Consider the following 57,671-nt stretch of genomic DNA (forward strand, 5'->3'; position numbering starts at 1 on the left):
ACGCAACGCGCCCCACGGCGTTCACTCACATTTGACGATATTCAAGTAACCCGACCATGACTTCACCGCAAGAACTCAAAGCGATCGTATCCGAAGGCCTGCTGTCTTTTCCCGTGACCGACTTCGACGCGCAAGGCAACTTCCGCGCCGACACCTACGCGCAACGTCTCGAATGGCTCGCGCCGTATGGTGCGACGGCGCTGTTCGCGGCAGGCGGCACAGGCGAATTCTTTTCGCTGACCAGAAGCGACTACACGAACGTGATTCGCACGGCGACGGAAACGTGCAAAGGCAAGGTGCCGATTCTCGCGGGCGCGGGCGGCCCGACGCGCGTCGCGATCGAGTATGCGCAGGAAGCCGAGCGCCTTGGCGCAAGCGGTGTGCTGCTGATGCCGCACTATCTGACCGAAGCGTCGCAGGAAGGCATTGCGGCGCACGTCGAACAGGTGTGCAACGCGGTGAAGAACATGGGCGTCATCGTGTATAACCGCGCGAATTCGAAGCTGAACGCGGACATGCTCGAAATGCTCGCGGACCGCTGCCCGAATCTGATCGGCTTCAAGGACGGCGTGGGCGAGATCGAAGCGATGGTGACGATTCGCCGCCGCCTCGGCGAGCGCTTCTCGTATCTCGGCGGCCTGCCGACCGCGGAAGTGTATGCAGCGGCGTATAAGGCGCTGGGCGTCCCGGTGTATTCGTCGGCGGTGTTCAACTTCATTCCGAAGACCGCCATGGAGTTCTATCGCGCGATCGCCGCCGACGATCACGCGACGGTCGGCAAGCTGATCGACGAGTTCTTCCTGCCGTATCTGGCGATTCGCAATCGTCGCGCGGGCTACGCGGTGAGTATCGTGAAGGCGGGCGCGAAACTGGTGGGCCGCGACGCCGGTCCGGTGCGCGCGCCGCTCACCGATCTGAATGACGAAGAACTCGCGCAGCTCGACGCGCTGATCCGCAAGCTCGGCCCGCAGTAAATTCCGAGTGCACGAGTTTCGCCGACGGCCAGGCGTTGAGCGTCTAACGTCTAGCGTCTAGCCGCGGCGGAACACCACGTGCGAAATGCGTTGCACGAGCAACGCGGCGGCCAGCGCCGCCACGGCGGTGAGCCACACGCCGATGTGAATCGACTGCACCAGCGCATCGCGCGCGGTGTTGATCAACGCGAGCGTGTCGAGCCCCGACGGCTTCATGTCCGCGAGCAGTGTCAGGCGCGACGCCTCGTCGATCAGAATGCGAAGATCGACGAAGCGCGGGCGCCATTGCGACGCGGCCGGCTCGCCGAGCACGCTCATGGTCCGCGTGACGACATCGCGATAGTGGTGCTGCACCACGGTCGCCACGATGCTCGTGCCCAACATCCCGCCCACCATTCGCGTGGACTGCAACAGCGCCGTCGTGATGCCGAAGCGCTCGGGGCCGGCGATCTCCTGACCGAACACATTCAGATTGTTGAGGATGAAGCCGAGGCCGATGCCGACCGCGGCCATCGGCAATTCGAGCCCCAGGTGCGGCGTGTCCGGGTTCGCGAACGCCAGTCCGACCGACGCGAACAACAGCAGCGCAAAGCCGATGGACAGAATGCGCGTCGGCTTCTTCATGTGAATGACGATGCGCGTGTTGAGCAGGCTGCCGAGCGCGATACACGCGGCGATCGGCGTGGCGAGCAGGCCGGCCTGTTGCGGAGAAAGCCCGAAGCCGCCTTGCAGCAAGAGCGGCGCGAAGAAGATCAGCGAGAACATCACGAAGCCGGACAGCATGCCGAGCGTGAAGAGCGTGACGAGCTGCGGATCTTTGAAAAGATCGAGCGGAATGATCGGATGCGTGGCGCGCTTTTCGCACACGAACAACGCAATCGCGCCGACGATCACACACGTGGCGAGCGTCAGATTGCCGGCGGTCAAGCCGTGTTTCGGCACCGCTTCGATGAAAGCCTGGAGTCCGCCCAGCACGGCGGCCACGAGCCCGGCGCCGAGCCAGTCGATCTTGACCTCGCCTTCATGCGCACGCTGCATGCCCGGCAGATGCGCCCAGATGAAATAGAGCGCTGCGCCGCCCACCGGCAGATTGATCAGGAACGTCGAGCGCCAGCCCAGATGCTCGCTCATCCAGCCGCCGAGCGACGGCCCCGCCGCCGTGCCGATGCCATAGGCCGCCGCCATCACCACCTGCCAGCGCACGCGGGCGCGCGGATCGGGGAACAGGTCCGGTATCGACGCGAACGCCGTGCCGACCATCATGCCGCCGCCCACGCCTTGCAGGCCGCGCGCGATCACGAGAAACAGCATGTCGTTCGCGAGGCCGCAAAGCACCGACGCCACCGTGAACGTGATCACCGCCGCGATCACGAAGCGTTTGCGGCCGAAGTAGTCGCCGAGCCGGCCGAACACCGGCACCGTCACCACCGAAGCGAGCAGGTAAGCGCTCGCGATCCACGCGTAATACTCGAAGCCGTGCAGTTCCGCGACGATCGAAGGCAGCGCGGTGCTGACGACCGTCTGGTCGAGCGCGACCAGCATGTTGACGAGACCGATGCCGAGCATCGCGAGGAGGGCGTTCCGGAAAGGCAGCGCGGGTGCAGCGGCAGTGGAAGTCACGGATCTGGGCAGAAGAGCGTTCTAAGGTAAGCACCGGACGGAGCGGCCGGGCGCAGAGGTCGTCACACGCTATGCGCCGTAGTTGTCTGACCTCTTGGACACGATTATACGGGTTTGCCCTTATTCGAAACTATTTCTCTTGCGAAAGTGTGGCTTTGAAGCGGAGCGGAACGCTGCGGGCGGCCGAGGTTTGCCGGCGCGTGCGCAGCGTTTCGCGCGAGCCATGCGCGAGCGGTCGGAAACATGGCTCAGTGCGGGGAAATCCTTTTTGAATTCCGAACGTGAAGGGCTGCCCGCGTGGGATATGCAGAAAGCGACCGAATGGTGGGCCACCCACGGACTCACTGACTCAACGGTTAATCGTCTTCGTTGGGACGATTTCAAATAAAGGGTTTGTCTCTACACATGCCGCGCGCGGCGTTGCCGATAAATCAGTCGAGTGCTCATGCAATGGGACCGTGCCGGCTGAGATGACCGGCGGTCTGCGCAGCCATTGAATGACCTTCTTCGACCGTACGAAACAGGGAGGCGCATGCACCGTCTGAATTTCAAGCAGAAGCTCTGGTTGCCGCTCGTCGTCAGCCTGCTGGCACTTCTCGCCGTGTCCGTGTCGGCGACGTGGTTGTCGCGTCAGACGCGCGTCGAAGAACGCAAGAACGATCTCGTGAACGTGGCGCATGTGGGGCTCAGCATCGTGCAGCAATACGCGGCGCTGGCGCAAAACGGCGCGCTCAGCGAGGCCGACGCGCAGAAGCAGGCGCTGGAGCGTCTGCGCGGCGTCCGCTATGGCGAGGACGGCTACTTTCTCGTGATCGACTCGAAGCCGCGCATGGTCATGCACGCGATGAAGCCCGCGTTGAACGGCAAGGATCTCGCGAGCACCGCCGATGCCGATGGCCGCCATCACTACGTCACGTTCGCGACCGTCGCGCAGGCGCCGGAAGGCGGTTTCGTCGACTACGTGTTCCCGCATCCGAACAGTCCGCCGTCGGCGGCGGTCGGCAAGATCGGCTATGTGGTGCGTTACGCGCCGTGGGACTGGATCATTGCAACGGGCGCCTACGTCGACGATATCGATGCCGCCTTCAAGGTGTCGCTGTATATCCTCGGCAGCGTGTTCGGCGCGGTCGCGCTGATGCTGTCCGCGCTCGTCGCGTTCACCAACCGCAGCATCGAGCGCGCGATCGGCGGCGACCCGGCTTATGTCGCGCAGGTCGCGGGCGAAATCTCGCGAGGCAACCTCGTCATTCCGATTCACATTCGCGAACGCGACGACTCAAGCCTTCTGCACACCATGCGGCACATGCGCGACGCGCTCGCGAACACCATCGCGCAGATTAGCGGCGCCGCCGACAAGGTCGCGACCGGCGCGCGCGAGATCGCGGCGGGCAACACGGATCTGTCCGCGCGCACGGAAAGCCAGGCGGCGGCACTGGAGGAAACGGCGGCCAGCATGGAGCAGATGACCGCGATGGTCCGGCAAACCTCGGAAAATGCGCAGACGGCGAGCCGGCTGACGGCGAACGCCGAGCGGATCGTCGTTCAGGGCGGCGAGATGGCGGCCGACGCCGTGTCGACGATGAAAGAGATTTCGGCGGAATCGCACCAGATGGTCGAGATCATTTCGGTGATCGAAGGCATCGCGTTCCAGACCAACATTCTCGCGCTGAACGCGGCCGTGGAAGCGGCGCGTGCAGGCGACGAAGGGCGCGGCTTCGCCGTGGTCGCAGGCGAAGTGCGCACGCTCGCGCAGCGCAGCGCGTCGGCAGCGAAGGAAATTCGCGCGCTGATTGGCCGCGCGGTGGGCCGCGTCGAGAGCGGCGTCGAGCTTGTCGATAAGACCGGTGCCACGATTCAGGCGGCAAGCGAGGCGATTGCAAAACTGTCGGCCGTGATGCGCGATATCGCGGCGGCCGCCGCCGAGCAGAGCGCAGGCATCGACCAGGTCGGCGATGCCGTGACGCAGATGGACAGCGTCACGCAACAAAACGCCGCGCTCGTCGAGCAGGCCGCGGCGGTGGCGCAGACATTGACCGAACAGGCGCGGCTGCTGGAAGCGTCGATCCATACGTTCCATGTGCACGACGATTCGAGCGACGGCATGGCGGGCGCGTTGGCGGCGCGCGCGGCGACGAGACCATCGCAGCGCTTTGCCGCCGTGATTTGAATCCGGTCGAAAAGCCTTGGCGGGGCGCGCCGTAGTGGCGCTATGCTAGCGATTTCGCCGGGAGACCCGCATGTCGAAAGCGATGCGCACTGCCGCTCTCGCATTGTTGTCATGCATGGCGTTGGGCGTCGGCGGCTCGGCGTATGCCGGTTCGTCATGCGATCACGCGTGTCGCGCGCGCGGCCGGCTTCTCGATCATCGCGTCACGGTGCGGCTTGGCGCAGCGGATTTGGCGAAGCTGCTCACGGCGAGCCCTTCCGGCCAGCAACTCGCACAGATGGCGGGCGCGCCGGCCTGCGGCGTGGAGATCGTGTATTTCCGCTATCGCACCATGGGCGGCGCGGGCGAGGCGGCCATCGCGAGCGGCGCGTTGATGATTCCACAGGGCGATTCCACGGAATGCAGCGGGCCGCGCCCGCTCATGCTGTATGCGCACGGCACCAGCGAGTACCGCAACGACAATCTCGCCGACATCACACAGACCGACCCGCAAAACGGCGGCGCGGGCGAGGGCCTCAGCGTGGCCGCGATGTACGCGGCGCACGGCTATATCGTGGCCGCCAGCAACTATGCGGGTTATGCCGGCTCCGATCTGCCCTATCACCCTTATCTGAACGCCGACCAGCAATCCGCCGATATGATCGACTCGCTGCGCGCGGCGCGCGCCGTGTTGTCAGGCGACGGCTCGCAAGCGGCTGCGCGCGAGAACGGCAAGCTGTTCATCACCGGTTATTCGCAAGGCGGCTTCGTCGCCTTGGCGACGCACCGCGCGCTGCAAGCGGCGGGTGTCGAAGTGACGGCGTCCGCGCCGGGATCGGGGCCTTATGCGCTGGCCGCCACCGCCGACGCGATCTCGGCGGGCGAGGTCAATCTCGGCGCAACACTGCTGACGACGATGGCCGTCACCGGCTATCAACACGCTTATAAGAACCTCTATCGCAAGCCGTCCGACTTCTTTGAATCAGCGTACGCGCCAGGCATCGACACGCTTTTGCCGAGCACACAAACGCTCGACACGCTGTTCAAACAAGGACGATTGCCGTCGACGCATCTCTTCAGCCGCACGCCGCCCGCGCCGCAGTTCGCTTCCATGACGCCGCCCGCGTCGCCCGCCTTGACGCCGCCTGCGCTAACGCCGATGTTCGCAGCAGGTTTCGGCGACGCGAATCTCGTGCGCAACACCTACCGCCTCGCCCTTCTCGAAGACGCGGCGGCGAATCCTGATGGCGCCTTTCCCATTGCGACTGAGAACCTCGCGCCCGCCGCGAATCCCGCGCAGCCGTTGCGGCAGGCGTTCAGGCGCAACGATCTGCGCAACTGGGTGCCGAAAGCGCCCGTGCTGTTATGTGGCGGCAACGCGGACCCGATGGTGTTCTTCTTCAACACGCAGATCGAGCAGGCGTACTGGCTGAACGCGAAGGTGAAAGCGGGGCTGACTTCGGTGCTCGATGTGGATGCGCCCGTCGCGCTCCCGGACGATCCGTTCGCGGCCATCAAGCAAGGCTTTGCAAAGGCGAAGGCCACAGTGGCGAGCGACGCCGTGGCCGCCGGCGCGCCGGACGGCGGCGCGTCCGCGGTGTTGCGGTCGTATCACGCAGAGTTGGTGGCCAGCTCGTGCATGATGGCCGCGCGAGCATTCTTCGCGGGCTTTTAACGCGTGGGTGTCCGCTTGCCGGTCAGCTTCACGCTTTTCAATTGCCAAACAACGAACGCTGCTCGCCGCGAGCTGGCGCAAAGCGTGTGCGTTTCGCAACGACAACGGGCGCGTTCGCCGTTCCTTGCACTTGCGTGGCCGTGGATGCTTCCAGCGAAGTCTGCCCGGCTTCGAGCGACAGCAACAACATCTTGTTCGCCAATCCGCCCGCGAAGCCGGTCAGCTCGCCCGAAGCGCCGATCACCCGATGGCACGGCGCCACGATCGAAATCGGATTTCTGCCGTTCGCCGCGCCGACGGCTCGCACCGCGTTGACGTTGCCGATCTGCACCGCGATTTGCGCGTAAGTGCGAGTCTGGCCGAATGGAATGGTCAACAGGGCAGCCCACACTTTCTTCTGAAACCCGGTTCCCTGAAAGTCGAGTGAGAGATCGAACGTCTCCCTCTTGCCCGCGAAATACTCGGTCAACTGACGCCTCGCTTCAATGAGAACAGGGCGGTCGTCGGCTTCCACCATCTCGCCGAGACGCACGCGGTTGGGCTTGTCGTTCTCCCATAGAATGGCGGCCAGGCACTCGCCCTTCGCAACGAGTTTCAGCTTGCCGACCGGAGAATCCATCAACGTGTACGCGTAAGTCACTTGTCTGCTCCTGCAATATGAAGTGCGACTGCGGAAGTGCGGCTCTGCAAAACGGGGCTCTGCAAAACTCGGCGATGGTTGCAGTGTGGGCCTGGCGCTTGCCGAAGACACTTCGAATCTTGCTGTCTATTCGATCGTCAAGTATGAAGGATTTGTGCGGACGCCGCTGAGTTGTTCGGCGCCGAAGCAGCACTTCGCAACGCGACTCAGTAGAATTGACACCTTCGTATGACAGCCGGCCGCCGCCGACACTTTCCACACCGTGACATCGACACTTGAACAACTGCGAGCCGGACAGCTTTCCGGCGCGCGCCGGCTGAAACTCGCGTGCGGGCTGACCGAATTTCCGCGCGAGATTTTCGATCTCGCCGACACACTTGAAATTCTCGATCTATCGGGCAATGCGCTTTCTGCGTTACCGGACGATTTCGCGCGGCTACGCAAGTTGCGCATTCTCTTTGCGTCCGGCAACCCTTTCACCGAGTTGCCGGAAGTGCTCGGGCAGTGTCCGCAATTGAGCATGATCGGCTTCAAGGCCAATCGGATTCGCAGCGTTCCGGGCAGTGCACTGCCACCTCGGTTGCGGTGGCTGATTCTCACGGACAATGAAATCGACGCGTTGCCGCGTGAAATCGGCCAATGTACACAATTGCAGAAGTTGATGCTGGCGGGAAATCGTCTGCGTTGTCTGCCCGAAGAACTGGCCGCGTGTTCGCGGCTCGAATTGCTGCGGCTTGCCGCGAATCAGTTCGACGCGTTGCCGGCATGGTTGCTTCGCATGCCGCGTCTGACGTGGCTCGCTTATGCGGGCAATCCGTTTAGCGAAGTGCTGGAAGCCGCTGCATGGGTCGATACGCCCATCGCCGACATTCCCTGGAACGACCTGCACTTGCAGGCGCAATTGGGCGAAGGCGCTTCGGGTGTCATCTATCGCGCGGAGCACGGCGGCGCGTCTCGGCCCGTCGCGGTCAAGCTGTTTAAAGGCGCGGTCACGAGCGACGGTTTGCCCGACTGCGAAATGGCGGCCTGCATTCGAGCCGGCGATCACGCGAACCTGATTGCCGTGACAGGAAAAGTGAAAGACCATCCGGCGGATCTGCACGGCCTCGTGATGGAACTGGTCGATCCGCAATTTCGCAACCTCGCGGGACCGCCGAGTTTCGAGTCGTGCACGCGCGATGTTTACGATGCTGACGCGTCTTTCGATGTGGCCGACGTCGTGACGATGGCGCACGGCATTGCATCGGCTGCGTGTCATTTGCACCGGCGAGGTGTCATGCATGGCGATCTGTATGCGCACAACATTCTGCACGACGGGCGGGCACGCGTATTGTTAGGGGACTTCGGCGCCGCTTCTTTCTATTCGACCGGCAACCCTGATTTGAGCACCGCGCTTGAGCGCCTGGAAGTGAGGGCGTATGGTTGTCTGCTCGAAGAATGGATCGACCGCTGCAATGCGTCGGTGTCCGGCGAGCAAGCGGGTGTCGTCGAACAGCTTACGAAGCTGAAGGACCGTTGTCTGAACGACGACGTGCAAAGCCGGCCGTTATTCGAGCAAATCGTATCGGCCCTGCCCGTGTTGAAGATCCGCTGATATCGGCATGCCAGGAAGGAGAGAAACCATGACGCAGAACATGCGTCGCCGCGTGCTGATCGCCGGAGCCCTGGCTGCGGCCGGTCTCACGCGCGCGGCCAGCGCGGCCAGCACGGCCAGCGTGCCGCCCGGCGCGCCGAAGATCGCGCTCGTGCTGAAGTCGCTCAGCGATCCTTTCACAATCGCGATGGCGAACGCCGCGAAAAACTATCAGCAGCATTACGCGTCGCAATTCGCGTTGACGATTCGCGGAACCACGACCGAGACCGACACGGCCGGGCAGATCCGCATCGTCGAGGAAATGATCAAGGCGAAGATGAACGCGATCGTGATTGCGCCGTCGGGCTCGAAAGCGCTGACGTCGGTGGTCGCGCGCGCGATCAAGGCGGGCATCATCGTGGTCACCATCGACAATCCGCTCGACGACGCCTTGCAGGACGCTGCGAACATTTCCGTGCCGTTCGTGGGCCCGGACAATCGCAAAGGCGCCATGCTGGTCGCGGACTATCTCGCACAGCGGCTCAAGGCGGGCGACCAGGTGGGGATCATCGGCGGCGTTGCTGCGGATCGCAATGCACAGCAACGCACGGCGGGTTATCAGGAGTCGATGAAGGCGGCGGGCATGGACGTGGTCGCCACCGAAGCCGCCGATTGGGAATACGGTAAGGGTCGCGACGCCGCGTCGAGAATACTGGGCCAGCATCCACAGATTCGCGGGCTGCTCTGCGCGAACGACAACATGGCAATGGGCGCAGCGGATGCCGTTCGCGACACGGGCAGAACCGGCGGCGTCTATATCACGGGCTATAACGCGATCGAGGCGATCAAGCCGTTGATCGCGGACGGTCACGTGCTCGCCACGGTCAATCAGTTCGCCGACCGGCAAGCCGTGTTCGGCATGGACGTCGCGTTGAAAGCCGTGACCGAGCAGCGGAAGCAGAGCGAGTTGTCGAGAACGATCGAGACGCCGCTGCAACTTGTGACCGCCGCGAAATAAGACGCTTATCGCGCTACTGCGTCTTCACCTTGTGAGGCTTCGTGGCTTTTTCGAGCTTGTTGTACTCGAATTCGGGCACGGACTTCAATGCGTCTTTCGTTGCGCCCGCAAGGAACAGATTGCCGTCGCGAATCTCGAAGTGATCCACCGGAATGGCGACGTAGTGCTTGCCCATGCCGAGGAAGCCGCCCACCGACACCACCGCATAAGTCGCCTTGCGATCCGGCGAAATGATGACGTCATAAATGCTGCCGATCTTGTCATTCAGATCGTTGTAGACGGGCTCGTCCACCAGCGCACGGCGCACGCTCCATCCTTTTAGCAGCGCATTGGTTTGCTCGACTGTCCCGCCAAGCGGCTGAATGCCGGCGATTTGCGCATAGGCGCCTTGCGATGCACAGATAGCGGCGAGTGCGGTTGCGCAGATCAATGTCTTTGCTTTCATTATGGGCTCCTGGTTATCTGTCGTACTGCTTTCACGCGGTACGTGATGGCGACAGCAGATTGTGTGCCTGGCTCAGGCGTTAGCTATCCGGTCAGCGCATGGCGGAAACGGCGTTGCGTCGGCGGCGGCCATTGGTCTGTTCGATCACGACAAAGCCCGCTGTTGATGCTGCGGCGTTGTATTCGGCGTGCTATGCCGGTGGTGTCGCGGCAAATCGTCCCCGCCGACGGACGTCTGCCCGATTCGAAAGCGTTCATGTCATCAAATGGCTTCTTGCCGCGACGACGCCGGACATCGAACCGTGTCGCGCCATGTTTGACCGATCAACACATCAGGATGCCGAACTTTATTTGAAGCGCGGATCATATGAACGGCGAAACGGAGATCATCCTCTCGGTGGCGGATTTTTTCGCGCTCAGCGTACCGCCTGCGCTCATGGTCGCGCTCGTGTTCGCCGCGGTATATCTGCTGGTCGGCGTCCCGCTTTACTTCTGGCGCGGCGCCGGCGCCCGCGACGCGTGGGGCACGCTCGCCGGTCTGTTCGCGGGGCTTCTCTACATGACGTTTATCGTCGGCATTTATCCCAATCTGCGTACCGACCTGCACATTGTCGATGTGAAGCCCGCTGCCGTGCATCAGCGTCAATGAGTATTCAGGTATCGTTTTCAGCTTGAGAGAAAACGTTTGCGATGCGCGTCGATCTGCTGTTAAACCACAATGGCGCAGGCCATTCATGATGATGACGATTACGTGACTTCGTCATGTCGGCCATTGCGGCTTCATCTTCGGCTGGTAAATTGCGAGGTGTGACAAATCGGAAGCGCAAGCGAGCACTAACTGATGAAATCTGAACTTCTGCTGCAAACGTATGACGCGGATTCATTCGCAAGGCCGCCGCGCTGGCTCCAGCATGAAGACGTGCAGGATTTGGGACATGGTGGCGCTGGTTCCTGCTTCACAGGCCTGACCGCGTGGTGGGCGTTTCCTCGAAGGAGGGAGCGATAACGTGGCGATGTGGCGCGATGCGCGCATACTGTCGCTAATGCTGCGGGTGCTGACAGCGCAAAAGCATTAAAACGAAGTCGGTCCGTATGAGGGTTTTAACAACGGACGCTGTAACTCTATTAGAGGCGCATGTTTGCGCCAACAAGAACGCCAAACAACCATGTCCAGCTCTCTTGCGCTGCTTGCCACCGTATTTGTGTCGTGCCTTTCAAGCGCCGCCGTACTGGGCTATCTCGCGCGCTATCAGGTCGCCGGGCTGCGCCGCTGGCTCGCCGCGCATTGCCTGTTCGCGGCCGCATCGGGCGTGCTTTTCATCACGCACGCGCGTCCTCCGGCGGCCGCGATGCTGGCGTCCTGCCTCATCGTGCTGGCTGGCGCGTTGCTCATGTTGCAAGGATGCCGTGCATTCGTCAGCAAGGCGCCGTCGCGAACAGGTGAACATGTCGCCCTGGGCGTGTCCGCGTGCGCCGTTTTCTACTGGACGTGGATCTCGCCCAATGTCGTCGCAAGAGCCGCGCTCATGTCGTTCCTGCTCGCGTATGCTCGCATGGCGGTGGGCTGGACCATCTGGAGCGCGCGCGTGCGCGGCCGGCCGCAATACGGACATTGGCTCGTGTTGGGCGCGGCGCTTGTCGGCGGCGTCGTGTATCTCGCACGCGGAATTCTGAACGCGTTTTTTACCGATTCCGCGTTGACGTCGGCAGCGCACACCGTGCCGGATTTCGCGTTTCTCGGCGTGAGCATCCTGTCGTTGCCCATCCTTTCGATCGGCCTGGTGATGCTCGCCAATGACCGCTTGATGCAGCAGGTCGAGAACCTCGCCACTTTCGATGACCTGACCGGCGCATTGATCCGCCGCGCCTTCATGACGCGCGGCGAGTCGCTTCGGCGGACGGCGCGTGCCGCGCACGCCGACTTGTGCGTGGCGATCATCGACATCGACGATTTCAAAGCGATCAACGATCGGCACGGACATGCCGCGGGCGACCGCGTGCTCGCCGATTTCGGCGACGAAGTGCGGCGGCGTATCCGTCTTGGCGATGTATTCGGCCGCCTCGGCGGGGAAGAGTTTGCAATACTGTTTCCGCATACGTCGATGGCGGAAGCAGCGCGCATTGTGGGCGACATGTTGCGCGCGGTCAGATGTCCTTCGCCGGCTGCGGACGGCAAGCTGGCGTATGCGTTCAGCGCCGGCATCGACGAATGCGCGCAAGCCGACAGTGTGAGCGACGCGCTCGCCGGCGCGGACGCGATGCTTTATCGCGCGAAAAGAGCCGGCAAATGCCGTATCGAGCTCGCGCAGAAAGAAAGCGTTCGTCAAACCGCAAGCGACATGGCCGGGTCGGCGCTTTGACGCGTTGTTGGAGGCTTCGGCTTCCGACGATTCATTAGCACGGAGAAGATGTCACCTTCGCGATGAAAAAAGCTTCCGCAACCATTCGCGATGTCGCCGCCGCCGCGGGCGTTTCGGTCGCGACGGTGTCGAAGTACATGAACGGCGCGCAGCGCTTCTCCGCGCCGGTCGAGGCGCGCCTGAAGGCGGCGATCGAGCAGCTCGGCTACCGCTCGAATCCTCTTGCGCGCTCGATGATTACCGGCCGCACGCGCGCCATCGGCGTGACGATTCTCGACATCAGCAATCCGCATTTCACCAACGTCGTGAAAGGCGCCAATCGCATCGCGCTGCGGCACGAATACACGCTGCTGCTTGTCGATACAGAAGAAAACCAGGCGCGCGAACGGCCATTGATCGAAGCGCTCGCGCAGCGCGTCGACGGCCTCATCATCAGCTCGCGGATGTCCGACAGCGAAGCGCAATGGCTGCTCGATCTCGACAAGCCGATCGTGCTCATGCGTAGCAGCGATACGTTGCCGATCGCGAGCGTCGGGATCGACAACCGGCTCGCCACGTACATGCTCGCGCGGCATCTGCTCAACCTGGGGCATCGTCAGATTGCTTACCTCGGCTTCGGGCAGGCGAGTGTGAACGATGAGCGCATTCGCGGCGCGCGCGAGTGTCTCGACGAAGCGGGCCTCACGCTCGACGTGCATGATGCGCACGCGCCGACCGCGCATGCCGGCGAGCATGCCTGCTCGCGTGTGATGCTCGGTCCGCACAGGCCACAAGCGGTGATCTGCTACAACGATCTGATTGCGCTCGGCTTTATGAAGGAGGCGGCGTCGCTTGGGATCAAGGTGCCGCAGGAGTTGTCGGTGACCGGCATCGACAATGTTCCATATGGCGAATACGCGGCACCCGCGCTGACTACGATTGATATTCAAAGCGAGAAGATGGGCGAACTCGCGATGCAGAAACTTATCGACGCGCTCGCGGGCCATGTGGAAACCGGGCATTCGATGTTCGAACCACGGCTCGTCGTGCGTGAATCGACGGCGGCCTGCGGATGATTTTTTGCGCCTTCGCACATTTAACCTTTTGCGATTTCGGGTGCGCGAAAGCCGCTGCCACGATACGTGGCCAATCTAACGTTTCGTGAAGTATTTCTCGATTGTGCGGAGGTCGCTTTGGCTCTTCGCTTACTCTCTCTTTGTACCGCGCATTGAGTACCACTATTTAGCAAGCGCGCGCCTCCGCTCGTTTGGCAGCGAAATTTTCTTCTCACGTCCGCGAAGTTGGGATGTGTCTGTTGACGCTTCAATCGGCAAGCCGATTCGTTGATGTCTGTCTGATCGATCGCATCTGCGCTGTAAAGATCGCGCTCCAACGTGCGGATTCACTCATAGCCGGGCAGGTTTGCTTGCGTCGACTATCCCATGGCGTCGCACGTTTTTCGATTCATATAGGTCGGATAACTAATTAAGTGATCGTCGATTTATGGCATTTGCGTTGACGGCAATTTGCGATGATCGGTAGTTATTTTTCGTAATTAAAAGACGCTATTTCCGCCGCGATATTGCGTGGGATAGCGAACGGTCTCTCGAACACCGTGCGCATAACTTCAATGTGCATGAAGCCTTGCTGCGCTGACTTTGAAAAACGTTCGCGTACTGCCAGGCGTCTTCTCATGTCGCATTGATCGAACCGGTGCCTGCGTGGAGCGACGCCGTGCGTCGCATGCCTTTTATCGGCGTGCGGCTATGTCGACCAGGGATTTGAAGTTTCATCTTCACTAAGGAACAGAAATTCACTAAGTATTCACGCCGGATTTTAGATCGATGTAGTTAGGAGAACGAGATGAATAAGCAAAGTGGGGTCGCTTTTGCGTTTGGGACGCGCAAAGCGGTATTGGCGGTTGCTGTGAGTTTGTATGCTGCTGCGGCAGGTGCGCAAACTGGTCCTGCGACGCGCGACGCGTCGCTATTGAACTCGACGAAGGTCGTTGTGGCCCAGGCGTCACCGGGTGACTGCGCGTTGTCCGGCTCGCCCGGTTGCGGGCGCGATGACGGCGATTCGCTCGCGCCGGGCAAAGTCGCGGTCGTGGCCGCGCTGGTAGACGACCCGGCGACGTACTGGCCGAACGGCGGGCGTGGGACGTCGGTGGCATCGGCAGACGGTGGCGGAAAGAGCAGTGGCGGAGTGGGTAGTGGCAGTGGCGCGAGTGGCAACAGTGGCAACAGTGGCAACAGTGGCTCGGGCAGCACGGGTGGCGCGACCGGCAACAGTGGCTCAGGTAGCACGGGCGGCACGGGAAAGGGTGGATCGAGCGGGGCGGGATCTGGTGGAACTGGCGGTGGCGGGACGGGTAGCGGGGGAGCAGGTAGCGGCGGCGGTGGTGATGGTGGTGGCGATAGTGGTGGCAGTGGCAGTGGTGGCGATGGTGGGCATGGTCATGGCGTACACGGTCATCACGGTGATGGCGACGGTGGTCACGGCCATGGAGACGGCGGTCATGGAGACGGCGGCCATGGAGGCGGAGGCCACGGCGACGGTGGCCATGGAGACGGAGGCCATGGAGATGGCGGCCATGGAGACGGAGGCCATGGAGATGGCGGCCATGGAGACGGAGGCCATGGAGATGGCGGCCATGGAGACGGAGGCCATGGAGATGGCGGCCATGGAGACGGAGGCCATGGAGACGGCGGCCATGGAGGCGGCGGTCATGGAGACGGCGGCCATGGAGACGGCGGCCATGGAGATGGAGGCCATGGAGACGGCGGCCATGGAGGCGGCGGCCATGGAGACGGCGGCCATGGAGGCGGCGGCCATGGAGACGGCGGTCATGGAGACAGTGGCCATGGAGACAGCGGCCACGGCGACGGTGGTCACGGCGACGGTGGTCACGGCGATGGTGGGCACGCCGCGAGCGGTCACGGAGATAGCAGCCACGGCGACGGAGGTCATGGAGACGGCGGTCACGGCGACGGAGGCCATGGCGAAGGCGGTCACGGCGACGGAGGCCATGGAGACGGAGGCCACGGCGACGGTGGTCACGGCGATGGTGGGCGTGGAGATGGTGGGCACGCCGCGAGCGGTCACGGAGATAGCAGCCACGGCGACGGCGGACACGGCGACGGTGGTCACGGAGACGGTGGCAAGGGCGCGAGCGGCCGTGGAGACGGCGGCCATGGCGATGGTGACCATGGAGATAGCGGCCACGCCGCGAGCGGTCACGGAGATAGCAGCCACGGCGACGGTAGCCACGGCGACGGCGGCCACGGCGCCAGCGCCAAAGGCGGCTTCGGCCCAGGCGGCTACGGCGGTGGATTTGGGCGCGGGGGCAGTTCCGGCAGTGGCTCTAACGGTGGCTATGGCGGCCGAGGCCACTGATCAACGTGGCGCGCAGCGGCCAGTCTATCGGCGGCTGCTGCGCGTGACCCGAAGCAACGAAAAAGCCGCAAACCATCCACCTCGAACTGCGGCAACAAAAAGCGGGCCGCGCGGTCCGCTCGATTCAAACAAAACGGGGCCCCTTGTGCCCCATTGCTTCACTGCCTTGAGTTCATCGATCAATCAGCACGCGAACGATTAAACCGATAAACCCGCGTTCAAAAGCATCGCCACCTCTTTCACCCACCTCTTTCACCCACCTCTCACCCACCAAAAAAGCCAGCAGGCATTCCCATTGCTGAGCAACAACGAACAGCTAACAACCAACGCCACCAACAACCCATAGCAAACAACAAAACAGCGCAGGCACCCCCGCACGAAAACCCTCGCGACAAACCAACCGTCTCCCGTCCCCTTCGCATGCCCCAACCATGCGCCACACCCGCCTACTCGCGCTTCTCCTCACCGCATCACTTATCGCTGTCCTCGCATGGCTCGTCGCCGGCCAGCGAATATCGATATCCCCACGCTGGGACCCGTTCGCGCCACTCGACGTTCAGGCCCCACTCGGCCCGCTCACACCCTGGCGTTTATGGCGCGCCACGCATGACCCAATCGCCTGCCGCAGCGCTCTGAACACCGCGCACATGACCTACATCCCCGTGCCCGACCAGACGACGCCATCGACTTGCCAACTTCAAAACGTGCTCCGCGTAGAACGATTCGAGGACGCGCGTCCGAGCAGCAGCTTCCTCGCGACATGCCCGCTCGCCCTCGCGCTCGCCATGTACGAACGCCACTATCTACAGCCCGCCGCGCAGGCCATTTACGGCGAAAGCGTGCGGCAGATCGTTCACGTGGGCAGCTACGCATGCAGAAACGTCAACCATGAAGCGCAAGGACCGCTGAGCGAACATGCGTTTGCGAATGCAATCGACATCGAAGGTTTCGTGCTCGCCGACGGCTCGACAATCAGCGTCGCGCACGACTGGTCGCGCGATACCCGCGCGGGCGCATTCGTGCGGCGCGCTCGCAATGGCGCGTGTGCCGTGTTCCATACCGTGCTCGGACCGGATTACAACGCGCTGCATCGCGCGCACTTTCACGTCGATATGGGACCGTATCGCGTATGCAGTTAGCCGCGTCGCGCGTGCGCCGCTTCACCCGGCATGCGGCGACGCGGCTGCTGGCGACAGCTCCGCCAGCAGCGTCATCAGATACTCGATATTGACCGGCTTCACGAGATGATGGTCGAACCCCGCGGCCTGCACGCGCAGATGATCGTCGGCCTGACCATAACCCGTCACCGCGATCAGCACGGGTCGTGTCTCGCCCTTCGGGCGAATCAGCCGGGCCAGCTCATAGCCGTCGGTATCCGGCAGGCCGATGTCGAGCAACGCGGCATCGACAGGCTCGGCCTCCGCTATCGCGAGCGCGTCGCCGGCGCAGTACGTCACGTTCACGCGATAGCCCTCGCTTTCGCACAGCAGCGCGAGCGAGTCGGCGGCGTCCTTGTTGTCGTCGACGATCAGCACGTGCAGCGAAGCCCGCTCGGCATGCGATGCGCTCGCCGCCGACGGCTCGTCGTGCAACGCCGCAGGCGCTTCCGGCGGATGAGAGAGCGGCAGCCTGACCGAAACCGTCGCGCCGCGCCCCGGCCCCGGACTCGCGATATCGATGCCGCCGCCGTGCAGTTCCACCAGCTTCTTCACGAGCGACAAACCAATGCCGAGACCGCCATGCGCGCGGTCGAGCGTGCGTTCGCCTTGCGCGAACAGATCGAAGATGTGCGGCAGCAGATCGGCGGAAATGCCGCTGCCGTTGTCTTCAATGGTCACGGTCGCGGACCGTTCGTCGGCGAGCGCCGTCACGCACACGTTGCCGCCGGGGTCCGTGTATTTGCACGCGTTGTTCAACACGTTGACGAGAATCTGCGAGAGGCGTAGCGGGTCCGCGTGCAACCACACGGGCGTGGGCGGCAACTGCACGGTGAGATGCTGGCCGCGCGAAGTCGCCATGGAAGACACCGTTTCCAGCGCGCCATAAACCGCGGTGCCGAGCAGCAGCGGCTCGCGTCGAAGCACGATGCGGCCATGCGTGATGCGCGACACTTCGAGCAGATCGTCGACGAGTTGCGCCATGTGATCGACCTGCCGGCTCAGCATGCCGACCAGTTCGCCCGTCTTCATGCCGGGTTCTTTTTCGCGGCGCAATAATGCAATCGCATTGCGCATCGGCGCGAGCGGATTGCGCAGTTCGTGCGCGAGCATCGCGAGAAATTCGTCCTTGCGGCGGTCCGTTTCGCGCAAGGCGAGTTCCAGCGTTTTACGCTGCGTGATGTCCACCGCGCTCGCGATCACGCGCCACGGTTTGCCGTCGGCGTCGCGCTGCAACACGGCCTGGCTTTGCAGCCAGCGTTGTGCGTCACCAGTGACGATGCGAAATTCCAGCGGCGTGTCGAACCGGCCGGTGAGCGCGACGCAGCGTACCGCGGCGTCCACCGCTGCGCGGTCCTCGGGATGCACGCGATGCAGCGCCGCATCGTACGGCAGCGCGGCGGGCGCGGCCTCGACGGCGTCCCAGCAGACTTTCCACGAATCCAGCGAGAGATAGCCGATCGTCATTCTGGCGGCGCGCATGGCCACCTGAAGACGCAGATTGCGCTCTTCGAGCGCGGCGGCGGCGGCGCGTTCGTCGGTGACGTCGGTCGCCATGCAGAACCATTCGCGCAACGTGCCGTCGTCGTCGCGTAACGGCGCGGCGCGCGCAACCATGGTTCGCCAACTGCAATCCCGCCGGCGAAGCCGGAACGTCATCGAGCCCGGCACTTCCGCCTTCACAATTCTCGACCACTTCTCGCGCGCGCCGGCCTGATCGTCGGGATGAACGAGGTCGAGCCATTCGCCGCCCGCGTGCAAGCCGTCCGGCGCCGCGAACGACTGCCAGTTGCCGAGCTGATTCGTGTGGCCCGCCGCGTCCGCAATCCACGTCAGTTCGGAACACACTTCGACGAGCGCGCGATAACGCTGCTCGCTGCGTTCGCGTTCGGTCTGCGCAACGTGCTGCTCGGTGATGTCATACGTGACGCCGAATACGCGTTCGATTGCCGAGCCGCTTCCGCAGTCGGTTTCGCCGCGCGTTCGCAGCCACGAGCGCCGGCCGTCTTCGAGTTCGATGGGAAAGTCCAGTTCGAAAGGCACGCACTCGAGCAGGCGGCTCGTCAATTCGCGCGCGAACCAGGCGCGATGGCTTTCGGGAATGCGGTCGGAGAGCCACTGCAACGGCACTTCCGCCTGCTGCGGATTGAGCCCGTAAATCTGCGCCAGCTGCGCGCTGATTCGCGCGGTGCGGCTGCCCATGTCCCATTCCCATGCACCGACGCGCGCCGCGTCGAGCGCGACGCGCAGCCGCCGTTCGCCAGCCTCGTAGGTTTCGCCGGCCTTCACGAAGTCGTCGATGTCCATCGCGATGCCGCATGCGCCGCACACCACCCGTGCGTCGTCGAAAATGGGCTGGATGCGCAGCTTGTGCCAGCGGTAATCGCCGTCGAACCGTTTGAGACGCGCGTTGACTTTCGCGCTTTCGCCGTCCGTGAGCGCATGGCGCCACGCGTCGATCACATTCTTGACGTCGGCTTCGAGAACGAACTGATCCCAATGCAGCGTGGTATTGGGCGCGAAGGGATTGCCGAGGTAGATGCGGCTCGCGAAGTTCGCGTAGGTGACAATCCCGCCCGCTTGCGCGGTCCACACGAGAGCCGGGACTTTGTCGGCAATATCGTTGTTGCTCATTGCGTTATCAATCGCACTGTTCATACCGCTTGCAAGAGGATTGCTGCTTACATCGTAAGTGAGATTGAAGCGCCGCGCTGCTGTGTCTGCGGCCAATCAATCGTCATGTTCGGGCTGCATTGTCGCTATTGGGGAAATCATGGATTTGCGCTGCCTTTTTACCGGCCGACGACGTGACGGCGTGCCGCCGCGCGGTTCGCACCGTGGCTAATTCTGCAGACGTTTCGGCGCGATATGCTGATATTCCCCGGCGCTTCGCGACATTGTGCGCTCGAAACCGGCTGCAATAATACGGGCGTGCGCACAGACAGCCAGCACATCCACAGTCGCATGACATCGTGGCATGCGGCGGCCATTGAGTGGGACAGGAGACGTGATGATCAAGATTGCGCCCGCATCAGGTGAACACAACAACGCACGCCCGCGCGACCCGCGCATTGCAGTAACGGCGCTTTTGCCGCTAGCCGCCGCCGCGCTGTGTTGCGCGGCTTCCTTCCAGGCGCGAGCCGCGGGCACGTTGCCCGGCGGCGGACACTTCGTCGCCGGCAACGGCTCGATCAGCAGCGACGGCACGACCTTGACGATCAACCAGGACTCGGGACGGGGTGTCGTCAACTGGGACAGCTTTTCGATTGGCGGCAATAACCATGTGGTGTTCGCCAACAACAACGGCGCGACGCTGAACCGCGTCACCGGCGGTTCGCCCTCCGCGATTTTCGGCACGCTGAGCGCAAGCGGCAGCGTCTATCTGATCAATCCCCAAGGCATTCTGATCGGGCGGAACGGCGTCGTGTCGACGAACGGGCGTTTCGTCGCCTCGACGCTCGACACCGCCGACAACGACGCCTTCATGAACGGCCAGCCGCTGACGCTCGCGGGCGATTCGACGGCAAGCGTCGTGAATCTCGGCACGATCATATCCGGCGCGGGAGACGTGTTTCTCATCGCCCGCCAGGAAGTGCGCAACGCCGGCACGATCAGCGCGCCGAACGGCACGGCGGAACTCGCGGTGGCGCCGCAAGTGCTGTTGCAGGATTCGTCCACGGACAAACAGGTGTTCGTGCAGCCGGGGGACACGGGCGGCGGAACGCTCGTCAATCGCGGCGTGATCGAGGCGGCGCAAGTGAATCTGCAAGCCGCCGACGGCAACATCTACGCGCTCGCGGGCAACCACGAAGCGATCCGCGCGACAGGCACCGCGACGCGCGACGGTCATGTATGGCTGGTCGCCGGACATGGCACGTTGCAACCGGGCGGCTCGATCGAGGCAGTGGGCGGCACCGTCGATATGAGTGCGGACACGCTGTCGTTTCCGGTGGGCGACACGACGGTGCACGCGAATCAATGGAACATCGAGACCCCGGCTTTCACCGTCGACGATAACGCGGCGCGCGCGCTTTCAGCGAGCCTCGGCACCGGCACTTCGGTCAACGTGCTGACCACGGGCATGAACGGCAGCACCGGCGACATCGACGTGAACTCGGGAATCGGCTGGCAAGGCGATGCCTCGTTGACGCTCTCGGCGTATCGCAACCTCACCGTTGCGCAAGGCGCAACCATCGCGAACCAGGGCGGTGGCAACCTGAGCTTGCGCGCGGATGCCGCGAGTCTCGACAACGGCGGCTCCATCGCGAATGGCGGCACGATCGACTGGTCGGGCAGCACGGGTATCGTCAATGCGCTCTACGACATGAACGGCACGTACAGCGCGGGCACGCTGCTCGGCAATCCGGCGTGGACCGCCGCGCCGGGCAGCGGCCAGGTCACGCAGCTCACGGCCTACCAGCTGATCAACAGCGTGACGGATTTGCAGAACATCACGCAGGACCTCGCCGGCAACTATGCGCTCGGCAAGGACATCGACGCGACAGGCTATACCTTGTCGCCAATCGGCGATCACACGACGGCCTTCACCGGTCAGTTCGACGGCATGTGGCACAACGTGCTCAATGCGACGATCCAGATCAGCGACTTCAGCAAGGATTACTCGTCGGGACTCTTCGGCGTGATCGGACAGACTGGCGTATTGCGCGACGTCGGCGTGGAAAACGGCTCGGTGAGCACGAGCTACATGGGCAGCGGCATTCTCGCGGGCGTGAACCAGGGCGAGATTGCCAACGCGCATTCGACGGGCGTGGCCGGCGAACGAGGCCAGAACGGCACGACCTTCGGCGGACTCGTGGGACGCAACGAGGGCACGGTGGAGCGTTCGTGGAGCAGCGCCTCGGTCTCGGGCTCGGACGCGAACGGCGGGCTCGTCGGCTACAACCTGGGTTCGATCGCACAGTCGTATGCGACCGGCAGCGTCAGCCCGATTTACTCGACGGGATACGGCGGCGGACTGGTCGGCATCAACGACGGCTCCATCACGCAATCGTTTGCGACAGGCGCGGTTCAAAGCCGGCTGATGCCGACGCATGGCGTGATCGCGTTCGGCTCAGGCACGCTGGGCTCCGACGTCTACTGGGACACGCAAACGACAGGACAGGCCGCGAGCGGCGGCAGTCTGCCCGCATCGAACGGACTGACCACCGCGCAGATGAGCGACGCGGCCAGCTTCGCGGGTTACGACTTCGGACCGGGCGGCGCGTGGGCGATGCCGTCCGGCGCGACGCATCCTGTCTTGCGCTGGCAGGTTGAGCATTAACCCGCGCCGGGCGTTCGCGGGCGAACCGGCGCATGCCTCGCGCGTGCGCCGGTATTTGTGCGCGTCGTTGTGCGGGGCGTTGCGTGTATCGTTGCTCGCGTCGTGCGTGGCTGCGGCGTTGCAGTCTTCGTCCGTGTTCGCTCAGGCTTACCGCGACGTGGCTCCGCAGCCCGCGCCGCCGACGCCGCGAAGCGCGCCTTCGCAGCCTTCCGTTCAGCCCGAAGCGAATGCCGCGCGCATAGCGGTGCAGAAACTCGAAGGCCTGGTGTTCGAGCCGGCGGGCGCGAGCGCGTCGGCGGCCGCGCCGCAACAGCGCATTGCCGCTGAAGGCTTGCCTGTGCTCGACGCGGCGTTTCTTCACGGGTTCGACGCCGATCTCGGCAAGCCGCTCAGCTTCGGACGTCTTGCGGAAATGCGTCGCGCGGTGGTGGAGCGTTATCGCGCGGCGGGCAAGCCTCTCGTGGATGTCTACGTGCCCGAGCAGGACGTGAGTTCCGGCGTCGTGCATATCGCGGTCGCCGAATTCCGCCTCGGACAAGTTCGCACGAGCGGCAATCGCTATTTTTCCGATGCATTGCTCAAGCGCGAGATGCCGCTGGAAGCAGGCGGCCCCATTCTGCAATCGAAAGTGTCGCTGGGATTGGCGGTGCTCAACGCGAATCCGTATCGACGCGTGGACGCGATTTTCGCGCCCGGCGAAACGGCGAATTCCACCGACGTCATCTTGCAGACGGACGACCGTCTGCCGTTACGCGTGAACGCCGGATACGACAACGCGGGCGTGCGCGACCTTGGCCGCGATCGCTTTTTCGCGGGCGTGGACTACGGCAATCTGTTCGGACTCGACCAGCACGTCGCCTATCAATTCACGGCGAGCAACGATTTTTTCAGCGGCAATCCGGATATCGAAGGCCGCCCCAACCGCGCGCGTTTCATGGCGCACGCGCTCAGCTACATCGCGCCGCTGCCGTGGCGCGACAGCATCGAACTGTTCGGCGTCTATGCGCAAAGCAGGCCGCGTTTGCCGGACAGTTACGGGCAAACGGGCATCTCGTCGCAGATCAGCGTGCGCTACGACTGGCGTCTGCCGACTACGACCGCCACTGCCCAGCTCGTGCAGTTCGGCTATGACTTCAAGCGCAGCAACAACGATCTGGAATTCGGCGGCTTTCAGGTGTTCAACGCGAACACGCACGTGCATCAGTTCCTGCTGACTTACGACATCAGCAAGCCGGGCGACGCGGGCGCCGCGCATGCATCGGCGACACTCGCCGGCAGTCCCGGCGGGTTAGATAACGCCAACAGCGACACCGCGTTCGCCGCCGCGCGACAAGGCGCGACCGCGCGCTACGTCTATCTGCTACTCGCCGCGCAACGCGCGTTCGCATTGGGCGCGGGCTTCACGTTGAGCGCGCGAGGCGCGTTCCAGTGGACGCCGAACACCTTGTTGCCGAGCGAGGAAATGGGGCTTGGCGGCGAGTCCACCGTGCGCGGCTACGAACCGTATGTCGTGCTCGGCGATCGCGGCTGGAATGTGCAGACCGAATTGCGCGCGCCGGCGATTCCGTTCGGCACGAGCAGCGCGGCGCTTCAGCCTTTTGTGTTTGTCGACGCGGGACATGTGTGGAACCGCATCGATCAGCCCGCGGAAATCAGCAACGGTTCGCTGATGAGCGTCGGCGCGGGCGTGCGCTTTCAGTGGTCGCGCTTCGTCGATTTTCGCTGCACGTATGGCGTGCCGCTGCGTGCGCCGACGCCGGGTGGATCGAAAGCGCCGATGGTGCTGCTCTATGTTTCGATCGGCAGTTAAAACGCTCGACAGCGGTTCACAGGTGTTTGAAGACGCCGCTCGCGAGCTTGCGCAACTCGTCGAACTGCGTGACGAGTTCGAGGCATAAAACAAAGGCCACCATCGCGGAAGGTCCGGGGTGGCGTTCGATCCATCGCACCAATGGCGTCGCATAGCGCGCGCGGATCGCTTGTCGCGTCATCACGAAGGTGATCGCGATGCCCACGGCGGCGCCCGCCAGCAAATCGGTCGGATAGTGAAAGCCGAGATAGGCGCGCGGCACGCAAATGAAGAGCGCGGTGTAGAGAATTGCCAGCACGCCAATGCCTCGCCACACGAGGAAGATGCCGGTCGCGATCGCCATCCAGAGCATGGCGTGATCGCTCGGGAAGGAACTCCATCCGCTCAGCAAGGCGTCCTTGGTCGCGCCGCTTGCGAAGTTCAGATGCAATTCAGGGCTAAAGACAGGACGCACTCTGAACGGCAACCAGTGAGTCAGCAATCTTCCGACGAATAGCGCGACGAGGCCGCTGAGAACCGTGGCGAGCACCATTTCGCGCCGCCATTCGCGCCGCGCATCGTGTTGACACCACATCCACCACAGCACGGGAATGAGTATGAGACCCTTGAACGTGTAAAGATCGGCGATGGCCTGGATGGCGTGCGTCGCGAAAGAACCGAAGTGCAGGTGAGAGAGATATGTTTCGATAACCGAATCGAATTTATTCATTCTGTTGTAAGCAAAAGAGGCTAGTCGCGAACGAAAGTCCAGCATAAACCATTCATTGCCAGGCATTTTTTTTAACGTACGTTCGCTCACAATTTTTACTATGCACTTTCATGGACTACTTTCCACTCACAACTTTCGACGGTAATTGGGTGCGAAATCCGCGGCCATTTATCGTCTGATACGAGGAATGCCAATGCGGCCGTCCAATCATCAGGCAATTCGGTGAGCGGAATAAATTGCCGGGCGACGCGTTGCGTCAAATAATTTTTCGGGAAAATCGGCCGAACTGCTCGCATAACGCGTGAGTCCGGGCGAATCCGCCGGCGCCGGCGATAATGGTCACCCGGTCATTTATTTAGTTGGATATGCTAATCAATATGTCGCTTGCGCTGGTTAAAGCGCAGCGTAATCAAAGCGGCTGACGCAGCGTACGTGATGCGCACGTGAATACGAGTACGTGGGGTAATCCTGTCTATGCGGGCGCGCGGAAAAGCGGCTATGGTGCGGGCATTCTCGCGAGTGTGTTCTTCAACACAGATGCTGGGGCCTACCCCCCTCGATCCGCCGCCGCGATGCGCGCATCGTGCATCGCGTGTCATTGCGTTTGCCGTTCGTCGGTCATGGATCTTGCTGCACCCGAATATCCAAGGATAGCTGCGCGTGTTTCCCGCGCGATGCAAGGAAGGAGAAGTCAATGCTGACACAGAGAACGAAGGACGTTGTAAAAGCTACGGCACCCGTGCTCGCCGAACACGGTTTGCCGATCATCAAGCGCTTCTACACGAGGTTGTTCGACGCGCATCCGGAACTGAAGAACGTGTTCAACATGGCTCACCAGGATCAGGGCCAACAACAGCAGGCTCTCGCGCGCGCCGTGTATGCCTATGCGGAAAACATCGAGAACCCTGCGAGCCTTGCAGCCGTGCTGAAAAATATCGCCAACAAACATGCGAGCCTCGATGTGCGGCCCGAGCATTACCCGATTGTCGGCGAGCATTTGCTCGGCGCGATCAAGGACGTACTCGGCGACGCCGCCAACGAAGAGATCATCTCGGCCTGGGCACAGGCTTACGGAAATCTTGCAGATCTGCTAATGGGAATGGAAAGCGAGTTGCGCGAGACCTCGACGCAACAGCTTGGCGGCTGGACCGGCTGGCGCAAATTCGTGGTCAAGGAAAAGCGGCCGGAGAGCAGCGTGATTACATCGTTCGTGCTGGAGCCGACAGATGGACAGCCCGTGGTGAACTTCGAGCCGGGCCAGTACATCAGCATCGCCGTGGAGGTACCGTCGTTGCAACTGCAGCAGATTCGCCAATACAGTCTGTCCGACATGCCGAATGGGCGCAGCTATCGCATCTCCGTGAAACGCGAGGAGGGCGACGCCGCGCGGCCGCCGGGCTATGTGTCGTCGCTGCTTCACGATCATCTGAATGTGGGCGATGAAGTGAAACTGGCCGCGCCGTATGGCACGTTTTATATCGACGTCCATGCGAAAACGCCTATCGTGCTGATCAGCGGCGGCGTCGGCCTCACGCCGATGGTAAGCATGCTCAAGCGCGCGATTCAGGACCCGCATCGCCAGGTGGTGTTCGTCCACGGCGCGCGACATGGCGCGGTGCATGCGATGCGCGACCGGCTTCGGCAAACGGCGGCGACCTACACGAACTTCAAGGCTGTCGTGTACTACGAGAGCCCGCAGCCGGCCGATGTGCAGGGACAGGACTATGACCGCACCGGGTATGTGAATCTGGCCGACCTGCGCGAACAGATTCTTCTACCGGAGGCCGACTACTACATTTGCGGCCCGGTTCCCTTCATGCGCTTGCAACACGACGCATTGCGCGCGATGGATATTCCCGAAGCGCGCATCCACTACGAGGTTTTCGGCCCAGATCTTTTTGCGGAGTAAAAACTGCATTGGGCGGCGCCTTTTATGTTGCCGCCCGATGCAGGCCACCGCGCATTGCGCGGTGGCGCGGATTCCCCTCCGTTCGATTCAACTTCCTCCGAAAAAGATGTTGCATTGCGGGCCACCCGTGCAGGGTTTCGCGCTTTTCACGCCGCTTTGCATCTTCGTGTCAGGCATTCCGCCATAAGCACCTGACGTCGTGTCCGGCGTGGCGTTCTGTGTTGCAGTGCTTTCCTGCGGGGCGGGTTGCGAGGTTTCCGGCATCCCCTGCGAATAGGCAAAGCCGGTCATCGCAAACAACCCTGCCGCATAAGCGACCATGAGTCGTGCTTTCATGTTGGGCTCCTTCATGACATTAAACGTGCATTGATGCAACTCGTCATTCGCCGGCGACGGAGTGCGTTCGATCAGCAAGCTCCGGGCGAGCGAAGACCCCGAGTACAGATCATTAGAGATTTTTGAGGAGAGCAGTGCGCCGGGATGATCCCGAACGCGAGGTGGCGTGCGAACTGGCAGTGTCAGCGGATTTCATGAATCTTCGACACGCAATAATCGCCCTGCTACTGAGTTATAGTGCGCGCGGAGCGCGTGCGATAGCGCTTTTCAAGCATGCTCGCGCGAGACATTGGCTTTATTTGTGCGAGTCGCGATCGTGACTGTCGTAGACGGCAAGCTTCTTGCCTTCCAGACTCACCTGAACGCCGACTGCACAACCGCTGGGGCACGACGTGCCGTCCAGGGCCGAGCGCGAACCCGGCACCGTCTCCGAGGTGATCATCGCCTTGACCAGATTGCCGTTGTCGCCGATCACGATCTCCAGGCCGAGCACAACGCCGTTCTGTTGAATGGTGATGGTGCCGGTGCAGTCCGGGTTGACCGTGTACGTGCCCGTCTGGTCCGAAGCGAAAGCGGTCTGGCCACCTTTAGGAACGCCGTCGATGTTCCCAAAATCGGTGCGCGTAATCTGACCCGAGCCGTCGAAACCAATCATGGCGACGTCATCGAGAACCGATGGCGTATCGAACCGATGCAACTGGCTCGCGGCATCGAGTATGCCAAGCACCTCGCCGTGCGCGCTAAACGCATAAGCGCCAGTGAGCATGCGGGGCGAGCACCGGCCATCGGCGTGCGCCGCGCCACTCACAGACAGAACTGCAACGGCTATTGCGGACAAAGCGCTTAAATGCTTGATGTTCATGTTCGTCTCCTTGTCATCGGGCCTTGATATTCACTGCATGCCGTTCGGTTTGCGGCAAGTGGATGTTGGCAGGGAGTGAAGAGGGAAACCATAGAGGCAACCTGAAGAAATTGTTGACCAGAAGACGGCGCTCACACGCGTGCCATTCCGACGAAGTTCTTTCATGCAAAGGGCCATCTGAAACGCTACCTGAAGGCGACCTTAAGCCCACCTGACAGATCGGTGCGCCCTGTCCGATATCGCCAGATAACGTGGCCCGTGTGGCGCGTGAGTGCTTCCGCGCGCGACTGGTGAGCGAGTCGTCAGCGACTAGAATTGAGAAGAATGTCGGAGGTGCCATGTTCGAAGATTCGTCCGTGGTCCGAAAGGAAGTCATGACTCGTCGACAGCGCTGGACGATCTTCATCGCCAGTGCCGGCGGAGCGCTCGAAACGTTCGACTTCGTGATTTACGGGTTCTTCGCGCAGGAAATCGGACGCGAGTTCTTTCCGCTCGGAGGCGGTGCTTCCGCGGTGACGCTCTCGTTTGCGGTGTTCGCCATTGGTTATCTGTCGAGACCTCTCGGCGGCCTTTTTCTCGGACGGCTCGGCGACAAATACGGCAGACGCCTCGTGTTTGCAGCAGCGGCGATTGTGGCGGCGCTTTCGACATTGTTCATCGCGCTGCTGCCGTCATATCGCGCATGGGGCGTCGCGGCGCCGGCGCTCATGCTGTTGCTGCGGCTCACGCAAGGTGTCTGCGTGGGCGGCGAATTGTCCGGGGCCGTGGTCTATGCGGTCGAAACCACGCGCACCAGGCCGGGCTTTCTGTGCGGGATCGTTTTCTTCGCGGTGAACATTTCGCTGCTGCTTGCCGCGGGCATCAATCTATTCGTGCAGGCCACGCTGACGTCCGCTGAAGTTCTTCGGTACGGCTGGCGCATCGGTTTTTTCGTGGGCGGTCTGATCGGCTTGCTCAGCTTCTTCGTGCGACGCACGCTGCCCGAAACCGACGCCTTCGCGCGAGCAGAAGGCGTGCGGCATCGCGAGCCGCTCGCCGTGTTGTTCCGGCGACATCTCGCGCCACTCGCAACGGGCATTGCGGCCACGACGGTAGTGGGCGTGTCCAACGGACTCTTCGTGGCGCATGCGCCCACTTATCTTCGTCAACTCAACTACGCGCCGCAACAGATCGCGACGGCGCAGACGCTGTACGTGATCGTCATCGCGTTGTGCATGCTCGTTACGGCGAAAGCAGGCGATCTGCTGCCGCGCCGCTACGTGTTCCGCGCGGGTGCCGTCGTGACCGCCGTGTTCGCGCCGTGCTTCTACGCGGCGGTCAGCCGTGGACAGGCCGATCTGTTCACCTGGTTCGTGCTCGCGGCAATCGTCGCCGCGTTTGCAAATGGGACCTTTGCGTGCGCGATCGCCGAGATGTTTCCCATCGGCGTGCGATACAGCGGACTCGGCGCCGCGATGAATCTCGGCCTCGCGGCGACGATGGGCACCGCGCCGCTCGCCGCCACGATCCTGATCGCGAGAACTCAATGGAATGCAGCGCCCGCGCTCGTCATGATGTCGTGCGCGGGCCTCGCATTCGTGGCGTCGTTCGCGATGAAACCGTCGCGCGCGGAAGAGAGCCGGTTGACCACGGACACGCGAGAGTGCACATGACCCTGCCTGCCTCCGTGATGATCGCGGATGTCGAACTCGACGTCGAGCGCTATGAATTGCGCCGCGGCGGCCGGCAGATTCGGCTCGAACGGCTGCCGATGGAATTGCTCATCCTGATGGCGTCGCGTAGCGGGCAACTCGTGACGCGCGCAGATATCGTCAGGGCGCTTTGGGGAGGCAATGCGTTTCGCGACACCGATAACGGCATCAATACGGCGATCCGCAAGATTCGCGTGGCGCTCGGCGAAGACCCTGAAAATCCGCGCTATCTGCTGACGGTCAAGGGTAAAGGGTATCGCCTCGACGCCGTGCAAGCCTCGTGTGCGATGGAGCCTCCGATTGCGCCGCCGAGTCCCGTGCGCGTACTCGTGCTGCCATTCGAGAACAGAACCGGCGATGCACGGCAGGACAACTTCTGCGATGCGCTCTCGGACGAAATCTCCGGCAATCTCGGCATGCTCAATCCTGAGCAGATTCTCGTCATCGCGAGAACGACGTCGATGTGCTACCGGCGTACCACGAGAAGCATTGCGGAGATTGCGCATGAACTGGGACTCGACTACGTGCTGGAAGGCTCCATCACACGCGATACAGGCCGCGTGCGCGTTCGCGCGCAACTGGTTCGCTGTCTCGATCAGGCGCAGGTGTGGGGCGGCGCGCATGAAATGACGGCAACGGATGCTCTCGACATTCAGAAGACCGCCGGCACGGTGCTCGCCGACGAAGTACTGCCGGCGCTCGCGGAGCAGCAGCGGCGCATGCTCGCAAGACGGCTGCCGATCGATCCTTCCGCGCACGACGCGTATCTGCGCGGACGCTATTACTGGACCCGTCGCGTTCATTTCGATGCGGGTTTCGCGGCGCATCATGCGCTCAATGCGGAGGACTTCATTCGCGCGCGCGGTTACTTCGAAACGGCAATAGATAGAGATCCTACGTATGCGTTAGGTTATGTCGGACTTTCGAATGTTTATGGAGCGACGGCGGCGCATGGCTTTTACGCGTCGTCGCAGGGTTATCCGAAGGCACGCGAGACCGCATTGCGCGCGCTCGAACTGGATGCCGGTCTTCCCGAGGCGCATCAGGCACTCGCCGGCGTGCACTATTTCTACGACTGGGACTGGCGCAAGGCGGAAGCGGAATTTATCGAAGCACTACGCCTCAATCCGAATCACGGCGAAACGAGCCGCCTGTATGCGAGATTATTGCTGGTGCTCGGACGGGAGGCCGAGGGCAGAGCGCAATTCGAACGCGCCGAAAAAGCCGATCCGCTGGGATTTGGAGGCTCGCGCCTGTTCGGTCTCGTGCAGGCCGGACGTTACGGCGAAGTCATCAACGAATTTCTCGCGGCGGGGCACGGCAATCGCTCGCCGCTCGTCTATCAGTTGCTGGCCATCGCGTTCGAGGTTCAAGGGCGCTATGAAGAAGCCGTCGATGCAACGGTCGATGCGCTCACACGCTGCAATGAGTTCGCGCGAGCGGAGTCGATTCGCACGGTGTGGGAGGCCGGCGGATACAGCGCGGTGCTTCAATGGTACTTGCAAGATCTGCTGACGCGGCGTCAGAAAGGATACACCTCGCCTTTGCTGTTCGCGGAGATCTATGCGAGGCTCGGCAAACCGGACGAGATGTTTCATTGGCTCGATATCGCACTGGCCGAACGATCGCCGCGGCTGTGCGAATTGCGCACGAACGCGTGGTTTCATCCGTATCGGGCGACCAAGCGGTTCAGAGGTGTGGAAAGGCGGGTTGGATATTGAGGCGTTGTGGCACCCGCTCCGGCCCGCGGCGTCTTTAATGACACCGCGCGGTAAATCGTTTGGATAAGCCGGAGCGGATTTTGGGTGTGCAAGTCAACTCAGCTGTCGGGATTCGCCGCGACGAAGGTCTTGAACGTGCCGTAGGTCGGCTGGATCGGTACGAGGCTGTTCGTGACGATGCCATACGTGTTGTCACCGCTCGTCAACTCGTAGTACATCACCGACTGAAGCGCATCTGTCTTGCGCGCCGCATAAAATTCGCCGAGCTGTTGTTTGACGTAAGTCGAGCGCGCCGTTTCTGTGACTTCGGGATTGGCGTTCCATTCGCTGATCATGAACGGCACGCCATAACGGGCCTTGCAATAGACCGGCAGGTTAAAGCCGGGACCGGCGCCATCGGTGCCGACGTCGAAGATATCGCCGTAAGCCTGATAGTTGTGCCACGTCGTGATGTCCCAGCGCACCTGAGGATAACCGCCTGATCCATCGGGTTGCAGGCCATCCCACAGCATGTCGGCAGCCGCGACATCGGCCACGCAGAAGTTGATGCCGCACTGGGCGTTCGGCTGCACCGACTTGATGCCGTCGATCATGCCGCGCATGGCGCCGCGCATGATCGGCCAGTTCGCGTTGTTGAAGTCACCGCTTCCCGTACCGGCCGTTGCCGAGTTCAGGATGATCGCCGCGTCACGCGTCAGTTCGTTGCCGCATTCGTACATCGTCACGCCAAACGGCGCGAGCGCGGTGGCAACGCCCGCAGCTCCTGCAAACGACGCGTCGTAGGCCGCCGCTTCACTCGTGTACAGGATGCCGTTCGCGTCCTGAAGCCCGTAATTGACGAGCGTGAACAGCGTCAGTCCCGCAGCCTGGAAAGCGCTTGCCATGTTGACCACCGGGTTCAGCTCAGCCGGCGTGTTGACGCAACCGAGACGATACGTCGTGCACCCGAGCGAGCGCAGCGCGCCGACGACCTGAGCGGGCGTGAACGGATAGTCGAAGTGTCCGTTGATGCCGTAGAACGCACCCGGCGCCGCCGCGGCGGCGATACGCGGATCGGCACACGGCAACCAGTTGCCATTGAAGGTCAAGACATAGAACTGCCCACCCGTTCCCGATTGATAGATCATGCCGCCGTACCACAGCAGCAGGCTCACGTTATAGGAATAAGGGTCCTTGACGTTGTTCTTGTAGATATAGCCGTTCGAAAGCGTCCAGATGTTGTTGGACTTGTCGATGATGCGGGCGGCGGGTGGAATCGCCGTGCCGTCGGCTGAAATACCTCCGAGGCGCGGATCGAGAGACGGCACCCACCTCGTGCCTGTCCACTGATAGAAATCGCCGCCCGTGTTTTCCTGGTAGACGCTGCCGCTGTACCACAGCAGCGTCGCGACGTTGTACGAGCCGGCGTCCTTGGTCCCGTTCTTGTAGATGAACCCGTTGGAGAGTTTCCACACATTGCCGGAGTTGTCGACAATGGACGCCGCGGGCGGGACCGTTGTGCCGTTGGCCGAGGGAGTGCGGGTGACCTTCGCCACCGCCGCACTGCTGTCGCCACCGAGGGCAGCGGCGTCGCTGCCGCTCCCGCCGCCGCATGCCGTGAGTACGTAGCTGCCTGCCGCCGCCGTCAGGCAGCTGAGAAATTGTCGTCGATTAATCACAGAAATCATCCATCGCCGGAGGGCCGGCAAAATTCAGTAAGTAAGCGCTCGAGTCACAGTCGTGACCGAACGGCAATGTATGTTTTGATTCGTTATGCTTATTAAGCTGATGGCAATGCGAATCCGTTCGACAGCGACTCCAGGCATAACAAGGGCGCCGCTTCTTTTATCGAACTGCCTGTTGGCTAAGGATTTCGATTGCCGGAGTGACCGTCACCAACCTGCGCTGAGCAGTGACCGCACGCATTCGCAAACGTTAAACCGACTTGCGAATCGGTAATTTGTGCCTTGTCGCCGACTCTCAGCAAGCAATTCATACCTGGATGTCGGCAGGAAACGGATGAGACATGAGGGCTGGACGGCAAATAGGCGCAAACTTCTGACAAATAGCTGGCGCGAGGTGACTTTTTCGCGCGATCGAAGCCTCACGTGACAATCGTCCCAACGGCGGAGGGGAAAGCGTAAGAAGGGTCTGTTCAGATCAAGGGTCGAGTGGAGGAACTTCAGCGTCATGCGCAAGGCGGGCGTCGCGGCACTTGGGATATGAACGCGTTTGCGGAAAAAAATGCCGCCCGCCGAACAGCAGCGCAAGGCGCGAGGCGATTTCGCGCGAGGGCAGCGCATCTCGCGGGTTAAACCGTGGCGCACGCGTATGCGGTCAACCGGCGTGCGAATGAATGAGGGGATAGACAGCCAGACCGATGAGCGCAGCCCCGATGACAATGACCGGCTCCGGCAGCTTCCTGAAACGCCACAGCAGCAGCGCGGTCACGAGTGCGAGCAGAACAGTCGGCCAGTCAACGATCGAGCGCCGCGCGATCACGATAACGGAACCGGTGATCGCGCCGACGGCAGCCGCAGTGATGCCGTCGACGAATGCCTTGACGGCGGGCAGCTTGCCGTACTTCTTGAAGTACGGCGCCGGCAGCACGGTGAAGAGATAGCAGGGCAGGAAGGTGCCGAGCGCGGCCACGCAGGCGCCCGCGAATCCCGCGACCAGATAGCCGATAAAGCCAACCGTGATCACCACGGGTCCGGGCGTGATCATCGCGACGGCCACGGCGTCGACGAACTGTTTGTCGTTGAGCCAATGATGCTCGGTGACCACGCTGCCGTAGAGGAACGGCACGATGGCCAGTCCCGAACCGAACACAAAAGCACCGGCCTTCGCGAAGAACAGCCCGAGTTGGCCGAGCAGCGGCCAGTCAAGGCCGCTGAGCACGCCGCTGGCCGCCGGCAACTGCGCGGCCGCCGCTGCATTCAGTCCGCCTTTGCTGAACCACTTCGGTGGAGAAACAACGATCCAGTTGACGATGCCGCCCGCAATGAAGAGCCAGGCGATCTCCGATTCGGTGACGACCGTTGTCACCGCGAGTATCAGGTAGATGCACCACAGCAGCCGGTTTCTGCCGATGGTCTTTGCCGTGAGCTTATACGCGCTCATCGCGATGATCCCGACGACCGCCGCGCCCACTCCATAGAAGGCGGCCTGCATCCACGAGAGCCCGCCAAAATGAGCGTAAGCCCAGCCGAGGCCCACTACCATCAGGAACGACGGGAGCACGAACGCGATGCCGGCGAGCGTCGCGCCGGCGAGGCGATAGTGCACGTAGCCCATATAGATGCCGAGCTGTGCGGCGAGCGGTCCGGGCATCATCTGCGCGAGCGCCAGTCCCTCGCGGTAATCCGACTCGCTAATCCACTGCCGTCGTTCAACGAGATCGCGATGCATATAGCTGACAAGCGCGACAGGTCCTCCGAACCCGAACGCGCCGAGCCGCAGCATGTAGAAGACCAACTGGCCGAGCGTGTAGCCAGGCGATGTCACTGTCGTAGTTTTCCTGTGCGTTCCCCGGCGTCGTGGCTCGTCGCGGCCTACGCGAAATGCGTGTCTAGCGAATCCGGCGCGCGGCCGATCTTGTCGAGGCGCTGGCGACACTATCGACCAGGCCGATGATTCATGTTGCGCAAACTACGCGCACGTCACGATATCTACAAGAGGTTTTTTCATCGGGTCATGACGGCCAGGTTCAGCACGTGATGGTAATATACCCCCCTACCCTATATTGATGGAATTGCCGATGAGCCATACGATTCGCGAAAAGCAGAAGCTGCTTAATCGCGTGCGCCGCATCAAGGGCCAGGTTGAAGCGATCGAACGCGCGCTTGAGGACGAGCGTGGCTGCAATGACGTCCTGCAACTCATCACGAGTTGCCGCGGCGCGATGAACGGGCTGCTCGCCGTCGTGCTGGAAGATCACATCCGCGCCCATCTGGTCGATGCGGAACACGAGCATGAGTCCGATCAGGGAAGCGCAAGGGAACAACTCATCGAAGTGGTGCACAGCTATTTCAAGTAATACCGGATCGGTAAGAGAAGAGGTTGTAATGAACGACTGGAAAGATGCCTCGTTCGACGCGGGGCATGACCACATATTTCTGGGCGCTGCTCACGAACAGAATGAACGCCGAACCTGGGCAATGATCGTGCTATGTGCCGTCATGATGGTGGCCGAAATCGCAGGCGGCAGTCTTTTTGGCTCGCTCGCGCTCGTGGCCGACGGCTTGCATATGTCCACGCACGCAGGCGCGATGCTGATTGCGGCGCTGGCCTACACCTACGCCCGCAAACACGCGAGTGATCCCCGCTTCGTGTTCGGTACGGGCAAGCTGGGCGACCTTGCCGGCTTCACGAGCGCTATCGTGCTGGCCCTGATTGCATTGCTGATTGGTTACGAAGCCGTGCAGCGTCTGTTTGCGCCTGTGCCGATCCATTTCGGCGAGGCGATCCCCGTCGCCGTGTTCGGACTGTTGGTCAACATCGCGAGTGCGTGGCTGCTGAGCGGCGATCATCACGGTCATGGTCATGGTCACGGTCATGGTCACGCCCACGGTCACGGTCATGACAATCACGAACACGACCCTGAAGAGAAACCCGTCACTACGAAATCGGGCAATTTGATCCTTTCAATATTCGAGGATGGTGTGCCGCCCGTGTTTCGTATTGGCGGTCAGGATGGCATCGGGAAGCCCGGCGCGCAGGCCGTCAAATTGACGACTCTGCGCGCCGACGGGGCGCGGCAAACGTTCGGGTTCACCGATCGCGGTGCTTTCCTCCAGTCAACCACGGAAATTCCGGAGCCGCATGCCTTTACTGCAATTCTTGAGATCGGCGGCGAGCGTCATGGCATTGAATTCGAGGAGCACGATCACAGGGCGATGCATGCGGACGTGTCGCGCGATCACAATATTCGCGCTGCGTATGTTCACGTCATCGCCGATGCGGCCGTGTCGGTTCTGACCATTATTGGCCTCTTGCTCGCGTGGCGATTCGGCTGGGTCTGGATGGACCCGTTAGCTGGAATCGTCGGAGCACTCGTGATCGCAAACTGGTCCTACGGGCTGATGCGGGACACGGGAGCCATTCTGCTGGACATGAACCATGATCGGCGCCTGACCGAGGATGTCCGCAAGACGGTCGAGAACGCCGGCGACAAGCTTGTTGATCTCCATGTCTGGCGTCTGGGCCCAGGTCATATGGGCGCCGTTCTGTCTGTCAACACGGATCATGCACATCATGGCCCGGCTTTTTTCCATGCCGCGTTGGCACGCTTCAAAGGTCTGTCGCATATCACGGTCGAGGTCAATCAGTCAGTGGCGGCCTGATTTTCCGCGCGTGAGATTTACCTCATGCGGATGCGGGTCGATCGCAAAGGAGAGACTCGCATTTGTCACGGATTCCCAGGTATTCTCGCGATCGATCCCACTGCTTCGACTCACGCCTTCCACTCACGCCTTCCACTCACGCGAAAACATCGCCAGGGTCATTCTCGTCATCCGGCCGCCGCGCGCGCGTGGTGCGGAAAAACGTGACACCGGTTCGCATTCTGTACTCCTTCATGTCATACCCGTTCGACACCGCTCGATTGTCTTCGATTGTTCGGGTGAATGCGTCCACGATGACAGGTTTGCGAAAGCTGATCGCCCCCCGTGCCACCGCGTTGGCCGCCCGGTGGAGGCGGCATTTCCGCGGGAAATTCCTATACTTGCTCTAGCACGCCAACAGAAAGCACCAGAAAGCACCAGAAAGCAAAAGAAAGGCACCCGCACGACGCGAAGCATGTCGACGCTGCAACGAGGAAGAAATTCGCGTGAGAGAAGCGGCGGAAACACGAAGCGAAAGCTGCGCGGCCATCCCGGGCCGCCTGCAACAACATGAGGAGGGAGACATGGGACAATCCGCATCCGCCGCGCGGGCGGGCGCTCGCCCTGGCGACTCCGGCCCGCATCGCCCGGCCATGCCCGCGCTCGCGCTGGCGGCGCTTGGCGTGGTCTATGGCGACATCGGCACGAGCCCGCTCTACACGCTTGCCACGGTGTTCGATCCCGCCAACGGGCTCTCGCTCAATGCTTTCAATATCGTAGGCATCGTCTCGCTGATCTTCTGGTCGCTGATGATCGTCGTCTCGCTCAAGTACGTGACGCTGATCCTGCGCGCCAACAACCACGGCGAAGGCGGCATCATGGCGCTGCTCGCGCTCGCGGCTTCCTCGGTCGCGTCGCGGCCGCATCTGCGTCGCGCGCTGCTTGTGGTCGGGGTGATCGGCGCGGCGCTCTTCTTCGGCGACAGCGTCATCACGCCGGCCATCTCGGTGCTGAGCGCAGTGGAAGGCCTGGAGGTGGCGGAGCCCAGACTCAAGACGTATGTGATCCCGGTGACGCTCGCCGCGATCCTCGTGCTGTTCATCATGCAAAAGCGGGGCACGGGAGGCATCGGCGCCGTGTTCGGTCCGGTGATGGTGCTCTGGTTCGTCGTGATCGGCGTGGCGGGCGTCGCCAACATCCTCACCGCGCCGGTCGTGCTCGTCGCGCTCAATCCGCTCCAGGGGATCGGGTTCTGCCTGCATCACCGCTGGCTCGCCTTTGTCGCGCTGGGCGCGGTCGTGCTGTCGCTCACGGGCGCGGAGGCGCTTTATGCCGACATGGGGCACTTCGGCAAGCAACCTATCCGGCTCACGTGGTTCGGCGTGGTGTTTCCCGCGCTCGCCCTCAATTACCTCGGCCAGGGCGCGCTGCTGCTCGCGAATCCCGGCGCGGTGCAAAACCCGTTTTATCGCCTCTTTCCGCAATGGACCATCCTGCCGATGATCGTGCTCGCGACAGTCGCAACCGTCATCGCCTCGCAGGCCGTCATATCGGGCACCTACTCGATGGCGATGCAGGCCATGCAGCTCTCGTTCCTCCCTCGCATGAACATCGTGCACACCTCGGAGCGCGAGATCGGCCAGATCTACGCGCCCGGCATCAACTGGATACTGCTCGTCGCGGTGGTCGCAGCGGTGCTCGGCTTCCGCTCGTCGACGGCGCTCGGTTCCGCCTACGGCATCGCCGTGACGGGCACGATGCTCATCACGACCTTCCTCACGTTTTTCGTGGTGCGTTACGCGTGGCATTACAACTGGGCGCTGTGCGTGTTCGCGACGGCTTTCTTCTTTGTGATCGACGCCATGTTCTTCTCCGCGAACCTGCTCAAGATTGTGGACGGCGGCTGGTTTCCGCTCGTGATCGGCGGATTGGTCTTCACGATCATGGCCACGTGGGGACGCGGCTGGGAAATGATGGCTGCGGAGGCGCGCGTGCGCGCGGGCGAGAAGCCGCTCAAGCCGTACCTTGCGGCGCTGCTGGAAAGCTCGCCCGTGCGAGTGGGCGGTACGGCCATCTTCCTCACGCCGAACGCCGACGCCGTGCCGCATGCGTTCGCCAACAACCTCAGGCATAACCGCGTGATGCACGAACGCGTGGTCTTCCTGAGCGTGAAGACGAAAGACGTGCCGTGGGTGGCCGAAAGCGAGCGTGTCAGGATCGAGCCGCTGTGCCCCGGCTGCTATTACATGGTCGTCAACTACGGATTCAAGGACGATGTTGACCTGCCGCGCACGCTTGCCGCACACAAGTCCGTGGAATTCGCGTTCGATTGCGACCAGACTTCGTGGTTCCTGAGCCGCGCCGTGGTCGTGCCCACGCGCGGGCACGGGATGGCGCTCTGGCGTGAACGTCTGTTCGCGGTGATGCTGCACAACGTCGGCAACATTGCGGCATTCTTCAAGCTGCCGGCCAATCGCGTGATCGAGGTGGGCGCGCGCGTCGAGATCTAGCAGGAACCCGGCACGCGCCCTCCTACGATGGATTTTCCGCGCGCACGGGTTGTGCCGTGGCGTGCGTGGTCTTGCGCGCCTTGCCCGGAAGGCCGAGGCGCGAGTGCCGTCACGCGTCTGGCCGGCAATGGCTCAGGCACTCTCCCGAACCACCAGTTCATAGCCGAGATCGATAACTGGCGAGGCAATGGGCTCGTTGTCGATCATCGCGAGCAGAAGATGTGACGCCTCGCGGCCAACTTCCGCGCGAGGCGTGCGAACCGTGGTCAGGCGCGGCACGCAATCGGCCGCGCCAGCCAGATCGTTAAAGCCGACGATCGCGACCCGATCCGGAATCGCGATGCCTTGACGGCGAGCTTCGAACAGCGCGCCTTGCGCGAGGTCGTCGTTGCCGAAAAAAATCCCGTCGACGTCCGGTCGCCGCTGCAGCAGCTGGCTGAACAGATCGCCGCCGAGTCCGATGGACGACGGCGCCGGCGTGAGCACTTCCAGATCGGCGTCGTAGAGCCCTTTGCGTTGCAGCGCCTCGCGAAAGCCTTGCCCACGCTGCATCATCCGCGAGTCGAGCTGGGCGGCGACGAACGCGTTGCGCCGGCAGCCGCGTGCGATGAGATGCTCCGCGACGGCTTCGCCGGATCGAGCCTGCGAAAAGCCGACGCAGTGCACGCCTTCGGCCTCTTCCAGTTCCATGATGTGCACGCACGGCACCTCGCTCGCCTCGATCAGCCGGCGCGCGTTTTCCGTGCGTTCGAAGCCCGTGACGATCAGTCCGCTCGGCGGCGACGCGAGGTAGTGGCAGATCAGGTCTTCTTCCGCTTTACGCGAGTAGTGCGAGTTGCCGATCAGGATTTCGTAGCCGCGCGGGCGAAGCACCGTGTGAATCGATTCGAGTACATCGATGAACACCGTGTTCGACAGCGACGGAATCACGACGGCCACGGCCATGCTGCGCGAGGACGCCAGCGCGCGGGCCGCGGGATTCGCGACATAGTTCAGTTTCGCCGCCGCCGCCTTGACCCGTTCCACGTAATCTGGCCCGACCGAGCCCAGACCACGCAGCACGCGCGAGGCTGTGATCGTGCTGACGCCTGCAAGCCTGGCAACGGCTTCGAGGGTCGGCCGGCCGGTGCTTCGGGTTTTCCTGAGTGTCGTAGGCGCCATGATCCCTTTAGGATAGCGCTGTCTTACGCCTTGCGCAATAGGGCCGGATCCTAGTTGTCCTCGATGGATAACGGCCCCGCTTCACGGTTGCGCAGGCGATATTTTTTTGTAAGCGTGAGATAGCGCTGTCTCACCGGCTCCAAGGAGATGCATATGATCGGACACATTTCATCGCTCGTCGTCATGGGTGTCGCCGGCTGCGGGAAAAGCAGCGTGGCGCAGGGGCTCGCCGCCCGGCTCGGCGGCGTGTTGATCGAAGGCGACGCATTTCATCCGCAAGCGAACGTCGACAAGATGCAGCGCGGCATCCCGCTCACGGACGAGGACCGCGCGGGATGGCTCGACCGCCTGTCGGAAGAGCTGCAGCGCGTGGCCAGCCGCGGCGAGCGTGCCGTTCTCGCGTGTTCGGCGCTCAAGGAGCGCTACCGTGACCGGTTGCGCGCGGCGACATCGTCGCTGGGCTTCGTATTTCTGGATCTTTCGCAGCCGGATGCGTTGCAGCGAGTGGCGCAGCGCGAGAGCCATTTCATGCCCGCGTCGCTGGTCGAAAGCCAGTTCGCGACGCTGGAGCGGCCCGATACGGAACCGTTGACGCTGACGGTTGACGGCACGCGCTCGCTTGTCAGCATCGTCACGGAGGCAGCGGCATGGTGTAGCGGCACGCAAGTGCAGCCCGCCTCAATGCAGCCTGCGTGAGATAGCGCTGTCTCAACATTGCGCCAGCCGACCGGCTTTTTGGCGACAAAACGACACTTTTGAGGAGACCATGATGGTAAATGCTTCCGGGCAACGCATTCCTAACCGGCGTTGGGCAATTGGCCTGTTGTTGGGCATTGGTGTGCTGATCAATTATTTCGATCGGATCAATCTGTCGGTGGCGGCACCGCAGATGAAAGAGGCTTTTAACCTGTCGCCCGCCGATATGGGTTTGCTGTTCAGCGCGTTCTTCTGGCCGTACGCGTTGCTGCAAATTCCGGCGGGACTTTTTCTTGACCGCTTCGGCGTGACGCGCGTCGGCCGTTGGGGCGCGTTTCTGTGGGGCATGGCGTCCGCCATCACCGTTTTCGCGAGCGGCTTCGGCGGCGTGTTCGCGGCGCGCGCGGTGCTCGGCATCGCCGAGGCGCCGGGCTTCCCCGTCAGTTCGAAGGCCACGGGCTACTGGTTTCCGCGCAAGGAGCGCGCGCTGGCCACGGCCATTTTCGACGCCGCAGCCAAGTTTTCGAATGTGATCGGCGTGCCGCTGGTCGCGGTCGTCGTGGTGAATGCCGGCTGGCGCTGGGGATTCGGCGTGACCGCGCTGCTGAGCCTCGCTTACTTCGTTGCGTTTCTGGTCATTTATCGCGATCCGAGCAAGGACAGCAAGCTCTCGGCCGTTGAACTCGACTACATCCAGCAAGGCGGCGCAACGCCCGAAGGCACGTCGAGCGCGAGCGTGTTCGGCATGCTGGGCTATCTGCTGACGAAAGCCAAGGTCTGGGGTCTGACGATCGGTTTTGCCGCTTACGGATACTCGTTCTATCTGTTCCTGACGTGGCTGCCGGGCTATCTCGTCCAGACCATGCATATGAGCATTCTGAAGTCGGCGGGCTTTGCCGCGATTCCGTGGGCCGTGGCAACGGTGACGGATCTGGTCGTCGGCGGCTGGCTGATCGATCACCTGATCGCGCGCGGCAACGATGAGACGCGCGTGCGCAAGGCCGTGCTCGTGACGGGCATGCTGTTCGGCCTCGCCGTGTTCGGCGCGACGCAGACCACGAAGCCGGAATGGGCGATCTTGTGGATCTCGATTGCGCTTGGCGGTCTCGCTGCGGCGGCACCCGTGGGCTGGTCCTTGCCGTCGCTGATCGCGCCGAAGGGCGGTGTGGGTACCGTCGGCGGCATCATGAACTTCGTCAACAATCTGATGGGCGTGGCCGCGCCGATCGTGACGGGCTTCATCGTCGGGGCGACGAATTCGTTCACCAACGCGTTCCTGGTCGCGGGCGTGATTCTGGTCATCGGCATCGTGTCGTTCGTGTTCGTGATGGGACGCATCGAGTCGATTCCCGAGCCGATCAATCGCGACGAGGAAGCGCGCCGCGCCACCTCGAAAACGTCCACGCCGGCAGATTGATCGGCGCGACGTAAAGTCGGGACGGCCCTAAGCCAAGGCCGTCTTCCGGGCGAAATTGCGCCACTGGCCGAGTTTCGCCCTCGCACAGGTCGAGCCTCGCGGCATGGCAGCCGGTTCATCGACGCGTGACGACACGTGCAGATACATCTTCCCGCGCCGCATGCGCGTGGGCGCCTCGTTAGCGAGGCCATTCAGCGCTTGAAACGACGGCGCCAGTTTGCAGGGGCAAACTGGCGCCTGCGAGTCCGCGAGGACATCGCTTGTGCCGGGACACGGCGCGCTGATCTTCAACACGCCGCGACGCATGTCGCGAGCATGCATACGACGCGGGTCGTCATGCCGCGGTCGCCGCGACAAACCGCGCGCCGCATCTCAATCAAACTGGCGATGCAGGGTTGACGCTCAGGCCCGATTGGCGAACTCGCCATGCGAACCTGTCAGTCAGGAAGCCCCCCCGCCGTAGGCCAGCACTTCGCCATCCACCGTTAGCCGGCACAACTCGCCAATGCGCGGCGCGCGATGCCCCGGCACGCTCGAGCGGATCAACGCAGGCGAGGCGCCGCGCGTTTGCAGCGTGACGCGCGCGTCGGGCCCATTGAAACGCAGCTCGGTGACGAGCGCTTCGAAGCTGACGCTGTCCCGACCGGATGCTTCGTCTTCTGCGAGGATGCGGATCTGCTCGGGCCGCAACATCACCTCGACGCGGCCATCGGGTACAGGCGCCAGCAGTTTCAGCGCGCCGAGCGCGCAGGTCGCCGTGCCGTGCCCGGCGATGCCCGGCAGGAGGACGGCATCGCCCACGAACGTCGCGAGTTCGCGCGTCGCGGGCCGCCGATAGAGCCGTTGCGGCGAAGCGGTCTGGATCAGCTTGCCGTTCCAGAGCACCGCGACCTCGTGTCCAAGCGACAGCGCCTCCGCCTGATCGTGCGTCACCAGCACGGCGGTCGCGCCCGTCGCCGCCAGCGCTTTAGCGACGGCTTCGCGCGTCTCGGTCCGCAGCGCGGCATCGAGCGAAGAGAAGGGCTCGTCGAGCAGCACGAGCGATGGCGAAGGCGCGAGCGCGCGCGCCAGCGCGACACGCTGCTGTTGACCGCCCGACAGTTGTTGCGGCGCGCGCTGCGCATAGCCGGCGGGAAGTCCCACGAGTTTCAGCAGTTCCTCGACGCGATGACGCGCTCGCCGCTGGCCGCGCGGTAGGCCGAACACGATGTTGTCCGCCACCGACAGATGCGGAAACAGCGCGCCTTCCTGCGGCACATAGCCGATGCGCCGCCGCTCCGCCGGCAAGTGAAGGCTGTCGCCGGCAACCCGTTTGCCGTCGATCTCGATCGTCCCTGCGTCCGCGCGCTCGAAGCCGCACAGAACGCGCAGCAACGTCGTTTTGCCGCTGCCAGACGGGCCGAGCAGCGCGAGCAGCGTGCCGCGTTCGACCGCGAGGTCGATGTCGTGCAGAACCGTGTGGCCGTCGAACGACTTGCGCAGTCCGCTGATTCGAAGTTCGCTCATGTGTCAATTGATTGAAGGTCAGGCTTGATCGCCGTGCAGCGAGGAGCGCCCAAGCAGCACGAACAGCAGTGCCGACGCGCACAGCGAGATGCCCGTCAGCAGCGCGGCGTACGGCGCCGCGGCGGCGAACGCGAGCGTCGAGGTGTCGGACCAGACTTGCGTGGCAAGCGTGCGCGTGTCGATGGGCGAGAGCAGCAGCGTGGCGTTGAGTTCGGTCGCGACCGAGATGAACACCATGGTCGCCGCGGCACCCAGTCCCGGCGCGGCGAGCGGCAGCAGGACACGCACGAACGTCTGCGCCGCATTGAGGCCGAGCGCGCGCGCCGTATCTTCGAGACGCGGCTGCGACTGCATCAGCGCGGCACGCACGCTGACGAGCGCGAGCGGCATGAAGAGTATCGCGTACGCGATGACCAGCAGTGTCGCGCCCTGATAGAGCGGCTGCAATGCGCGCACGGCGAGCGAGACGATAGCCAGCGCGACGACGAGCCCCGGCACGCCTTGCGCGAGAAATACGGTGCGCTCGAACACGGTGGCGAGCCGGCCCGGATAACGCACGAGCAGCAACGCGAGCGGCAGGACGAGCAGCGTCGTCAATGCGGCGGCCGCAAGGCCGAAGCCGACCGACGACATCGTTGCATTGAACAGCAGTTCGGGTGACACCTCGGCCGGTGTGACGGCCGCCGCGCCTTCCTGCGTGAGCCAGAAGCCGATCATGCCGAGCGGCACGCCCAGCGTGATCACGGCTGACGCGACAAACCCCGCGACGATTACCCAGCGCCACACGCCCAGCTCGTAGCGCAGCGCCGCGCGCCGTGCGCCGCGATCGACGCGTTCATAGCGCGCGCGGCCTCGCACGCGGAACTCGAACGCGAGACATACGAGACACAACAGAATGAGTAGCGACGCCAGCAGCGACGCACCGCTGTTGTCGAAACTGGTGCGGTACTCCGCGAAGATCTCCGTGGTGAACGTGCGAAATCGCAGCATCTGGAAAGCGCCGAATTCCGACAGCACGCCGAGCGCGACGAGCAGCATGCCGCCGAGCAGCGCCGGGCGCAGTTGCGGCAGCACGACGCGCGCGAACGTCGCCCAGCGTCCGCAGCCGAGCGCGCGCGCGCTTTCCTCCAGCGCCGGGTCCATTCCGCGCAAGGCGGCCGCGACGGGCAGATAGACGAGTGGGAAATAGGCGGACGTGATGACGAGCAGCGCGCCCGCGAAGTCCTGCAGATCGAGGCTGATCGACACCCATGCATAGCTGGACACGAATGCGGGCATCGCGAGCGGCGCGGCGGTGAGCACGGCCCACACGCGACGCCCCGGCACATGCGTGCGCTCGATGAACCACGCCGCGGCCGTGCCGACGACAGCCGAAGCCAGCGTCGCGCTCACGGTGATGAGCAGCGTGTTGACAAGCAGTTCGCCCACGAGCGGACGAAACACCAGATCGACGGCGTCGCTGAAGCCGACCGTCCACGCGCGATAAAACGTGAAGGCGAGCGGCAGCAGCACCAGCAGCGCGCTCACGGCCGAGCCCGCCAGCAACCCGCGCGGCGCGTGCTTGCCGCCGCGCGCCGCGGCTTTCGCCGAAGGCGGGTCGGCGGCGACCGCCTCGCCGATGTCAGTCACATCGCTCACCTACGTGTTCCTTTACAGCAAGCCCGCCTGGCGCAGCAGCTTGCCCGCCTTGCTATCGTCGCCGAGCTGTTCGAGCGTCAGCGACGGCGGCTGGAGTTCGTTGAACGGCTTGAGCAGCGGATCAGGCTGGACGCCCGCATGCAGCGGATATTCGTAGCCGACGCGGCTCTTTGCCATCAGCGTCTGCGCGCGCTCGCTCACGAGGTACTTGAGAAATTGCTGCGCGCCGTCCGCATTGTGCGCGGTGCGGAGAATCGCCGCGCCCGACACGTTGACGAGGCCGCCCACGTCGCCATTGCCGTAATGATAGATCGCGCTGCGCGTCGCCTTGTCGCCGAGTTCGGTGTGCAATCGCGCCCAGTAATAATTGTTGATGACGCCCGTCGCGACGCCGCCGCGATTGACGGCGGCGACCACGCCCTCGTCGTCGTCGAAGATCTGCGCGTTGGCCTTCAGGCCCTTCAGCCATTGCACTGTCTGCGCTTCGCCCTTCAAGGCGAGGACCGCGCTCACCAGCGGCAGGAAATCCGCATCGCTCGGCGCGATGCCGACCTTGCCTTTCCACTCGGGCCTGGCGAGATCGAAGAGCGACGTGGGCAATTGCGACGTTTGCAGCTTGGTCGTGTTGTACGCGAGCACGCTCTCGCGCGCCGTCACGCCGACCCATTCGCCCGACGGCGAGCTGAAGCGCGCGGGGACGACCGTCAGCGTGGAGGAATCGACCTTGCCGAGCAGGCCCTTTTCTTCGAGCAGCATCAGCTCGGGCGAGTTTTCGGTGAAGTACACATCGGCGGGCGATGCCGAGCCTTCCGCGACGATCTGCGCCGCGAGCGCCGGACCCTCGCCATTGCGGATCTTCACGGAGATGCCCGTCTGCTTCTCGAAGTCCTTCGCGAGCAGGTCCACAACCTGCTCGTGCTGCGCGCTGTAAACCGTGATCGACGCGGCGTGCGCCGAAACAGCAATCGACAGCGACAGCGACACGACGCGCGCCACCTGGCGCAGCGCGCCTACCCATGAACGGTTCATGATTTGACTCTTCCTCTTGATGTTGTTGACTGGCCGCTCGCCTCATGCGGTGCACAGGCGAGCGGCGCTCATGCTTCGAACAGGCACGCGCCGATATACGAACCTTCGCGCGCGCCGGGCGGCACGGCAAAAACCGCGCTGCCGACGTGCGTCGTGAACTGGTTCATCATGTCGAACTTCGCGAGCTTCTCGTTGATCGGGATAAAGCCCGTGCGCGGGTCGGACTGGTGCGCGATAAAGATGAGACCCGCGTCGTATTCGGTTTCCTGACGCCACGGCGGCCAGCGTTCGATATAGAAATTCGTGCCGTCGTTGTACGAATACGAGCGGCGCAGAATCTGCGCGCCGTTGTTGCTCGCCTGGTTCGACAGACGCACGTGCGAGTTCTCGGGAATGAGGCTGTTGCCGTCCTTGTCCTGCGCGTTCAGATCGACGGCATCGAATTCATGCGGCTTGCCGATCGGCGCGCCGCTGTATTTGTGGCGGCCGAACACCTGCTCCTGAAAGCCGCGTTCCATCTGGTCCCAGTGTTCGAGCGTGATGCGGATGCGGCGCACCACCGTATAGGTGCCGCCCTGCATCCAGGGCGCGTCGGTGGCGCTGGCCCACACGAACTGGTTCATCAGCGGCGCCTTGGCCGTCGACGGATTGTTCGTGCCGTCCTTAAAGCCCATCAGGTTGCGCGGCGTCTGGCCTTTCGGGCCGGACAGGAATCCCGCCTGACCCCAACGCATCTGGATCGCGCCGTAGCCCATGCGCGCGAGTTGCCGCACGGCATGGAAGGCGACCTGAGCATCGTTCGCGCACGCCTGGACGAAGAGGTCGCCGCCGGTCTTTTCGGCAATCAGTTGATCGCCGTTGAAGCGCGGCAGATCGACGAGCGCCGCGGGACGTTTGCTCGCGAGCCCGTAACGGTCCTTGCCTTCCGCCGAAGTGAAAAGGCCTGGGCCGAAGCCGAACGTGATCGTGAGCGAGGAAGCGCCGAGGCCGAGGACGTCGGCGGAATCGGCGGCTGGCTTGTCGTCGGCGTTGTCGAGCGAGGCGGCCGGCTGGCCTTGCGTCATGCGCGCGGCGGCCTGCGTCCATTCGCGCAGCAGCGCGATCACGTCGTCGCGCTTGTCTGTCTTGAGATCGAACGCGGCAACATAGGTGTGGCCCTGTTGCGCCGTGACGATGCCCGCCTGATGCGCGCCGTAGAACGGTTCGATCTGGCGCTGCATGTCATCGGCCTGCGTGCGCGTCAACGCGGCTTGCGCGACGCCGCTCGTGGCGAAGCTCGCGCCCGCCGCGACGGCGGCGCCGCCCGCCTTCAGGAAGCCGCGCCGGCTCGGGCGCGGCGGTGGGGATGAGTGATCTGTCATGGTGCTGTCTTGTGCGCTTTCATGGCCCGCTCGGGGCGGTGTTATTTCGCGAGCACGAGGGTGTTCACGTCGTCCTGCACGTAATAGAAACCGTCGCCTTCCGGGGTCATCGCGAGGCCGAAGAGATCTCCGTTGCCCGGCGGCGTTTGCGCCTTGTCGGTATCGATCCAGCGTGCGTACAACTGCTTGCCTGTGTCGGGAACGATTTCGACGACCTGGCCGTTCAGCGCGTTGGTCACCAGCAGGTGTCCGTTCGGCGCGGTCACCATTGCGAGAGGACGATGCAGCAGGCCATCGGCCGAGAGCTGGCGGCCGACGCCCGCGCTTGTATCGCGCGTCATCGGTTCGTCGATTTCGTTGATGCGGTTGCCGATCGCGTCGGACACATACAACAGCTTCTGATCCGCCGACAGCGCGAGCCCGGTGGGACCGACCAGGAACACGCCTTTGTCGGCCTGCGCGCCGAAGCCGCTGGCGATCACCGTTTGTTTCCTGACGACCGGCGGCTTGCCTTGCGGGATGTCGAGATCGAGGCGCAGCACGGTTGCCTGCTTGAAGACCGGCGGGTTGCCGTCCGCGCTGCCGACGCCGAAGCCCGCCATGCTGACGAACAGCGTGGCGCTCGTGCCGTTGTCGACGACGGCCATGTTGCCCCACGGGTCGTTGATGTTGGCGCTGCTGATCGTCGAGGCGACCTTGCCTTGCGGGTCGAGCACGACGAGGCAACCGGCGCCCTTGGTGCCCGTGGTGCCGTCGTTGCTCGGCGTGCTGCCGACGATCACCCAGCCGGACTTGAGCATCGTCATCGCGGTCGACAGGCCGACGCCGCCGGGACATTCCTTCAGATCGCGCGGAAGCTGCGCGAACAGCGACATCTGCTTCGTATCAGGGTGATAGTCGACGATCGTGCTGCCCGTGCCTTGCAGGTTGGTCGCGTTGTTGAAGTTGTCGATGAGGACGTCGCCTTGCTTCACCGTTCCCGCCGAGACGGGTGCGACGACAATCGCATACGGGTTCTGGTCGCCGTTGTCGGGCACGGTGTTGATGAGCGTCGTATTACGGTGCAGCGTTTGGAGAAAGCCTCGCGGCTCTGCTTGCGCGGCGCTCGTGACGGCGAGCGCCGCCGCGCCGGCCGCGAGCAGGGCCGTCGCGCGCAAATGGCGCTTCAGCTTGCGCGCGAAGTGGTTCGAGGTCGTTACGGTTTTTTCCATGCAGACGCACGGAGCCTGATTTGCAGTCATGTTCGGAATGCTTGCTAATGTCGGAGATTGTCGGGCGAGATGACGTCGCTCAGAATGTGATGGTGGTGCGCACGCCAACCACAAACGTATTGCGCAGCGGCTGTGCCGGATCGTTCGGGTTCTGGCCCGCACCCGCGTTGAACGTGTATTGCGCGTCGCCCTGCAACTGCCACCATGGCGTGACCTGATAGATGTAGGTGGCTTCCAGCGCGGTTTCGCTCGTGCGCACGCCGTAGGGGCTGTTCAGGAGCGCGCGGTTGTCCAGATCGAGATCGTGTGCGTGCTTGCCGACCTTGATGTACGTGACGGCGAGGCCCGCGCTGTCGTTGTCGCGGCCCTTGAACGGCGCCTTGAGTACGACGCCGAGGTTCGCCGAAAAGCTCACGAGGTTGCGGTCATCGGGCGCGCCCATCACGCGTGCAAACACGCCGAGGCTGCGGGCTTCGTCGGGGTCGGGGCGCCACACCATCTGATCCGCGACGGCATAGATGCTGTAATTGCCGCGATGCGACTGCGCGATGCCCGTGGAGGCCGGATTCGCGAGCGACAAGCCGGTGTTGTCGAAGCGCGGGTCGCCGAAGCGGTTGGAGTTGTACCAGACGCCGATCTTGTAGGTGCCGGGCAGCCTGTTGCTGTCGGCGCCGACCATTTCGCCATCAGCGGGTTGATTGATGGCGTACTGGAGTTCGCCGATCCACAACGCGCCATTGTGCAGATTGAAGTTGCTGCCCGACTTGTTGGTCGAAGCGTTGCCGAGCGGATCGCCGGAGTAGACGCCCGCCAGCGCGGTAAGCGAAGGCGTGATCTGTCCGCGTACGCGCACGCCGAGCGCGGACAACGGATAGGCCGGGCCGCCCGAAGGCATGTCGTACGAGGGAAGTGCGGGCCAACCGAACATTGTGTTGATGAACGTCGCCGCGTAGGTGCTGGTGATGAACTCCTGGTCGATACTCTGCTGACCGACCTTGACATCGACGCGCTTGTTCAGGAACGACTGCTGATACCACAACTCCCACAGACGTGTTGCGCCTTCGGCTTCGATCCCGCTCGCCGTGTTGAGCGTGCCGAGCCGGTCCGCGCTCAGGTTGCGGCCATGGATCTGCAGGCCGCTGACGTTGAACAGGCCGCCGGGTAGTCCGAACGCCTTTTGCGTATCCATCTGCACCGTGACGGTCGTCAAGCCGTCATAGTCGCCGCCGCGCGACAGGCCACCACGGAGATTCGCCAGATATTCGCTGGTTTCCGTCAACTGGAACGTCACGCCGTATTTGCCGAGCCACGGACGTAAGCCGCCCATATCGCCGAGCAGAGTCTGTCGCGTCCAGAGACCTGTCCATTGCCCGGTCGGCTGCGCCTGGATGTTCAAATCGGCCTCTGGGGCTTCGGGTGTCGCGTCGGGAGCGGCGGCCGCGCTTGCCGGATTCGAGGCTAGCGCAACCCAGGAGAGGGCTGTGGCGAGCGCCGCTTTTCGCACGGGAAAGGCAACTGCCGTTGCCGGGCGCGTGGTCCTTTCGATCGATCGGTTGGTTCTTATTGTAAACATTTAGTTATGCTATTGATTGGATCTGCCAGGGACGCGCAAAAGAGAGGTTCGCAGCCCGCATGTTGCGAGTCGCATGCTCGCGGATGTGTAAATGGTACGCATATCGAGATAGCGTCGTCAATACAAATGCGAATGATTCCTATCAACATTACGACGAGGCCGTTAATAGGTTTACGCTGCGCTAACGGCGATTGGGAAAATGTAATTGTTTTGTATGTTTGGCGCGTGGTTCTCGCTGAACTCACGCGCTGCCTGTGCTCACGGCGGCAATTGCGCTCGACGTGCGACGAGCGAACCACACCCATTTATGGCGTCAAAGCGGCCACAGACATCAGTGAGGCGAGAGGGCCACTCTCAACGGCAGCGTTGCACTGCCAAACCGGACGAGCCAATGGCCGCCGAAATAGTTGAAGCCAGCGCGCCGGAAAATGCCGGCATGTGCTCAGATAACCGGTGTAGTCAGTACACCGCGGGCATGCCGACCGGTCGATTCTTGAAACGTCGATGCACCCAGTAATACTGGTCGGGCAGCCGGACGATCTCCTGCTCCAGAAACGCATTCATGCGGGTGGCATCCGTCGTGTCGTCGCCCGATGGAAAGTCCTTCAAGGGCTCGAAGATCGTCATCTTGTAGCCCTGGTAGTCCGGCAGCACTTCGGTGACGAAAGGGACGACCCGGGCACGGCCGAGGCGTGCAAGACGCGACACCGAGGTCAGCGTGCACGCGGGAATCCCGAAGAACGGCGCGAAGACGGAATTGTCGACGCCAAAATCCATGTCCGCGGCCAGCATCACCGACTGGCCCGCGCGCAATTGAGTGACCACCCGGCGCGCGCTGTCGGAACGCAACACCATGTTCGCGCCGAATCTGCCGCGCTGACGGGCGGCCAGCGCGCAAAGCCGCTTGTCGGACATCGGCGTATAGAGCGCCGTGACGGGAAAGCGGGTCGAATAAAGCATGCAGCCGACCTCGATCGCGACGAAATGGAATCCCATGAAGATGGTGGGAGGCGCCGTCGGATCGTCAAGGTCGATATGGGATTCGAGTTGCACGAGGCGCTCGATCGCGTGGGGCGTCCCGAACCATTGCACGCCGCGCTCGAAGTAGCTGCGCAAAACATGACGGAAGTGCGCGCGGCCCAGGACGTCGCGGTCCGACTCGCTCTTTTCAGGAAAGCACAGATTCAGATTGGTGAGGACAATGCGCTTGCGCCGGCTGGGAATGCGGTACAACAACGCGCCCAGTGCGCTGCCGGCTCGCGCGACCCACCGGTAAGGCAGCACCGACAGCATGCGAAGCAATCCCACCATGAACCAGAAGACTAGTTGTTTCATTTATTATGCGTTCGGCCGCCAAAGATGCCGAAGCATACACGCGCTGTCGCCCTTTTCCCTTACATATGTCGCGTTTGTCCATTACCTATTGTGGGCGCCGCGCGCGAAGCGAGGCGCGAAGGCGATCTTGCGCCAACTCGGCGGCAGGTCAGGCGGGATGAACGAGATTGTGGAAGAACCGAGGCCTTTTCGCTCATTCGTTGCCTGGCCTCTCACGCCGTCACGCAGCGGAATCCCGCATAAACATACTGATAACGCGGCTGAAACCAGTTGCGAAACGTCGGCCGCAACATGCATTGCGCGGTGCGCGCCGAGCCGCCTTTGATCACGTAATGCTGTCCGTCGAAGAAGTTGGCGGAGTAGCCCAGATAGAACGGAAACGCCTCGAAGCCCGGTAGCGCGTCGAACAACGTCGAGGTCCATTCCCAGCCGTTACCGAACTGTCCTTCCACGCCGAATGCGCTCACGTTCTCGGGATAGGCGTCGACCGGCCGCGGGTCCCAACTGCGGAAATCGAAATTGCCGGAGCCGGCATGCGGCGCGCCTTGCGACGCGCGTTGCCATTGCGCCTCGGTGGGCAGCGCCTTGCCGGCCCAGCGCGCATACGCGCTGGCCTCGGCGTGGCTGACATACGCGGGCCAGTCGAGCGGCAGCGGCACTTCGTCGAACATCGTGCGCAGCGTCCATTCGTTGCTCGCGCCGCTCGCCGTTCGCCGCGACCAGCACGCGGGATGCTCGATGTGCTGGGCTTCCTTCCACGCCCAGTCTTTCTGCGTCCACCACTTCGGCTCGCGGTAGCCGCCTCTTTCCATGAACTCGCGAAACGCGCCGTTCGTGACCATATAGCGGTCGATCGCGAACGCCGGCACGTCGACACGCAATTCGCCGAATTCGTTGTCCCAGCCGAAGCGGCCGCCCTCGCGCGGCATGCCGAGCACGGCTGAACCTGCCGGCACGCTCACCATCGACGGCACGCCGTTCGCGCGCCCCGAGCCCGTTACGACCGCCTCGCGCAGATGGGTCACTTTCTGTTCGAGCGGCAATTGATGAAGCATGTACGCGAGCGTTTCCGCATGCATCAGGCGATGCTCGATCGCGACGTTCAGCAATTGCGCGGACGCCTCGACGCGCGCGGAATCGGTGAGCGCGCGCAGCGCGCGGTCGATCTGCCCGCGAGCCTGCGAGCCATACTGATGCACGGTGTTGAGCGAAGGCCAGTCGCCCGGTTGATCGGTCGGAAAGCCGCCGTCGACGGGATCGATGCCGAACGCGAACAGCTGATCGAGTTGCGGATCGAGCGCGGGCAAATCGAACAGACGCCGATCGAACAGATTGCGGTCGAAAGCTTCCAGATGGCCGATGTAAAACACGATCCGGTGTCGTTCGCGGATCGGCCTTTCGTACAGGAATTCGGGCTTGACGATGGAAAAGAGGGCGTCGGTGACTTGACGCGCGTCGATCAGACGCTGGACAAGCGGGTGATGCGGGCCGGGATCGCGGTTCATTTCGCCGGGTCTCCTTGCGGGGGACGGACTGAACAAAGACTGTACCCGCTCGCAGATGCCATGCCAAGGCAAACGGCCCGCTGGAAAAACGTAGGGAAAAGCGCCGCCACGGACGCAGCCGCGCGCGAGCCGCGCCTCGGCTGGCGGCTTAAACCTGCCGCAAGCCGTCCAGATCGACGATGCGAATATGCTTGCCTTGCGTGTCGATCAGGCCGCGCTTTTGAAATCTTGACAGGGTGCGGCTCACGGTTTCGAGCGTCATGCCGAGGTAGCTGCCCATATCTTCGCGCGTCATGCGCAGATTGAATTCGGCCCACGAATAACCGCGCTGCGCGTTGCGCTCGGACACGTCGAGCAGGAAAGCCGCGACGCGTTCGTCCGCCGAGAGTGAACCGAGCACCATCATTTGAGCGGCTTCGCGCACGATCTGCTCGCCCATCAGTTTGTGCAGGCGTTCCTGCATCGAGCCGATTTCGCGGCACAGCGACTTGAGCGCGGTGTAGGGAACGATGCACACCGTGCTGTCCTCCAGCGCGAGCGCGCTGCATGAGTGGCGGTCTTCGCTGATGCCGTCGAGGCCGAGCGCTTCGCCCGCGAGCCGAAGGCCCGTCACCTGTTCGCGCCCGTCGCGATGCGTCATGACGGTTTTCATGGAGCCGGAACGCACCGCGTAAATACTGTCGAAGCGATCGCCGCTGCGATACAGCGCTTCCCCGCGATGCACCGAACGCGCCGAGCAAATCAGCGTTTCGAGTTTGGCGAGGTCGGCGGGCGGCAGGCCTTGCGGCATGCAGAGCTGGCGCATGGAACAGGCCGAGCAGCGCGCGGCAGTGCGGGCGCCGGTGCGCGCGGCGGCACGCGGCGTCGCGCGGCGCTTGCTTCGCACGGGCGGCGAACCGGCGACGGATGCGGTGGCTACAGCGGAATCGGCGACGGCAACAACGGTAGGAGTCAACATGTCTGAGCCAATGTCAGGGGTAATGCCCAATTGTCCCACCGGCTCTGTCCCCGCTTTCGCGGCAAAATGACGCGCGCAGGCGATCAGCCCATTTGAGCCACGTCAGATTGCGCAAAATCCTTGCGAATCGTCCGATCCGATTGTTTCAGAAGGCATACGCCTTACTCATCCTTGCCCGCCGCCGCCGCTTTTCCCACGCTGACGCAAACGTTTGGCGAATTTTTCACTTTCCTCGCCCGGCAGCTATCAAGGTTTGTCAAATCGTGTCGTCATATTGTCTGAGGAAAAGGACGGCGATGCGAAACGGGCGCGAGTTCAGGCACCCGCATCGGCGCACGCCGGAGCATTTTCGCGACAACTTTTATCGAGCGGTTGGGTGAGGAACTAGACACATGAAAATTTCGAATTTCAGAATCGGGGTCCGCCTTGGCGCCGCCTTCGCGCTGATGGTCGCGCTGCTGGTCGGCACGGCCGCGGTCGGCATTGCACACATCGAGTCCACGAATACGAAGATGGACGAGATCGTCAGCAATCGCTATTCGCTGATCGCGCTCAGCAATCAGATCAAGAGCAACGGCTACAAGGCGAGCGGCATTCTCAGCAATCTGTTGCTGACCACGTCGCCGGATAGGGCCAGGCAATACATGGATGACTACGCGGCCATCCGTAAGGCCAACGCGCAAGCGTACGGCGAACTCCAGAAGCACCTGACGAGCGATCAGACCAAAGCGCTCTTCAAGCAGCAATTCGACGCGCGTTCGGCTTACGGCGTGAGCGTGAAGAGCTTCTTCGATCTGATCAGCAAGAACCAGCAGCAAGAAGCGCGCGATGTCTATCAGGGCGATATGGCGCGGCTGCAGGACGCCTATTACATGCTCGTCGACAAGATGGTCGACGTGCAGGCGGAACGTATGGCGCACGACGTCGCCGATGCCGTCGCCGAAGCGCATAGCGCGAAAATCCAGATGATCCTGATCGCGCTGGTCGCGGCGCTGATCGCGATCGCCACGGGCGTCTTCATCACGCGCACCATCACGCGGCCGATCAACCGCGCGGTAAGTCTCGCTGAAGCGGTCGCGGCCGGCGATCTCACGCATCATCTTCAGGCCGAAACGACCGACGAAGTCGGCCGCCTGTTGACCGCGCTCGAACGCATGACGGGCAATCTGCACGGCATCGTGGCGCAAGTGCGCCAGGGCACGGACACGATTAGCCAGGCGACGCGCGAAGTGGCGAGCGGCAATTTGGATCTGTCGAGCCGCACCGAGCATCAGGCGAGTTCGCTCGAAGAAACCGCGGCGGCAATGGAGCAGTTGACCTCCACGGTCAAGCAGAACGCCGACAACGCGCGCGAGGCCAATCAGCTTGCGTCGACCGCGTCGGACGTGGCGGTGAAGGGCGGCAATGCGGTGAATCAGGTGGTCAGCACGATGAGCGCGATCAACGACTCGTCGCAGCGGATCGTCGAGATCATCGGCGTGATCGACGGCATTGCCTTCCAGACCAACATTCTCGCGCTCAACGCGGCGGTGGAAGCCGCGCGCGCCGGCGAACACGGCCGTGGTTTCGCGGTCGTGGCGAGCGAAGTGCGCGGGCTCGCGCAACGCAGCGCGGTGGCCGCGAAAGAGATCAAGGCGTTGATTGCCGATTCCGTGGATCAGGTCGGCACCGGCGGCAAGATGGTCGAGGAAGCAGGACAGATCATCGGCGAGGTCGTGCAGCGCATTCGCCACGTGACGGAGATCGTGGCGGAGATCAGCTCGTCCAGCAAGGAACAAAGCGAAGGCATCGAGCAGATCAACCACGCCATCACGCAGATGGACAAGGTGACGCAGGAAAACGCGGCGCTCGTCGAGCAAAGCGCGGCGGCCGCGCAGGCGCTGCAGGACCAGGCGCAGCAGCTCACCGCGACGGTCAGCACGTTCAAGCTCGACGACGGCACGCCGACTCATCCACGCGCGGCGCATGCACATGCGCAGGCAGACGCGCATCGCGCGAACGACATGAACGACCCCGGCGCGTGGCTCGACGCGCGCATGTCACCGCAGTAGAAGTCGAGGCAGACAAGGAACGGAGACACGAGCCGCTCGCCCGGAGCGGCTCGATAAAAACAGAAGACGGAGCGCGGCTCTACGCCTTCATCGTATTGCGCTCCTTCCCGTTTCGCTGTCTGCCGAAGATCGCGGCAACCGTCGTGTTGCCGTCGAGGGGCTGCGCCCCGAGCATCGCGTGCGGACAGCGAGATCCAACTAACGATATCTTCCGCACGTTATCCAACATGTCACACGTCTCTTCCGAATCGGTTGTACTTTCACGCACGCCGGCCAGTGCCGTTATCGAGCCGCCGGGGGATGTGTCGCCCGTCGCGCGGGCGTTGCAGGTCCGGCGCTTCATTGACGCGTTCCGTCAGCATGGCCACCGTCAGGCGTCGCTCGATCCGCTGCGCCTCACGCCCGCCCCCGAGGTGCCGGAACTGGACCCCGTGTTTCATGGGCTCGATCCGGCACAGCCGATCGGCGCCGAGAACCCGCTTCTGCCGCCTTCGGCTGCCGTGCATGAACTCGAACGGCAACTGAGGCGCGCCTATTGCGGCGCGATCGGTCTCGATCTGACCGGCATTCGCGACCCGCTGCGCCGCGCGCGTCTGTCGGCGTGGCTCAAGTCGGAACAGCTCGCACCGTTGCCGGCACGCGATCGGCGCCGTCATCTATTGCGCCGTCTGATTGCCGCCGAAATGTGGGAGCGTCATGTTGCTGCATGTTTCGAACATGCGAAGCGGTTCTCGCTCGAAGGTTGCGAGAGCCTCGTGCCGCTCATCGAGTCGATTGTCGATCACGCCGCGGCGCATGGCGTGCAACAGGTATTCGCGGGAATGCCGCATCGCGGGCGCCTGAATGTGCTCGTCAACGTGATGGATTTCGATCCGGCGAAACTGGTCGATTGCCTCGATCCCGATTCCGATCTCGCGGCCGTGCAGCGCGATCTGCCTTATCACCTTGGCGGCCGCACGGTCAGGCAGACGCCCGACGGCGACGTCGCGATCTTGCTCGCGCACAATCCTTCGCATCTTCAAAGCGTGTATCCGGTGGTGAGCGGAATGGCGCGTGCCTATCGGGACGAACATCGCGGCTTTGACTGTCTGCCGGTCATGGTGCATGGCGATGCGG

The 57,671-nt window shown here is 62.9% G+C and carries 42 protein-coding genes (1 of these 42 only partly in view); 22 read left to right on the forward strand and 20 right to left on the reverse strand.

The window, feature by feature from the left end; translation table 11 throughout:
- The first annotated feature begins 56 nt into the window (after positions 1–56).
- A complete protein-coding gene (kdgD, locus tag VOM14_RS01340) occupies positions 57–974 on the forward strand; it encodes a 5-dehydro-4-deoxyglucarate dehydratase (protein WP_327626859.1) in 918 nt (305 codons plus the stop codon).
- A gap of 57 nt (positions 975–1,031) precedes the next feature.
- Here kdgD and VOM14_RS01345 read toward each other — a convergent pair whose 3' ends face one another.
- Complete coding sequence (locus VOM14_RS01345) at positions 1,032–2,540, reverse strand: MFS transporter (RefSeq protein WP_327627395.1); 1,509 nt, start codon at positions 2,538–2,540, stop codon at positions 1,032–1,034.
- 586 nt (positions 2,541–3,126) lie between these two features.
- Between VOM14_RS01345 and VOM14_RS01350 the strand changes: the two genes are divergently transcribed.
- Both VOM14_RS01350 and VOM14_RS01355 read left to right on the forward strand, forming a co-directional pair.
- Positions 3,127–4,761, forward strand: a complete 1,635-nt coding sequence (locus VOM14_RS01350) for a methyl-accepting chemotaxis protein (protein ID WP_327626860.1) — start codon at positions 3,127–3,129, stop codon at positions 4,759–4,761.
- Positions 4,762–4,831: 70 nt separating this feature from the next.
- On the forward strand, positions 4,832–6,415 hold the full coding sequence (locus tag VOM14_RS01355) for an alpha/beta hydrolase family protein (RefSeq protein WP_327626861.1): 1,584 nt from the start codon (positions 4,832–4,834) through the stop codon (positions 6,413–6,415).
- A 37-nt stretch (positions 6,416–6,452) separates the two neighbouring features.
- Here the strand turns inward: VOM14_RS01355 and VOM14_RS01360 are convergent, their stop codons facing one another.
- Complete coding sequence (locus VOM14_RS01360) at positions 6,453–7,055, reverse strand: methylated-DNA--[protein]-cysteine S-methyltransferase (protein ID WP_327626862.1); 603 nt, start codon at positions 7,053–7,055, stop codon at positions 6,453–6,455.
- 262 nt (positions 7,056–7,317) lie between these two features.
- Here VOM14_RS01360 and VOM14_RS01365 point away from each other — a divergent pair, with 262 nt between their 5' ends.
- Positions 7,318–8,649, forward strand: coding sequence for a leucine-rich repeat-containing protein kinase family protein (locus VOM14_RS01365; protein ID WP_327626863.1), 1,332 nt, complete (start codon positions 7,318–7,320; stop codon positions 8,647–8,649).
- A 28-nt stretch (positions 8,650–8,677) separates the two neighbouring features.
- Positions 8,678–9,646 (forward strand): substrate-binding domain-containing protein, encoded by a 969-nt coding sequence (locus tag VOM14_RS01370; RefSeq protein ID WP_327626864.1) that lies wholly within the window; start codon positions 8,678–8,680, stop codon positions 9,644–9,646.
- Positions 9,647–9,659: 13 nt separating this feature from the next.
- Here the strand turns inward: VOM14_RS01370 and VOM14_RS01375 are convergent, their stop codons facing one another.
- A complete protein-coding gene (locus VOM14_RS01375; RefSeq protein WP_327626865.1) occupies positions 9,660–10,091 on the reverse strand; it encodes a PRC-barrel domain-containing protein in 432 nt (143 codons plus the stop codon).
- Positions 10,092–10,457: 366 nt separating this feature from the next.
- Between VOM14_RS01375 and VOM14_RS01380 the strand changes: the two genes are divergently transcribed.
- Complete coding sequence (locus tag VOM14_RS01380) at positions 10,458–10,739, forward strand: hypothetical protein (RefSeq protein ID WP_327626866.1); 282 nt, start codon at positions 10,458–10,460, stop codon at positions 10,737–10,739.
- Between the two features lie 4 nt (positions 10,740–10,743).
- Here the strand turns inward: VOM14_RS01380 and VOM14_RS01385 are convergent, their stop codons facing one another.
- The gene (locus VOM14_RS01385; protein WP_327626867.1) at positions 10,744–10,974 is read right to left on the reverse strand and encodes a hypothetical protein; all 231 of its coding nucleotides are present in this window, start codon (positions 10,972–10,974) and stop codon (positions 10,744–10,746) included.
- A gap of 282 nt (positions 10,975–11,256) precedes the next feature.
- Here VOM14_RS01385 and VOM14_RS01390 point away from each other — a divergent pair, with 282 nt between their 5' ends.
- From VOM14_RS01390 to VOM14_RS01405, 4 genes are all read left to right on the forward strand, one after another.
- A complete protein-coding gene (locus VOM14_RS01390) occupies positions 11,257–12,450 on the forward strand; it encodes a GGDEF domain-containing protein (RefSeq protein ID WP_327626868.1) in 1,194 nt (397 codons plus the stop codon).
- A 62-nt stretch (positions 12,451–12,512) separates the two neighbouring features.
- Positions 12,513–13,505: a LacI family DNA-binding transcriptional regulator gene (locus tag VOM14_RS01395; protein ID WP_327626869.1), complete on the forward strand. Its 993-nt coding sequence runs from the start codon at positions 12,513–12,515 to the stop codon at positions 13,503–13,505.
- A gap of 1,271 nt (positions 13,506–14,776) precedes the next feature.
- A complete protein-coding gene (locus VOM14_RS01400) occupies positions 14,777–16,027 on the forward strand; it encodes a hypothetical protein (protein WP_327626870.1) in 1,251 nt (416 codons plus the stop codon).
- A gap of 229 nt (positions 16,028–16,256) precedes the next feature.
- A complete protein-coding gene (locus tag VOM14_RS01405; RefSeq protein ID WP_327626871.1) occupies positions 16,257–16,964 on the forward strand; it encodes an extensin-like domain-containing protein in 708 nt (235 codons plus the stop codon).
- 21 nt (positions 16,965–16,985) lie between these two features.
- Here the strand turns inward: VOM14_RS01405 and VOM14_RS01410 are convergent, their stop codons facing one another.
- The gene (locus VOM14_RS01410; protein WP_327626872.1) at positions 16,986–19,616 is read right to left on the reverse strand and encodes a PAS domain-containing hybrid sensor histidine kinase/response regulator; all 2,631 of its coding nucleotides are present in this window, start codon (positions 19,614–19,616) and stop codon (positions 16,986–16,988) included.
- A 376-nt stretch (positions 19,617–19,992) separates the two neighbouring features.
- Between VOM14_RS01410 and VOM14_RS01415 the strand changes: the two genes are divergently transcribed.
- Positions 19,993–22,263, forward strand: coding sequence for a two-partner secretion domain-containing protein (locus VOM14_RS01415; RefSeq protein WP_327626873.1), 2,271 nt, complete (start codon positions 19,993–19,995; stop codon positions 22,261–22,263).
- Between the two features lie 91 nt (positions 22,264–22,354).
- Complete coding sequence (locus VOM14_RS01420) at positions 22,355–24,073, forward strand: ShlB/FhaC/HecB family hemolysin secretion/activation protein (RefSeq protein ID WP_327627397.1); 1,719 nt, start codon at positions 22,355–22,357, stop codon at positions 24,071–24,073.
- 16 nt (positions 24,074–24,089) lie between these two features.
- Here VOM14_RS01420 and VOM14_RS01425 read toward each other — a convergent pair whose 3' ends face one another.
- Positions 24,090–24,782 carry a phosphatase PAP2 family protein gene (locus tag VOM14_RS01425; protein WP_327626874.1) on the reverse strand — a complete coding sequence of 231 codons (693 nt, stop codon included), beginning with the start codon at positions 24,780–24,782 and terminating at the stop codon, positions 24,090–24,092.
- Between the two features lie 694 nt (positions 24,783–25,476).
- Between VOM14_RS01425 and hmpA the strand changes: the two genes are divergently transcribed.
- Positions 25,477–26,691, forward strand: a complete 1,215-nt coding sequence (gene hmpA / locus VOM14_RS01430; protein WP_327626875.1) for an NO-inducible flavohemoprotein — start codon at positions 25,477–25,479, stop codon at positions 26,689–26,691.
- Between the two features lie 87 nt (positions 26,692–26,778).
- Here hmpA and VOM14_RS01435 read toward each other — a convergent pair whose 3' ends face one another.
- Both VOM14_RS01435 and VOM14_RS01440 read right to left on the reverse strand, forming a co-directional pair.
- Positions 26,779–27,027 (reverse strand): hypothetical protein, encoded by a 249-nt coding sequence (locus tag VOM14_RS01435; protein WP_327626876.1) that lies wholly within the window; start codon positions 27,025–27,027, stop codon positions 26,779–26,781.
- 295 nt (positions 27,028–27,322) lie between these two features.
- Positions 27,323–27,889, reverse strand: coding sequence for a hypothetical protein (locus tag VOM14_RS01440; protein ID WP_327626877.1), 567 nt, complete (start codon positions 27,887–27,889; stop codon positions 27,323–27,325).
- Between the two features lie 374 nt (positions 27,890–28,263).
- On the opposite strand from VOM14_RS01440, the gene VOM14_RS01445 reads away from it, so the two are divergent.
- Both VOM14_RS01445 and VOM14_RS01450 read left to right on the forward strand, forming a co-directional pair.
- Positions 28,264–29,541, forward strand: a complete 1,278-nt coding sequence (locus VOM14_RS01445; protein ID WP_327626878.1) for an MFS transporter — start codon at positions 28,264–28,266, stop codon at positions 29,539–29,541.
- Positions 29,538–31,301, forward strand: coding sequence for a winged helix-turn-helix domain-containing protein (locus tag VOM14_RS01450; protein WP_327626879.1), 1,764 nt, complete (start codon positions 29,538–29,540; stop codon positions 31,299–31,301). The genes VOM14_RS01445 and VOM14_RS01450 overlap by 4 nt, the downstream gene beginning before the upstream one ends.
- Positions 31,302–31,399: 98 nt before the next feature.
- On the opposite strand, the gene VOM14_RS01455 is transcribed toward VOM14_RS01450, so the two are convergent.
- Complete coding sequence (locus tag VOM14_RS01455) at positions 31,400–32,968, reverse strand: hypothetical protein (RefSeq protein WP_327626880.1); 1,569 nt, start codon at positions 32,966–32,968, stop codon at positions 31,400–31,402.
- A gap of 649 nt (positions 32,969–33,617) precedes the next feature.
- On the reverse strand, positions 33,618–34,787 hold the full coding sequence (locus tag VOM14_RS01460) for a chromate transporter (protein ID WP_327626881.1): 1,170 nt from the start codon (positions 34,785–34,787) through the stop codon (positions 33,618–33,620).
- Between the two features lie 253 nt (positions 34,788–35,040).
- Here VOM14_RS01460 and VOM14_RS01465 point away from each other — a divergent pair, with 253 nt between their 5' ends.
- From VOM14_RS01465 to VOM14_RS01475, 3 genes are all read left to right on the forward strand, one after another.
- Positions 35,041–35,319 carry a metal/formaldehyde-sensitive transcriptional repressor gene (locus VOM14_RS01465; RefSeq protein WP_327626882.1) on the forward strand — a complete coding sequence of 93 codons (279 nt, stop codon included), beginning with the start codon at positions 35,041–35,043 and terminating at the stop codon, positions 35,317–35,319.
- 28 nt (positions 35,320–35,347) lie between these two features.
- A complete protein-coding gene (gene dmeF, locus VOM14_RS01470) occupies positions 35,348–36,625 on the forward strand; it encodes a CDF family Co(II)/Ni(II) efflux transporter DmeF (RefSeq protein WP_327626883.1) in 1,278 nt (425 codons plus the stop codon).
- 563 nt (positions 36,626–37,188) lie between these two features.
- Entirely contained in the window at positions 37,189–39,114 is a 1,926-nt protein-coding gene (locus VOM14_RS01475) for a potassium transporter Kup (protein WP_327626884.1), read from the forward strand.
- Positions 39,115–39,246: 132 nt separating this feature from the next.
- On the opposite strand, the gene VOM14_RS01480 is transcribed toward VOM14_RS01475, so the two are convergent.
- A complete protein-coding gene (locus VOM14_RS01480) occupies positions 39,247–40,275 on the reverse strand; it encodes a LacI family DNA-binding transcriptional regulator (RefSeq protein WP_327626885.1) in 1,029 nt (342 codons plus the stop codon).
- Positions 40,276–40,428: 153 nt separating this feature from the next.
- Here VOM14_RS01480 and VOM14_RS01485 point away from each other — a divergent pair, with 153 nt between their 5' ends.
- Both VOM14_RS01485 and VOM14_RS01490 read left to right on the forward strand, forming a co-directional pair.
- Positions 40,429–40,971, forward strand: coding sequence for a gluconokinase (locus VOM14_RS01485; protein WP_327626886.1), 543 nt, complete (start codon positions 40,429–40,431; stop codon positions 40,969–40,971).
- A 73-nt stretch (positions 40,972–41,044) separates the two neighbouring features.
- The gene (locus VOM14_RS01490) at positions 41,045–42,388 is read left to right on the forward strand and encodes an MFS transporter (protein ID WP_327626887.1); all 1,344 of its coding nucleotides are present in this window, start codon (positions 41,045–41,047) and stop codon (positions 42,386–42,388) included.
- Positions 42,389–42,829: 441 nt separating this feature from the next.
- Here the strand turns inward: VOM14_RS01490 and VOM14_RS01495 are convergent, their stop codons facing one another.
- The 9 genes from VOM14_RS01495 to VOM14_RS01535 all read right to left on the reverse strand — a co-directional run bounded on the left by VOM14_RS01495 (position 42,830) and on the right by VOM14_RS01535 (position 54,351).
- Positions 42,830–43,894, reverse strand: a complete 1,065-nt coding sequence (locus tag VOM14_RS01495; protein ID WP_327626888.1) for an ABC transporter ATP-binding protein — start codon at positions 43,892–43,894, stop codon at positions 42,830–42,832.
- A gap of 18 nt (positions 43,895–43,912) precedes the next feature.
- Positions 43,913–45,532: an ABC transporter permease gene (locus tag VOM14_RS01500; RefSeq protein ID WP_442955502.1), complete on the reverse strand. Its 1,620-nt coding sequence runs from the start codon at positions 45,530–45,532 to the stop codon at positions 43,913–43,915.
- A 12-nt stretch (positions 45,533–45,544) separates the two neighbouring features.
- Complete coding sequence (locus VOM14_RS01505) at positions 45,545–46,561, reverse strand: iron ABC transporter substrate-binding protein (protein ID WP_327626889.1); 1,017 nt, start codon at positions 46,559–46,561, stop codon at positions 45,545–45,547.
- Positions 46,562–46,629: 68 nt separating this feature from the next.
- Positions 46,630–47,922: an iron uptake transporter deferrochelatase/peroxidase subunit gene (gene efeB / locus VOM14_RS01510; protein WP_327626890.1), complete on the reverse strand. Its 1,293-nt coding sequence runs from the start codon at positions 47,920–47,922 to the stop codon at positions 46,630–46,632.
- Positions 47,923–47,963: 41 nt separating this feature from the next.
- Positions 47,964–49,133 (reverse strand): hypothetical protein, encoded by a 1,170-nt coding sequence (locus VOM14_RS01515; protein WP_327626891.1) that lies wholly within the window; start codon positions 49,131–49,133, stop codon positions 47,964–47,966.
- A gap of 79 nt (positions 49,134–49,212) precedes the next feature.
- Complete coding sequence (locus VOM14_RS01520; RefSeq protein WP_442955514.1) at positions 49,213–50,637, reverse strand: carbohydrate porin; 1,425 nt, start codon at positions 50,635–50,637, stop codon at positions 49,213–49,215.
- A gap of 528 nt (positions 50,638–51,165) precedes the next feature.
- Positions 51,166–52,041, reverse strand: coding sequence for a lipid A biosynthesis lauroyl acyltransferase (locus tag VOM14_RS01525; protein ID WP_327626893.1), 876 nt, complete (start codon positions 52,039–52,041; stop codon positions 51,166–51,168).
- Positions 52,042–52,253: 212 nt separating this feature from the next.
- Positions 52,254–53,546 (reverse strand): SUMF1/EgtB/PvdO family nonheme iron enzyme, encoded by a 1,293-nt coding sequence (locus VOM14_RS01530; RefSeq protein WP_327626894.1) that lies wholly within the window; start codon positions 53,544–53,546, stop codon positions 52,254–52,256.
- A 148-nt stretch (positions 53,547–53,694) separates the two neighbouring features.
- Positions 53,695–54,351: a helix-turn-helix domain-containing protein gene (locus VOM14_RS01535; RefSeq protein WP_327627399.1), complete on the reverse strand. Its 657-nt coding sequence runs from the start codon at positions 54,349–54,351 to the stop codon at positions 53,695–53,697.
- Positions 54,352–54,896: 545 nt separating this feature from the next.
- On the opposite strand from VOM14_RS01535, the gene VOM14_RS01540 reads away from it, so the two are divergent.
- Together VOM14_RS01540 and VOM14_RS01545 are read left to right on the forward strand one after the other, a co-directional pair.
- Positions 54,897–56,555 carry a methyl-accepting chemotaxis protein gene (locus VOM14_RS01540; RefSeq protein WP_327626895.1) on the forward strand — a complete coding sequence of 553 codons (1,659 nt, stop codon included), beginning with the start codon at positions 54,897–54,899 and terminating at the stop codon, positions 56,553–56,555.
- 227 nt (positions 56,556–56,782) lie between these two features.
- Positions 56,783–57,671: the 5' portion of a 2-oxoglutarate dehydrogenase E1 component gene (locus VOM14_RS01545; RefSeq protein ID WP_327626896.1), read on the forward strand. The gene runs 1,700 nt beyond the window's last position; only the first 889 of its 2,589 coding nucleotides appear in the window; its start codon is at positions 56,783–56,785; its stop codon lies off the right edge, out of view.

This window comes from Paraburkholderia sp. MPAMCS5, from assembly GCF_036016995.1.
GTDB lineage: Bacteria > Pseudomonadota > Gammaproteobacteria > Burkholderiales > Burkholderiaceae > Paraburkholderia.

What these genes read in the sequence shown, in the direction of transcription:
- kdgD (WP_327626859.1), top strand. Translation starts at nt 57, where the DNA reads ATGACTTCACCGCAAGAACTCAAAGCGATCGTATCCGAAGGCCTGCTG.
- VOM14_RS01345 (WP_327627395.1), bottom strand. Translation starts at nt 2,540, where the DNA reads ATGCTCGGCATCGGTCTCGTCAACATGCTGGTCGCGCTCGACCAGACG.
- VOM14_RS01350 (WP_327626860.1), top strand. Translation starts at nt 3,127, where the DNA reads ATGCACCGTCTGAATTTCAAGCAGAAGCTCTGGTTGCCGCTCGTCGTC.
- VOM14_RS01355 (WP_327626861.1), top strand. Translation starts at nt 4,832, where the DNA reads ATGTCGAAAGCGATGCGCACTGCCGCTCTCGCATTGTTGTCATGCATG.
- VOM14_RS01370 (WP_327626864.1), top strand. Translation starts at nt 8,678, where the DNA reads ATGACGCAGAACATGCGTCGCCGCGTGCTGATCGCCGGAGCCCTGGCT.
- VOM14_RS01375 (WP_327626865.1), bottom strand. Translation starts at nt 10,091, where the DNA reads ATGAAAGCAAAGACATTGATCTGCGCAACCGCACTCGCCGCTATCTGT.
- VOM14_RS01380 (WP_327626866.1), top strand. Translation starts at nt 10,458, where the DNA reads ATGAACGGCGAAACGGAGATCATCCTCTCGGTGGCGGATTTTTTCGCG.
- VOM14_RS01385 (WP_327626867.1), bottom strand. Translation starts at nt 10,974, where the DNA reads ATGAATCCGCGTCATACGTTTGCAGCAGAAGTTCAGATTTCATCAGTT.
- VOM14_RS01390 (WP_327626868.1), top strand. Translation starts at nt 11,257, where the DNA reads ATGTCCAGCTCTCTTGCGCTGCTTGCCACCGTATTTGTGTCGTGCCTT.
- VOM14_RS01395 (WP_327626869.1), top strand. Translation starts at nt 12,513, where the DNA reads ATGAAAAAAGCTTCCGCAACCATTCGCGATGTCGCCGCCGCCGCGGGC.
- VOM14_RS01405 (WP_327626871.1), top strand. Translation starts at nt 16,257, where the DNA reads ATGCGCCACACCCGCCTACTCGCGCTTCTCCTCACCGCATCACTTATC.
- VOM14_RS01410 (WP_327626872.1), bottom strand. Translation starts at nt 19,616, where the DNA reads ATGAGCAACAACGATATTGCCGACAAAGTCCCGGCTCTCGTGTGGACC.
- VOM14_RS01415 (WP_327626873.1), top strand. Translation starts at nt 19,993, where the DNA reads ATGATCAAGATTGCGCCCGCATCAGGTGAACACAACAACGCACGCCCG.
- VOM14_RS01425 (WP_327626874.1), bottom strand. Translation starts at nt 24,782, where the DNA reads ATGAATAAATTCGATTCGGTTATCGAAACATATCTCTCTCACCTGCAC.
- hmpA (WP_327626875.1), top strand. Translation starts at nt 25,477, where the DNA reads ATGCTGACACAGAGAACGAAGGACGTTGTAAAAGCTACGGCACCCGTG.
- VOM14_RS01435 (WP_327626876.1), bottom strand. Translation starts at nt 27,027, where the DNA reads ATGAAAGCACGACTCATGGTCGCTTATGCGGCAGGGTTGTTTGCGATG.
- VOM14_RS01440 (WP_327626877.1), bottom strand. Translation starts at nt 27,889, where the DNA reads ATGAACATCAAGCATTTAAGCGCTTTGTCCGCAATAGCCGTTGCAGTT.
- VOM14_RS01445 (WP_327626878.1), top strand. Translation starts at nt 28,264, where the DNA reads ATGACTCGTCGACAGCGCTGGACGATCTTCATCGCCAGTGCCGGCGGA.
- VOM14_RS01450 (WP_327626879.1), top strand. Translation starts at nt 29,538, where the DNA reads ATGACCCTGCCTGCCTCCGTGATGATCGCGGATGTCGAACTCGACGTC.
- VOM14_RS01455 (WP_327626880.1), bottom strand. Translation starts at nt 32,968, where the DNA reads ATGATTTCTGTGATTAATCGACGACAATTTCTCAGCTGCCTGACGGCG.
- VOM14_RS01465 (WP_327626882.1), top strand. Translation starts at nt 35,041, where the DNA reads ATGAGCCATACGATTCGCGAAAAGCAGAAGCTGCTTAATCGCGTGCGC.
- dmeF (WP_327626883.1), top strand. Translation starts at nt 35,348, where the DNA reads ATGAACGACTGGAAAGATGCCTCGTTCGACGCGGGGCATGACCACATA.
- VOM14_RS01475 (WP_327626884.1), top strand. Translation starts at nt 37,189, where the DNA reads ATGGGACAATCCGCATCCGCCGCGCGGGCGGGCGCTCGCCCTGGCGAC.
- VOM14_RS01480 (WP_327626885.1), bottom strand. Translation starts at nt 40,275, where the DNA reads ATGGCGCCTACGACACTCAGGAAAACCCGAAGCACCGGCCGGCCGACC.
- VOM14_RS01485 (WP_327626886.1), top strand. Translation starts at nt 40,429, where the DNA reads ATGATCGGACACATTTCATCGCTCGTCGTCATGGGTGTCGCCGGCTGC.
- VOM14_RS01490 (WP_327626887.1), top strand. Translation starts at nt 41,045, where the DNA reads ATGGTAAATGCTTCCGGGCAACGCATTCCTAACCGGCGTTGGGCAATT.
- VOM14_RS01495 (WP_327626888.1), bottom strand. Translation starts at nt 43,894, where the DNA reads ATGAGCGAACTTCGAATCAGCGGACTGCGCAAGTCGTTCGACGGCCAC.
- VOM14_RS01505 (WP_327626889.1), bottom strand. Translation starts at nt 46,561, where the DNA reads ATGAACCGTTCATGGGTAGGCGCGCTGCGCCAGGTGGCGCGCGTCGTG.
- efeB (WP_327626890.1), bottom strand. Translation starts at nt 47,922, where the DNA reads ATGACAGATCACTCATCCCCACCGCCGCGCCCGAGCCGGCGCGGCTTC.
- VOM14_RS01515 (WP_327626891.1), bottom strand. Translation starts at nt 49,133, where the DNA reads ATGGAAAAAACCGTAACGACCTCGAACCACTTCGCGCGCAAGCTGAAG.
- VOM14_RS01525 (WP_327626893.1), bottom strand. Translation starts at nt 52,041, where the DNA reads ATGAAACAACTAGTCTTCTGGTTCATGGTGGGATTGCTTCGCATGCTG.
- VOM14_RS01530 (WP_327626894.1), bottom strand. Translation starts at nt 53,546, where the DNA reads ATGAACCGCGATCCCGGCCCGCATCACCCGCTTGTCCAGCGTCTGATC.
- VOM14_RS01535 (WP_327627399.1), bottom strand. Translation starts at nt 54,351, where the DNA reads ATGCGCCAGCTCTGCATGCCGCAAGGCCTGCCGCCCGCCGACCTCGCC.
- VOM14_RS01540 (WP_327626895.1), top strand. Translation starts at nt 54,897, where the DNA reads ATGAAAATTTCGAATTTCAGAATCGGGGTCCGCCTTGGCGCCGCCTTC.